This window comes from Methylorubrum aminovorans, from assembly GCF_022179725.1.
Taxonomy (GTDB): Bacteria; Pseudomonadota; Alphaproteobacteria; order Rhizobiales; family Beijerinckiaceae; genus Methylobacterium; species Methylobacterium aminovorans.
The window spans coordinates 166,310-221,147 of record NZ_BPRC01000009.1; the positions used below are offsets into that span (position 1 = coordinate 166,310).

The 54,838-nt window shown below is 69.2% G+C and carries 57 protein-coding genes (2 of these 57 cut by a window edge); 20 read left to right on the top strand and 37 right to left on the bottom strand.

What is annotated here, in order from left to right; translation table 11 throughout:
• Positions 1-620: the final stretch of a hypothetical protein gene (locus MFF24_RS14465; protein ID WP_238225119.1), read on the top strand. 1,174 nt of this gene lie to the left of the window's left edge; 620 of the gene's 1,794 nt are visible here — the last part of the coding sequence; the start codon falls outside the window, past its left edge; it ends in the stop codon at positions 618-620.
• A gap of 123 nt (positions 621-743) precedes the next feature.
• Here the strand turns inward: MFF24_RS14465 and MFF24_RS14470 are convergent, their stop codons facing one another.
• The 7 genes from MFF24_RS14470 to MFF24_RS14500 all read right to left on the bottom strand — a co-directional run bounded on the left by MFF24_RS14470 (position 744) and on the right by MFF24_RS14500 (position 9,636).
• Positions 744-1,031 carry a hypothetical protein gene (locus tag MFF24_RS14470; RefSeq protein ID WP_238225120.1) on the bottom strand — a complete coding sequence of 96 codons (288 nt, stop codon included), beginning with the start codon at positions 1,029-1,031 and terminating at the stop codon, positions 744-746.
• Between the two features lie 305 nt (positions 1,032-1,336).
• Positions 1,337-2,533 (bottom strand): DUF4167 domain-containing protein, encoded by a 1,197-nt coding sequence (locus MFF24_RS14475; protein WP_238225121.1) that lies wholly within the window; start codon positions 2,531-2,533, stop codon positions 1,337-1,339.
• A gap of 557 nt (positions 2,534-3,090) precedes the next feature.
• A complete protein-coding gene (gene prmC / locus MFF24_RS14480) occupies positions 3,091-3,975 on the bottom strand; it encodes a peptide chain release factor N(5)-glutamine methyltransferase (RefSeq protein WP_238225122.1) in 885 nt (294 codons plus the stop codon).
• A 139-nt stretch (positions 3,976-4,114) separates the two neighbouring features.
• The gene (gene prfA / locus MFF24_RS14485) at positions 4,115-5,200 is read right to left on the bottom strand and encodes a peptide chain release factor 1 (protein ID WP_238225123.1); all 1,086 of its coding nucleotides are present in this window, start codon (positions 5,198-5,200) and stop codon (positions 4,115-4,117) included.
• Positions 5,201-5,393: 193 nt separating this feature from the next.
• The gene (locus MFF24_RS14490) at positions 5,394-6,053 is read right to left on the bottom strand and encodes a DUF2268 domain-containing putative Zn-dependent protease (RefSeq protein ID WP_238225124.1); all 660 of its coding nucleotides are present in this window, start codon (positions 6,051-6,053) and stop codon (positions 5,394-5,396) included.
• 14 nt (positions 6,054-6,067) lie between these two features.
• Positions 6,068-8,329 carry a phosphoenolpyruvate--protein phosphotransferase gene (gene ptsP, locus MFF24_RS14495; protein ID WP_133089964.1) on the bottom strand — a complete coding sequence of 754 codons (2,262 nt, stop codon included), beginning with the start codon at positions 8,327-8,329 and terminating at the stop codon, positions 6,068-6,070.
• A gap of 71 nt (positions 8,330-8,400) precedes the next feature.
• On the bottom strand, positions 8,401-9,636 hold the full coding sequence (locus MFF24_RS14500; protein WP_108938918.1) for an aspartate kinase: 1,236 nt from the start codon (positions 9,634-9,636) through the stop codon (positions 8,401-8,403).
• Between the two features lie 165 nt (positions 9,637-9,801).
• Here MFF24_RS14500 and ubiG point away from each other — a divergent pair, with 165 nt between their 5' ends.
• The 5 genes from ubiG (at position 9,802) to MFF24_RS14525 (ending at position 15,361) form a co-directional block, all read left to right on the top strand.
• Positions 9,802-10,548 (top strand): bifunctional 2-polyprenyl-6-hydroxyphenol methylase/3-demethylubiquinol 3-O-methyltransferase UbiG, encoded by a 747-nt coding sequence (ubiG, locus tag MFF24_RS14505; RefSeq protein WP_238225126.1) that lies wholly within the window; start codon positions 9,802-9,804, stop codon positions 10,546-10,548.
• 140 nt (positions 10,549-10,688) lie between these two features.
• Positions 10,689-11,261 (top strand): YbhB/YbcL family Raf kinase inhibitor-like protein, encoded by a 573-nt coding sequence (locus MFF24_RS14510; protein ID WP_238225128.1) that lies wholly within the window; start codon positions 10,689-10,691, stop codon positions 11,259-11,261.
• An 85-nt stretch (positions 11,262-11,346) separates the two neighbouring features.
• Positions 11,347-12,327: an NADPH:quinone oxidoreductase family protein gene (locus tag MFF24_RS14515; RefSeq protein ID WP_238225130.1), complete on the top strand. Its 981-nt coding sequence runs from the start codon at positions 11,347-11,349 to the stop codon at positions 12,325-12,327.
• Positions 12,328-12,639: 312 nt separating this feature from the next.
• Entirely contained in the window at positions 12,640-13,653 is a 1,014-nt protein-coding gene (locus MFF24_RS14520) for a cytochrome-c peroxidase (RefSeq protein WP_238225132.1), read from the top strand.
• 55 nt (positions 13,654-13,708) lie between these two features.
• On the top strand, positions 13,709-15,361 hold the full coding sequence (locus tag MFF24_RS14525) for a methyl-accepting chemotaxis protein (RefSeq protein WP_238225133.1): 1,653 nt from the start codon (positions 13,709-13,711) through the stop codon (positions 15,359-15,361).
• A 62-nt stretch (positions 15,362-15,423) separates the two neighbouring features.
• Here MFF24_RS14525 and ruvC read toward each other — a convergent pair whose 3' ends face one another.
• Both ruvC and MFF24_RS14535 read right to left on the bottom strand, forming a co-directional pair.
• Entirely contained in the window at positions 15,424-15,993 is a 570-nt protein-coding gene (ruvC, locus tag MFF24_RS14530; protein WP_238225135.1) for a crossover junction endodeoxyribonuclease RuvC, read from the bottom strand.
• An 89-nt stretch (positions 15,994-16,082) separates the two neighbouring features.
• On the bottom strand, positions 16,083-16,712 hold the full coding sequence (locus MFF24_RS14535; RefSeq protein WP_238225137.1) for a YceI family protein: 630 nt from the start codon (positions 16,710-16,712) through the stop codon (positions 16,083-16,085).
• 85 nt (positions 16,713-16,797) lie between these two features.
• Between MFF24_RS14535 and ruvA the strand changes: the two genes are divergently transcribed.
• Positions 16,798-17,424, top strand: coding sequence for a Holliday junction branch migration protein RuvA (ruvA, locus tag MFF24_RS14540; protein WP_108938924.1), 627 nt, complete (start codon positions 16,798-16,800; stop codon positions 17,422-17,424).
• Positions 17,425-17,500: 76 nt separating this feature from the next.
• On the opposite strand, the gene MFF24_RS14545 is transcribed toward ruvA, so the two are convergent.
• The gene (locus tag MFF24_RS14545) at positions 17,501-17,797 is read right to left on the bottom strand and encodes a DUF3572 domain-containing protein (protein WP_238225186.1); all 297 of its coding nucleotides are present in this window, start codon (positions 17,795-17,797) and stop codon (positions 17,501-17,503) included.
• A 77-nt stretch (positions 17,798-17,874) separates the two neighbouring features.
• Between MFF24_RS14545 and MFF24_RS14550 the strand changes: the two genes are divergently transcribed.
• Positions 17,875-18,255, top strand: a complete 381-nt coding sequence (locus MFF24_RS14550; RefSeq protein ID WP_108938926.1) for a response regulator — start codon at positions 17,875-17,877, stop codon at positions 18,253-18,255.
• 55 nt (positions 18,256-18,310) lie between these two features.
• The gene (locus MFF24_RS14555; protein ID WP_133089973.1) at positions 18,311-19,684 is read left to right on the top strand and encodes a PleD family two-component system response regulator; all 1,374 of its coding nucleotides are present in this window, start codon (positions 18,311-18,313) and stop codon (positions 19,682-19,684) included.
• 5 nt (positions 19,685-19,689) lie between these two features.
• Here the strand turns inward: MFF24_RS14555 and MFF24_RS14560 are convergent, their stop codons facing one another.
• Entirely contained in the window at positions 19,690-20,166 is a 477-nt protein-coding gene (locus tag MFF24_RS14560; RefSeq protein WP_238225139.1) for an Rrf2 family transcriptional regulator, read from the bottom strand.
• A 94-nt stretch (positions 20,167-20,260) separates the two neighbouring features.
• Here MFF24_RS14560 and hmpA point away from each other — a divergent pair, with 94 nt between their 5' ends.
• On the top strand, positions 20,261-21,505 hold the full coding sequence (hmpA, locus tag MFF24_RS14565) for an NO-inducible flavohemoprotein (RefSeq protein ID WP_238225140.1): 1,245 nt from the start codon (positions 20,261-20,263) through the stop codon (positions 21,503-21,505).
• Positions 21,506-21,535: 30 nt separating this feature from the next.
• On the opposite strand, the gene MFF24_RS14570 is transcribed toward hmpA, so the two are convergent.
• The 6 genes from MFF24_RS14570 to MFF24_RS14595 form a co-directional block, all read right to left on the bottom strand.
• On the bottom strand, positions 21,536-21,700 hold the full coding sequence (locus MFF24_RS14570; protein ID WP_238225142.1) for a hypothetical protein: 165 nt from the start codon (positions 21,698-21,700) through the stop codon (positions 21,536-21,538).
• A gap of 41 nt (positions 21,701-21,741) precedes the next feature.
• Positions 21,742-22,071, bottom strand: a complete 330-nt coding sequence (locus MFF24_RS14575) for a hypothetical protein (RefSeq protein ID WP_108942794.1) — start codon at positions 22,069-22,071, stop codon at positions 21,742-21,744.
• Complete coding sequence (locus MFF24_RS14580) at positions 22,061-22,339, bottom strand: hypothetical protein (protein WP_238225143.1); 279 nt, start codon at positions 22,337-22,339, stop codon at positions 22,061-22,063. Before MFF24_RS14580 ends, MFF24_RS14575 begins: the two co-directional genes overlap by 11 nt.
• Before the next feature lie 87 nt (positions 22,340-22,426).
• Positions 22,427-23,404, bottom strand: coding sequence for a cysteine synthase A (cysK, locus tag MFF24_RS14585; protein WP_108938930.1), 978 nt, complete (start codon positions 23,402-23,404; stop codon positions 22,427-22,429).
• Positions 23,405-23,756: 352 nt separating this feature from the next.
• On the bottom strand, positions 23,757-23,933 hold the full coding sequence (locus MFF24_RS14590) for a hypothetical protein (RefSeq protein ID WP_238225145.1): 177 nt from the start codon (positions 23,931-23,933) through the stop codon (positions 23,757-23,759).
• Positions 23,934-24,123: 190 nt separating this feature from the next.
• Entirely contained in the window at positions 24,124-24,624 is a 501-nt protein-coding gene (locus tag MFF24_RS14595; RefSeq protein ID WP_108938931.1) for an META domain-containing protein, read from the bottom strand.
• A 471-nt stretch (positions 24,625-25,095) separates the two neighbouring features.
• Between MFF24_RS14595 and MFF24_RS14600 the strand changes: the two genes are divergently transcribed.
• Positions 25,096-25,374, top strand: coding sequence for a helix-turn-helix domain-containing protein (locus MFF24_RS14600; protein WP_108942796.1), 279 nt, complete (start codon positions 25,096-25,098; stop codon positions 25,372-25,374).
• A 9-nt stretch (positions 25,375-25,383) separates the two neighbouring features.
• Here MFF24_RS14600 and MFF24_RS14605 read toward each other — a convergent pair whose 3' ends face one another.
• Both MFF24_RS14605 and MFF24_RS14610 read right to left on the bottom strand, forming a co-directional pair.
• Positions 25,384-26,625, bottom strand: coding sequence for an NAD(P)/FAD-dependent oxidoreductase (locus MFF24_RS14605; protein ID WP_238225147.1), 1,242 nt, complete (start codon positions 26,623-26,625; stop codon positions 25,384-25,386).
• A complete protein-coding gene (locus tag MFF24_RS14610; RefSeq protein WP_108938933.1) occupies positions 26,622-27,611 on the bottom strand; it encodes a LysR family transcriptional regulator in 990 nt (329 codons plus the stop codon). Before MFF24_RS14610 ends, MFF24_RS14605 begins: the two co-directional genes overlap by 4 nt.
• A 206-nt stretch (positions 27,612-27,817) precedes the next feature.
• Here MFF24_RS14610 and MFF24_RS14615 point away from each other — a divergent pair, with 206 nt between their 5' ends.
• Together MFF24_RS14615 and MFF24_RS14620 are read left to right on the top strand one after the other, a co-directional pair.
• The gene (locus tag MFF24_RS14615) at positions 27,818-28,864 is read left to right on the top strand and encodes a class 1 fructose-bisphosphatase (RefSeq protein ID WP_238225150.1); all 1,047 of its coding nucleotides are present in this window, start codon (positions 27,818-27,820) and stop codon (positions 28,862-28,864) included.
• Between the two features lie 29 nt (positions 28,865-28,893).
• On the top strand, positions 28,894-29,754 hold the full coding sequence (locus tag MFF24_RS14620) for a phosphoribulokinase (RefSeq protein ID WP_108938935.1): 861 nt from the start codon (positions 28,894-28,896) through the stop codon (positions 29,752-29,754).
• Positions 29,755-30,037: 283 nt separating this feature from the next.
• Here the strand turns inward: MFF24_RS14620 and MFF24_RS14625 are convergent, their stop codons facing one another.
• The 5 genes from MFF24_RS14625 to MFF24_RS14645 all read right to left on the bottom strand — a co-directional run bounded on the left by MFF24_RS14625 (position 30,038) and on the right by MFF24_RS14645 (position 33,517).
• On the bottom strand, positions 30,038-30,925 hold the full coding sequence (locus MFF24_RS14625; RefSeq protein ID WP_238225151.1) for a hypothetical protein: 888 nt from the start codon (positions 30,923-30,925) through the stop codon (positions 30,038-30,040).
• Positions 30,926-31,104: 179 nt separating this feature from the next.
• Positions 31,105-31,851 carry a YebC/PmpR family DNA-binding transcriptional regulator gene (locus tag MFF24_RS14630; protein WP_231345697.1) on the bottom strand — a complete coding sequence of 249 codons (747 nt, stop codon included), beginning with the start codon at positions 31,849-31,851 and terminating at the stop codon, positions 31,105-31,107.
• Positions 31,852-31,980: 129 nt separating this feature from the next.
• Positions 31,981-32,199: a hypothetical protein gene (locus tag MFF24_RS14635; protein WP_238225152.1), complete on the bottom strand. Its 219-nt coding sequence runs from the start codon at positions 32,197-32,199 to the stop codon at positions 31,981-31,983.
• Between the two features lie 261 nt (positions 32,200-32,460).
• The gene (locus MFF24_RS14640) at positions 32,461-33,273 is read right to left on the bottom strand and encodes an MBL fold metallo-hydrolase (RefSeq protein ID WP_238225153.1); all 813 of its coding nucleotides are present in this window, start codon (positions 33,271-33,273) and stop codon (positions 32,461-32,463) included.
• Between the two features lie 31 nt (positions 33,274-33,304).
• The gene (locus MFF24_RS14645; protein ID WP_238225154.1) at positions 33,305-33,517 is read right to left on the bottom strand and encodes a hypothetical protein; all 213 of its coding nucleotides are present in this window, start codon (positions 33,515-33,517) and stop codon (positions 33,305-33,307) included.
• 172 nt (positions 33,518-33,689) lie between these two features.
• Between MFF24_RS14645 and MFF24_RS14650 the strand changes: the two genes are divergently transcribed.
• Complete coding sequence (locus MFF24_RS14650; RefSeq protein ID WP_238225155.1) at positions 33,690-34,013, top strand: hypothetical protein; 324 nt, start codon at positions 33,690-33,692, stop codon at positions 34,011-34,013.
• A 51-nt stretch (positions 34,014-34,064) separates the two neighbouring features.
• Here the strand turns inward: MFF24_RS14650 and MFF24_RS14655 are convergent, their stop codons facing one another.
• The 10 genes from MFF24_RS14655 to moaB form a co-directional block, all read right to left on the bottom strand.
• The gene (locus MFF24_RS14655) at positions 34,065-35,228 is read right to left on the bottom strand and encodes a GNAT family N-acetyltransferase (protein WP_238225156.1); all 1,164 of its coding nucleotides are present in this window, start codon (positions 35,226-35,228) and stop codon (positions 34,065-34,067) included.
• Positions 35,228-36,604: a lipopolysaccharide biosynthesis protein gene (locus tag MFF24_RS14660; protein WP_238225157.1), complete on the bottom strand. Its 1,377-nt coding sequence runs from the start codon at positions 36,602-36,604 to the stop codon at positions 35,228-35,230. The genes MFF24_RS14655 and MFF24_RS14660 overlap by 1 nt, the downstream gene beginning before the upstream one ends.
• Positions 36,605-36,720: 116 nt before the next feature.
• On the bottom strand, positions 36,721-37,674 hold the full coding sequence (locus MFF24_RS14665; protein ID WP_238225159.1) for an SGNH/GDSL hydrolase family protein: 954 nt from the start codon (positions 37,672-37,674) through the stop codon (positions 36,721-36,723).
• Positions 37,593-38,732 carry an OpgC family protein gene (locus MFF24_RS14670; RefSeq protein ID WP_133089989.1) on the bottom strand — a complete coding sequence of 380 codons (1,140 nt, stop codon included), beginning with the start codon at positions 38,730-38,732 and terminating at the stop codon, positions 37,593-37,595. The genes MFF24_RS14665 and MFF24_RS14670 overlap by 82 nt, the downstream gene beginning before the upstream one ends.
• Before the next feature lie 288 nt (positions 38,733-39,020).
• Positions 39,021-39,782 (bottom strand): HAD-IA family hydrolase, encoded by a 762-nt coding sequence (locus tag MFF24_RS14675; protein ID WP_238225160.1) that lies wholly within the window; start codon positions 39,780-39,782, stop codon positions 39,021-39,023.
• Positions 39,776-40,459 carry a ribulose-phosphate 3-epimerase gene (gene rpe, locus MFF24_RS14680; RefSeq protein ID WP_238225161.1) on the bottom strand — a complete coding sequence of 228 codons (684 nt, stop codon included), beginning with the start codon at positions 40,457-40,459 and terminating at the stop codon, positions 39,776-39,778. Before rpe ends, MFF24_RS14675 begins: the two co-directional genes overlap by 7 nt.
• 190 nt (positions 40,460-40,649) lie before the next feature.
• Complete coding sequence (locus MFF24_RS14685; RefSeq protein WP_238225162.1) at positions 40,650-41,255, bottom strand: GNAT family N-acetyltransferase; 606 nt, start codon at positions 41,253-41,255, stop codon at positions 40,650-40,652.
• The gene (locus tag MFF24_RS14690) at positions 41,255-43,600 is read right to left on the bottom strand and encodes an Orn/Lys/Arg family decarboxylase (RefSeq protein WP_108938947.1); all 2,346 of its coding nucleotides are present in this window, start codon (positions 43,598-43,600) and stop codon (positions 41,255-41,257) included. Before MFF24_RS14690 ends, MFF24_RS14685 begins: the two co-directional genes overlap by 1 nt.
• An 84-nt stretch (positions 43,601-43,684) precedes the next feature.
• Entirely contained in the window at positions 43,685-44,047 is a 363-nt protein-coding gene (locus MFF24_RS14695) for a TonB family protein (RefSeq protein ID WP_238225163.1), read from the bottom strand.
• Positions 44,048-44,313: 266 nt separating this feature from the next.
• Positions 44,314-44,871 carry a molybdenum cofactor biosynthesis protein B gene (moaB, locus tag MFF24_RS14700; protein WP_108938949.1) on the bottom strand — a complete coding sequence of 186 codons (558 nt, stop codon included), beginning with the start codon at positions 44,869-44,871 and terminating at the stop codon, positions 44,314-44,316.
• Positions 44,872-45,033: 162 nt separating this feature from the next.
• Between moaB and purB the strand changes: the two genes are divergently transcribed.
• From purB to MFF24_RS14725, 5 genes are all read left to right on the top strand, one after another.
• A complete protein-coding gene (gene purB, locus MFF24_RS14705; protein WP_238225164.1) occupies positions 45,034-46,341 on the top strand; it encodes an adenylosuccinate lyase in 1,308 nt (435 codons plus the stop codon).
• Positions 46,342-46,407: 66 nt separating this feature from the next.
• Positions 46,408-47,265 (top strand): D-amino-acid transaminase, encoded by an 858-nt coding sequence (locus tag MFF24_RS14710; protein WP_238225165.1) that lies wholly within the window; start codon positions 46,408-46,410, stop codon positions 47,263-47,265.
• 74 nt (positions 47,266-47,339) lie between these two features.
• Positions 47,340-47,654 (top strand): hypothetical protein, encoded by a 315-nt coding sequence (locus tag MFF24_RS14715; RefSeq protein WP_238225166.1) that lies wholly within the window; start codon positions 47,340-47,342, stop codon positions 47,652-47,654.
• A 219-nt stretch (positions 47,655-47,873) separates the two neighbouring features.
• Positions 47,874-49,166 carry an adenylosuccinate synthase gene (locus MFF24_RS14720; protein WP_133089996.1) on the top strand — a complete coding sequence of 431 codons (1,293 nt, stop codon included), beginning with the start codon at positions 47,874-47,876 and terminating at the stop codon, positions 49,164-49,166.
• A 40-nt stretch (positions 49,167-49,206) separates the two neighbouring features.
• Positions 49,207-50,685 (top strand): histidine kinase, encoded by a 1,479-nt coding sequence (locus MFF24_RS14725; RefSeq protein ID WP_238225168.1) that lies wholly within the window; start codon positions 49,207-49,209, stop codon positions 50,683-50,685.
• Between the two features lie 141 nt (positions 50,686-50,826).
• Here the strand turns inward: MFF24_RS14725 and rpoH are convergent, their stop codons facing one another.
• Together rpoH and MFF24_RS14735 are read right to left on the bottom strand one after the other, a co-directional pair.
• Complete coding sequence (gene rpoH / locus MFF24_RS14730) at positions 50,827-51,720, bottom strand: RNA polymerase sigma factor RpoH (RefSeq protein WP_108938955.1); 894 nt, start codon at positions 51,718-51,720, stop codon at positions 50,827-50,829.
• A 260-nt stretch (positions 51,721-51,980) separates the two neighbouring features.
• Entirely contained in the window at positions 51,981-53,990 is a 2,010-nt protein-coding gene (locus MFF24_RS14735; protein WP_238225169.1) for a putative bifunctional diguanylate cyclase/phosphodiesterase, read from the bottom strand.
• A gap of 382 nt (positions 53,991-54,372) precedes the next feature.
• Between MFF24_RS14735 and MFF24_RS14740 the strand changes: the two genes are divergently transcribed.
• Positions 54,373-54,585 carry a hypothetical protein gene (locus MFF24_RS14740; protein ID WP_133089999.1) on the top strand — a complete coding sequence of 71 codons (213 nt, stop codon included), beginning with the start codon at positions 54,373-54,375 and terminating at the stop codon, positions 54,583-54,585.
• A gap of 30 nt (positions 54,586-54,615) precedes the next feature.
• On the opposite strand, the gene MFF24_RS14745 is transcribed toward MFF24_RS14740, so the two are convergent.
• A protein-coding gene (locus MFF24_RS14745; RefSeq protein ID WP_238225171.1) for a GNAT family N-acetyltransferase crosses the window boundary here: on the bottom strand, positions 54,616-54,838 show its 3' end. It continues 224 nt past the right edge of the window; the window shows 223 of its 447 coding nt (coding positions 225-447); its start codon lies beyond the right edge, outside the window; it ends in the stop codon at positions 54,616-54,618.

Here is a 54,838-nt window from a genome sequence, read left to right on the forward strand (position 1 = left end):
CGGCCGCCAACACCGACCTCTCGGCGAGTTCGACGGCCCGCGCCTCGCTCAACTTCTTCGAAGGGTCGCCGGTGGCGGGCCTGAGCCCGCGGCGCGTTGCGGCGGACGGCAACGGCTACGCCGAGACCGCGAGCGCCAAGACCTTGATCTGGTACAAGGGCGACACCGCCGCCGACCCGCGGGCGACGGCGACCGTGCAGGCCGGCACCAGCCGGACGGTGGCCATCGGTGCCCAGGCCAACGAGGAGGCGATCCGCCGGACGCTGGCCGGTATCGCCGCGATGGCCGCCGAGAGCTTCACCAGCGGGACCGGAGCCGTCGATACGGCGCGCTACGAGGCGGTGTCCAACCGGGCGTCCAGCCTGCTCACCGCGGGCGAGAACCAGCAGAGCCTGGAGCAGCTCGGCACCGATTTCGGCCTTGCGGCCAGCAGCATGGCCAATGCGAAGGCGGTGGCGAACACCACCAAGGCGACCCTGGAGGCCTCTCTCGACGGCGTCGACACCGTCTCGACCGAGGAGGTCGCGGCCAAGCTGCTGAGCCTGCAGACGCAGCTGCAGGCGAGCTACAAGGTCACCTCGATCCTCTCCGAGATGAGCCTCGTGAACTATCTGCGGTAGGATCCCGGCCTGATCCGCTCGATCTCGCGAAGAGCGGCCGAGGGTCGGCCGAGGGTCGGGAGCCGTCATTGCCTCCCCCGGTCGTCGACGTTGGCTTCGCATCCATCTCGTCGTCCGATCAGACTACCAGCGACCCCTGCGGCACAGCGCGAGCAGATATCGAAGCCGTGGATCGGCGTTTCCGCGGCGGGCCATCGCGCGCCCGTTGGCGCAAGTCTGCCGGGTTCTCGCCTCACTCGGCTCGGTGCGTCGTGACCGGACACCCCTGCGCTCGGCGTAGCCGCGTTCGGCGTAGCCCCGCGCCATACCGGAGAGCACCTGTCCCTGTGCGATCATTCCCGGATCCAGGGCGAGTGCGACGGTCGGCGTCGCGATCATGAGCGCCGTGGCCAGGAAGAAGGTCTGCCGCATCATGTCCTCCGATCGCCGGCCGGATCGGGCACGCGCCGCTCGCGCGAGCCGGTCCACCCCTGACATCGGCCTATGCCTCATCGACAGCCTGGAAGCAGGCCTTTCCTAGGGCCGGAGCGGGCGGTCGTCTGACGAAAGCCGGCGGCTGTCGCTCGGGACGCCGCGTGACGGCCGGGCGCAACGAAAACGGCCCGAAGTTTCCCTCGGGCCGCTGATCCTGTCTTGGTATCTCTCACAAATCGCCCGCCGCGCTGTCCTCGCACGTGGGAGAACGGTCGGTGACCGGGCGTCTTAGTAAGGCACTCTTACTCGGCCGCGTCCGGCGTATCCGTCTGGTCGGGAGCGGCCTCACCCTCGGCACCCTTGTAGCGGGTTCGACGCCGCCGGGGCTTGGGCGCCGGCGCGTCGTCGGCCGCGGGCACCTCGGCGCTGGGGGCCGCTTCGCGCGGCTCCGGCGCGGAGCGCGGGGCCGGAGCATCGGCCGGAAGCGGAGCGGGATTGCGGGTCGCCGTCATCAGGAAGGCGGGCAGTGCCGACGGATCGGCTGCTTCGGCCGCCGCCGCGCGGCTGGCTTCGCTCGCGCGGCCACGCCCGCGCCGCGGCGCCGGGCTGTCGGGACGCACCGGTCCCTCGGAACGTGGGGAAGCCTCGGCGCGGGTCTCCTGACGCGGCTCGACCGGGCGCGCCTCTTGACGCGGCTCCTGCCGCGAGTCCTGGCGAGGCTCCTGACGCAGCGCCTCGGAGGGTTCGGGACGACCGTTCTCGAAGCGCGCGGCGTCGCGGCGGTTCTCACGCGGGCCCTCGCGGCCTTCCTGAGTCTGCGGCCCGAAATCCTGCCGGTAATCCTGCCGCCGGTCCTGCCGGTAATCCGGGCGATGACCGTCCTGACGGGGATAGTCCTGGCGGTCCTGACGCTCGGGCCGGTCCTGACGCTCGGGTCGGTCTTGCCGATCCTGGCGGAAGTCCTGCCGCGGCTCGCCGCGGTTATAATCCTGCCGGTTGCCCTCGAAGCGCTGGCCCCGGTCGTTGCGGTCGCGGCCCTGGAAACGCTGGTTCCGGTCTCCGCGCTCGTTGCGGTCGCGGCCCTGGTTCCGACCGTCGAAGTCGTGGCGCTCGAACGGCTGCGGCTGCTGAGTCGGGTCGCCGTACTCGTCTGCGCCGTAGCCGAAGCCCTGGCGGCCGCCCTCGGGGCCCTGGCCCTGACCCTGGACGGTCTCGTCGTCGCCCTCCTCGTCCTCGTCGAAGCCGTTGCGGGCATAGCCCTGGCTGACCTGGGGACGGCCCGGCTCCTGGGCACTGGTGATGATGCGGAAATAGTGTTCGCCGTGCTGGAAGTAATTCTCAGCCGCGACCGGATCGCCGCTCGCCAGCGCGTCGCGAGCGAGCTGCGCGTACTTGTCGGCGATATGCTGGGCGGTGCCGCGGATTTTGACGTCGGGACCGTTCGACTCGTAGGAGCGCGTCAGCGGATTCGGACCCTTGGGCCGATTGCGACCCCGCATCCGTCGATTCTGGTTTGGTCTCATCGGCCTCGATTGACCCTCGTTAACCTGTCGCTCAGCGTGACTGACAGCGCCGGAGCCCTGCTCGCGGGCGAAGCGGGCCGGGCGCGAGGCACCCGAGCGCGCACATCCCGCGATGTTTGCCGCTCGTCCGGTGGCTGCGCTCCGTTCGGCGCGCCGCGAGACATCCCTCGACTGTCAGGTTCGATCCCACCGAGCCTGACCGCGACTGCCGGAGCGCGTCCGCTCGATGGTGGGAAGACCGTCCGAGGCCGGAGGACACGGTCAAAACCGATCCTGCCGATACCGTCTTGAAGAGTGCCCCACAAAACTCCCGGAATTCGGGAACCCCTTGGCCGTAACGGCGCAGCGGGTGTTTTGCGAGAGACGCTCAACGGGCCGTTGGCGGTCTGCATATCTAAGCTAGTGACTGACGCCCTCGACAACAAGCATTTTTTCGGAGCAATGGCGGCTTATGCCGAATTTCTGCGGCGTCCGTGGCATTTTGCGGGGCGTTTTGCACCCTGCCGCACCGGCCAATCCACTTCTTCGTTCCGTCACCTGCCCGCCAAGGATGGCCGAAGCGTGACGACCCGGTCATTGCCGGCGAGATCCCGGCCGACATTCACATCCTCGAATCCCATCGCCCGCGCGAGGTCGACGAGCGCCGCCCCCTGATCGTAGCCGATCTCCAGGACGAGGGCGCCGCCCGCGGCGAGCAGGCCGGGCCGACGCGCGATCCCGCGAAGAATCGCCCGGTAGGCGTCGAGGCCGTCGGCGCCGCCGTCGAGTGCGGCGTGCGGATCGTGCAGGCGCACCTCCGGCGCGAGCGTCGCGACGACGGAGGCAGCGATATAGGGCGGGTTTGAAACGATCAGGTCGAACGGCCCGGTCAGGGCATCGAGCCAGGAGCCGCACAGGAAGGCGGCCCGGTCCCCAACGCCATTATCCGCCGCGTTCCGGCGGGCGACCGCGAGCGCGCCCTCCGCCCGGTCCACACCGATGCCGAAGGCTTTGGGGCGCTCGTGCAGCAGCGCCACGAGGATGCAGCCGGTGCCGGTGCCGAGATCGATCAGGTGCAGCGGACGATCCCTCTCGGGAAACAGCCGCAGCGCGGCCTCCACTACGCTCTCGGTGTCGGACCGCGGCACCAGCGTCTCCGGTCCGAGGGCGAAGGGCAGCCCCCAGAACTCCCAGGCGCCGATAATCCGCGCCACCGGCTCGCCCGCGCACCGCCGCGCCGCTGCGTCACTCAGAGCGCGCGCACCGGCCGCGCCGATCGGCTCGCGCCCGCGGAGCGACAGGTCGAGAGGGGTGAGCGCGAGGGCGTGCAGGGCGAGGAAGCGGGCGTCCGTGCGCGCGTCCGGCAGGCCGGCCTCTTCGAAGACCCGGACGAGATGGCGCAGGGCGGCTTCACGGGAGAGGGTGTGATCGAAGCTCATGCCGGACAGCGCGGGACGTGTCCGCGCCTTCTCCCCCATCCCGATCGGGCCCGCCCGGCTTGAGCACACGCTCGCAGGTCTCGGGCAAGCCCGCGGTCCGGCGCGGAAAGGGTTTCGTAGCGTCCCACTCGATCAGGGATCACGCCATCCCCTCGGCCGCCAGCAATTCGGCCTGATGCTCGGTGACCAGCGCGTCGATCACCTCGTCGAGCGCCGGGCCGGCCATGACCTCTTCCAGCTTGTAGAGGGTCAGGTTGATGCGGTGGTCGGTGACGCGCCCTTGCGGGAAGTTGTAGGTGCGGATGCGCTCGGAGCGGTCGCCGGAGCCGACCTGGGCCTTGCGATCGGCGGCCCGCGCCGAATCCTTGGCCGTGCGCTCGGCGTCGAACAGCTTGGCCCGCAGCAGCGCCATGGCGCGCGCCCGGTTCTTGTGCTGCGAGCGCTCCTCCTGCACGAACACCACCACGCCGGACGGGATGTGGGTGATGCGGATCGCCGATTCCGTCTTGTTGACGTGCTGGCCGCCGGCGCCCTGCGCCCGCATGGTGTCGATCTTCAGATCGGCCTCGTTGACGACCACATCGACCTCCTCCGCCTCCGGCAGCACGGCGACGGTGGCGGCGGAGGTGTGGATGCGTCCCTGCGTCTCGGTGTCGGGCACGCGCTGGACGCGGTGAGCCCCGCTCTCGAACTTGAGCCGCGAGAACACGGAACGGCCCTTCACCTCGGCGACCACCTCGCGGTAGCCGCCGACGGTGCCCTCGCTCTCCGAGATCACCTCGACGCGCCAGCCCTTCGACTCGGCGTATTTCGCGTACATCCGGAACAGGTCGCCCGCGAACAGGGCGGCCTCGTCGCCGCCGGTGCCGGCGCGGATTTCGAGGATCGCGCTCTTCTCGTCGGCCGCATCCTTGGGCAGCAGCATGAGCTGCAGCGCGCGGTGGGCCGTCTCCAGCGCCTCCTCGGCTTCGGGCTTCTCCTCGGCCGCGAGCGCGCGCATCTCGGGATCGCCGCCGGGCTCGTCGATCAGCGCGCGGATGCCGGCGAGGTTGGCCTCGGCCGCCCGGTAATGCTGGATCGCCGCGACGACGCCGTCGAGTTCGGACAGTTCGCGGGAGAGCTGCACGATCGTCTCGGCCTCGGCCGAGCCGTCGGCGAGCTGCGCCGTCACAAAGGCGTGCCGGGCCAGGATGGCGTCGAGGCGATCGGAAGGAATGGGTGTCATCGCCTGCTGGAATACTCGTCGATGGTGCGCGTCGGATCGGAAAGAGACGGGGCGGATCGCACGGCCGCTTCGGCTGGCTCGCCGGAACGGCAGCGTTCATGGCGGTCCGACCGGCACCCGTTACCCGTGCGGCGACCGCGAGGGAAGACGTACCCGCATAAGCCGTGGGCCTGAGGGATCGTTTACGGGCCGCTCACGCCGCGGCGGACCACGGAGAGGCGGCGAGGACGACATCCGCCGGCACGTTCACCCAGGTCTCGCCCTCGGGCGCAGGATTGGCAGCGAGCCAGTCGCCGACGATCCGGTAGCCGAGAGTGTAGCCGAGCCAGCGCGGATGACGGCCGCCCGCGCCAAAGAACCAGCCGGCGTGATCCTGATTGGGCGCCCGCAACTCCGCCGCACTCGGGCGATGGGCGCGCAACGCCGCGTCGTCCAGGGCGCATTCCCAAGGTTCGGGGGACGCGTCGAAGAGCGTCCCGGCGAAGTGCCCAGCCAGTCCCTCGCTGACGAGCGCCTCGCCCAGCGTATCACCGTATCCGGGTCCAGCGAAGCGACGGCAGTGATGCACCTCATGGGCGATCGTCCGCCGGATGTCGCCGTGATCGAGGCTCACGGCGAAGTTCGGATTGAGCGGATCGACCGTGAGCGAGCACAGGCCCGGACGGTAGGCGCGGCCGGTCGTCCCGACTTCCGGAATGACCGCGCCGGTCACGCGCTCGACGAGGATGTCCAGCTGAAACGGCGGCAGGATGCCGGCGACGGCCTGACGGGCCGCCTCGATTTCCAGGCCGATCCGATCACGCCAAGCCGCAAGGTCGCCCTCGGCTTCAAGCCAGTGCAGACGCCAGTCCAAACAATCCTCCGACGCTAGATCGGCACGCCGTTCGCCTTCGCATAGGCCGTGAGCGCGGGCCGGACCGAGGCGCCGTCGGTCACGCGGGTCAGTTCGGACTCGATCAGCTGCGCGACCTCGCCGGCATGGGCGGAGAGGACCATCGCCTTGACCGGGCCGATCGCGGCCGGCGACATCGAGAACTCGCGGAAGCCGAGGCCGATCAGCGCCAGCGCCTCAAGCGGGCGCCCGCCGATCTCGCCGCAGACGGTGGCGGGGCAGCCTTGGGCGGTCGCACGCTCGGCGATCAGGCGGAAGGCACGCATCGCCGCCCCACACAGGGGATCGAAGCGGTTGGCCACGCGCCGGTTCTCGCGATCGACCGCGAACAGGAACTGCATCAGGTCGTTGGAGCCGACCGACAGGAAATCCGCCTCGCGGGCGATCTCGTCGATCTGGAACAGCAGCGAGGGCACCTCGACCATCGCGCCGAGGCGGCAATCGCTGGGCAAAAGGTAGCCGTGACGGCGCAAATGCGCCTTCTCGCGCTCGACGATGTCGCGGGCGCGGGTGAATTCCTCGACGGTGGCGACCATCGGGAACATGATCTTGATCGGGCGGCCCGCCGCCGCCTTGAGAAGCGCCCGCAACTGCACCCGCAGCAGCGCCGGCCGGTCGAGGCCGATCCGGATCGCCCGCCAGCCGAGCGCGGGGTTCTCCTCCTCGAGCGCCGGCATGTAGGGGAGGATCTTGTCCCCGCCGATGTCGAGGGTGCGGATCGTGACCGGCAGGTCGCCGGTGGCCGAATAGACCGCCTCGTAGAGCGTCTGCTGCTCGGCCGCCGAGGGCATCCGCTCGGCGATCATGAATTGCAGCTCGGTGCGGAACAGGCCGACGCCCTCCGCCCCGGTCTCGTGCAGATGGGTGAGATCGACGAGCAGGCCCGCATTGAGGTGCAGGCCGATCTTCACGCCGTCGCGGGTGACGGCGGGCACGTCGCGCAGAGCCCTGTACTGCTCCTGCCGCCGGGCGCGCAGGCGCACCATCTCGGCGTAGGAGGCCTCGACCTCAGGGGTCGGCCTGATCTGGACCTCGCCGGAGAGGCCGTCGACGATGATCGCGTCGCCCGAATCGCACAGGCCGGTGGCGTTGGCGATCTCGCCCACCGCCGGAATGCCGAGCGCCCGGGCGACGATGGCGATGTGGCTCGTCGGCCCCCCCTCCTCCAGCACGACGCCACGCAGGCGGGCCCGGTCGTAGTCGAGGAGTGCGGCCGGTCCCATGGAGCGGGCGACCAGGATCGCGTTCTCCGGCAATCCGTCGCCGCCCCGCCCCTCCTGGCCGACGAGGCGGCGCAACAGGCGGTTGGCGAGGTCGTCGAGGTCGTGCAGGCGGTCGCGCAGGTAAGGGTCGCTCTGGCGCAGCATCCGGGCGCGGTTGTCCGACTGCACCCGCTCGACCGCGGCCTCCGCCGTCAGGCCCGACTGCACCGCCTCGCGCATCCGCCGCAGCCAGCCCTTGTCGTGGGCGAACATGCGGACGGTCTCGAGGATCTCGCGGGACTCGCCCGAACTGAGGCCGTCGCCGCGCTCGACCAATTCGTCGATGGCCGAGCGCACGTCCTCGATCGCCGATTCCAGCCGCTCCATCTCGCGCTCGACGTTCTCCGCGATCAGCGTCTTCACGACGATGCGCGGCTCGTGCAGCACCACGTGGCCGAGCCCGATCCCGTCGGCGAGCGCCACGCCGCGCTGGCTCACCGGGCGGCGCGCGGCAGTGCCGGCGCCGGGGGCGAGCGCCTGGAGTTCGCCGGAGGCGATCAGCTCCGCCAGCACCATGGCGGTGGTCTGGAGCGCCTCGATCTCCTCCTCGGAATAGACCCGATAGGTCTTGTTCTGGACCACCAGCACGCCGAGCGTATTCCCGGCCCGCAGGAGCGGCACGCCGAGAAAGGCGTGGTAGATCTCCTCGCCCGTTTCCGGCCGATACGAGAACGAGGGGTGCGACTGCGCGTCGGACAGCGCCAGCGGCTCGGCGGTCTTGGCAATCAGGCCGACGAGGCCCTCGTCGGCGCGCATGCGGGTGATGTGGACCGCGTCGCGGTTCAGACCCTCGGTTGCAAACAGTTCGAGAGTGTTGTCATCGCGCACCACATAGACCGAGCACACCTCGGCGATCACGTTCGCCGCGATGAGGACGACGATCCGATCGAGGCGCTGCTGCGGACTGACCGGCTCCGCCATGGCTTCGCGGAGCCGGCGCAGCAGCAGGCGCGGGCCTCCGGGCGCAGCGGGCATCGTGTCGTCAATCCGGGTCGGCCGGCGCAACCCTGGCTGGTGAGCCGTGGGGCCGACGCCGACGAGAACGGTCAGGCCTGGTCGAGGCCGTATAGCGAGTGGAGCGTGCGCACGGCAAGCTCCGTGTAGGCGGCGTCGATCAGGACCGAGAACTTGATCTCGGAGGTGGTGATGGCGCGAATGTTGATACCCTTCTGCGCCAGCGCCCGGAAGGCCTTGGCTGCAACGCCCGCATGCGAGCGCATGCCGACGCCGATCGCCGACACCTTCACGACATCGGTGGCGCCCTCGATCTGGCCGAACTGGATCGTGTCGCGTTGAGCGTCGAGGATGGCGCGGGAGCGCTCGTACTCGGCCGCCGGCACGGTGAAGGTCATGTCGGTGGTCGATTGGTCGCCGGACACGGTCTGGATGATCATGTCGACGTTGATGTTGGCATCCGCCAGCGGGCCGAAGATCGCCGCGGCGATGCCGGGGCTGTCCTTCACGGCGCGCAGGGTGATCTGCGCCTCGTCCTTCGAGAAGGCGATGCCGGTGATGATCTGCTGTTCCACGATTTGGTCCTCGTCGCAGATGAGGGTGCCCGGCCGCGCGGCATCGGGGGGATCGAAGGAGGAGCGCACCGTGGTCGGCACCCGGTGCACCATGGCGAGCTCGACGGAGCGCACCTGGAGCACCTTGGCGCCGAGCGACGCCATCTCCAGCATCTCCTCGAAGGTCACCCGCTCCATGCGCTGCGCTTTGGGCACCACGCGCGGATCGGTGGTGTAGACCCCGTCGACATCGGTGTAGATGTCGCAGCGCTCGGCGCCGATGGCGGCGGCGATGGCCACGGCCGAGGTGTCCGAGCCACCGCGTCCGAGCGTCGCGATGCGGCCGGTCTCGGCGTTCACGCCCTGGAAGCCGGCGATGACGGCGACCTCGCCGCGCTTGAAGCCCTCGTCGAGGTTCTTCGGGTCGATGCCCTCGATCCGGGCCGAGCCGTGGGCATCCGAGGTGTGGATCGGGATCTGCCAGCCCTGCCAGGAGCGGGCCTTGATCCCGTCCTTGTTGAGCGCGATCGCCAGCAACCCCGAAGTCACCTGCTCGCCGGACGCCACGACGGTGTCGTACTCCGCTGCACCGTAGAGCGGATCGGCGTCCTTGACCCAGCCGACCAGCTCGTTGGTCTTGCCGGACATCGCCGAGACCACGACCGCGACTTCGTAGCCGGCCGCGACCTCGCGGGCGACGTGGCGCGCCACGTTGCGGATGCGGTCGACGTTGGCGACGGAGGTGCCGCCGAATTTCATCACCAAACGGGGCATGTCGCGTCCGGTCTGCTCATCTTGTCCCCACGGTCCCGGCCGCGAGGCCGGCGCGCCGGCTTCAGGAAAACAACACGGCGCGGCTGTACCGGGAATGCGCCCGGCGGGTACAAGGGCCCCCCGGCCGTGTCAATCGGACGGACCGTAGGTTCAAATGATGCGAAAGTGAGCCGGATGACGGGTGCCTCGATCGATCGGGACGAAGTGGCGCGCTTCGACGCCCTGGCCGCGCGCTGGTGGGATGAGCGCGGGCCGATGGCGGTTCTGCACAAGTTCAATCCGGTCCGGGTCGGCTATATCCGCGACGAGGCCTGCCGGGTCTTCGACCGCGACCCGGCTGCGCCTTTCCCCCTCGAAGGGCTCAGCGTCATCGACATCGGCTGCGGCGGCGGCGTGCTGTCGGAGCCTCTGGCCCGGCTCGGCGCGACGGTCACGGGCCTCGATCCGGCGACCGGCAACATCGTGGCGGCCCGCGCCCATGCCGAGGCCGAGGGGCTGACCATCGACTATCGCGACGAGACCATCGAGGCGGTGGCGGCGCGGGGCGAGCGCTTCGACATCGTGCTTGCGATGGAGGTGCTCGAGCACGTCTCCGACCGCGCCGGCTTCCTGCGCGCCTGCTGCACCACCGTGAAGCCCGGCGGGCTGCTGTTTGCCGCCACCCTCAACCGGACGATGCGTTCCTTCGCGCTCGCCATCGTCGGCGCCGAATACGTGTTGCGCTGGCTGCCGCGGGGCACCCACGACTGGGAAAAGTTCGTGACGCCGGCCGAACTCGCCGCCGACATCGCGGCGGGCGGCCTTACCGTCACTGACACCACCGGCGTTGTCTACAATCCGCTGGGCGATTCCTGGCGCGCGAGCCGCGACACGGGGGTGAACTACATGGTCGCGGCCCACCGCCCCGCCTGAATGTCTCTCACACAACGCCCGCTGCGCTGTGCTCGCCAGAACGCGAACGATCGGCGACCGGGCGTTTCGTGAGGCACTCTGAACGAAGCCGGGCGGCGTTCGTTGAGGGTTTTTCGCAGGATCAGCGGAGACCGTCGCCCATGCTCGAAAAGCTGCCGCACGCCGTCGGTGAAGCCCTGTCCCGCGTCAGGGCCGGTGCGGAGAAGGCCGCGTTCCACACGGTCGCCGCGGAGGCCTCCGCGACCTTGCGCGTGACGAGCCAAGCCTTCGCCGACATGGCGCCGATCCCGGCCCGCTACACGGCGGACGGGGAAGGGCTCTCCCCGCCGCTCGCCGTCGCCGACGTGCCGAGGGATGCGGCGGCCCTGGTGCTGTTCGTCGAGGATCCGGACGCCCCCTCCCCTCACCCCCTCGTCCACCTCATCGCCTGGAACCTGACACCGGAAGACCAGGGCTTTCCGGAAGGGGCCTTCGCGAGCCCGGCGGGCGACGGCGCTCGGCACGATCTCGGCCGCAACTCGTTCCTGAAGGACGGCTGGTTGCCGCCGGACCCGCCGACGGGGCATGGGCCGCACCACTATCTGTTCCAGATCTTCGCACTGGCCCGCCCCGCGGAACTGCCCGCTTCGCCGGGCCGCGGCGCGCTGCTCGATGCACTCCGGGGCAACGTGATCGCCAAGGGCCTGCTGACGGGGACCTACGAGCGGGCGTGAGCGTCTTGCGCTCAAGCCGCGCCTGCAGGCATGAGCGTCGACGAATGCGTCGTTCGTCACGAGGTTTAAGGGAGACGACCCGGACATGAAGGCCCTGGTGTGCAGCCGGCTCGGCGGGCCGGAGGATCTGAGCATCGCGGATCTGCCCGATCCGGTGCCGGGGCCCGGCGAAGCGCTGGTGCGCGTGCGGATCGCCGCGCTGAACTTCTTCGACACCCTCATCATCGCCGGCCGCTATCAGGTGAAGCCCGAGCTTCCGTTCTCGCCGGGCGGCGAGGCCTGCGGCGTGGTCGAGGCCCTCGGCCCCGGCGCGGAAGGCTTTTCTGTCGGCGACCGGGTAATGGTCCATCTCAGTCACGGCACCGCCCGCGAGCGCATCGCGGTTCCGGTGAAGCGCCTCGCGCGGGTGCCGGAGGCGGTCTCCAACGCCGTCGCCGCCGGGCTCTCGATCACCTACGGCACCACGCTCCACGCGCTGCGGGACCGCGCCGACATCCGGCCGGGCGAGACCCTCGTCGTGCTCGGCGCCTCGGGTGGGGTCGGGCTCGCCGCGGTCGAGCTTGGAAAGCTGCTCGGCGCCCGCGTCATCGCCTGCGCCTCCTCGCCGGAAAAGCTCGAGATGGCCCGGGCCCACGGCGCCGACGAGCTCGTCGACTACCGGGCGAACAATCTGCGCGAGGAATTGCGGCGTCTGACCGGCGATTGGGGGGTCGACGTGGTCTACGACGCGGTCGGCGGGGATCTCGCCGAACCGGCCATGCGCGCGCTCGGTTGGAAAGGCCGCTTCCTCGTGATCGGCTTCGCCGCGGGCGAGATCCCGAAATTTCCCCTCAACGTCATCATGCTCAAGGGCATCGACGTGCAGGGCGTTCATTGGGGCGCCTTCGTCGAGCGTGAGCCGGAAGCGCACGGGGCGAACCAAGCTCGGCTGCTGGCCTGGGCGGCGGAGGGCAAGCTCACCGTGAAGGTCCATGGCACCTATTCGCTCGAAGCCTACGAGGAGGCCCTCGGCGTGCTCGTCCGTCGCGAGGCGGTCGGCAAGGTTCTGCTCGACCTGAGAGGCTAGAACACCGGTCGATCGGAGGGGATGGGGGGATGCCCGCCAGTCTCCCCCTCCCAAGCGTCGAGCGCGGAAGATTTCCTTCGCCCACCCGTGAAAATCGGACACCCCACAACGTGCCCTGAGCGCGCGACCGAGCCTCCGAGAGGAAAGATACAGATTATATTCTTACTTCCGTCGATTTATCATCTTTCTGTGACGCATCTAGGATTCGATCAATACTAGAAAATTGACAATCGTCGTACAATCGCAAAATTTTTAAGACTTATATTTGATAAGTGATCGCAACAGCGGCAGTTGCGTTTTCAGGTCGTTCCGATGCGTTCAAAGTTTAGCTTCATCGTTTCGATGCAGCTCTTCGTCGGCTGCCTCGCTCTCGCACCCGCGGGGGCTCAGAGCCTCGACGCCGTCAAGGCCGACTACAAGCGGCCGACCCACATCCCGTTCCCGGAGGATGCGCCCTACTCGCCCCAATTGGCGACGATGGGCAAGATGCTATTCTTCGATCCCCGCCTGAGCGGCCAGCAGAACCTGAGCTGCGCCAGCTGCCACAACCCATCCTTCGGCTTCGAGGTGCCGGTTCCCGGCGCGATCGGCGCCACCAACAAGCCTCTCGCCCGCAAGGCCCCGTCGGTGCTCAACGCGGCCTGGATCCCGACCCTGTTCTGGGACGGGCGCGCGCCGAACCTCGAGACGCAGGCGATGGGTCCGATCACCGCCGATGCCGAGATGGACGGCAAGTTCCCGGAGATCATCGCCCGCCTCAAGCGCATCCCCGAATACAAGACCTCCTTCGATGCGCTCTTCCCCGGCAAGGGCGTGACGCAGGACACGATCCTGACGGCCATCGCCACTTACGAGCGGACCATCGTCTCCGGCTGGGCGCCGTTCGACCGTTGGGTCGAGGGCGACGAGGCGGCGATGTCGAGCGAGGCCAAGCGCGGCTTCGCCCTATTCACCGGCAGGGCGGCCTGCTCCGGCTGCCACACCGGCTGGAACTTCACCGACAACAAGTTTCACGACCTCGGGATCGAGACCAAGGATATCGGCCGTGCCGCCTTCGACCCGGATGACCGCTACGCCAAGCACGCCTTCAAGACTCCGGGCCTGCGCAACCTGAGCTACCGGGCACCGTTCGGGCATGCCGGCCAATTCGCCGACCTCGACGCGATCATGGCGCACTACGAATCCGGCGGCGTCCCGCGTCCCTCGAAGTCGCCGCTGATGAAGCCGGTCGACCTCACGCCGAGCGAGCGCGCGGACGTGATCGCCTTCCTGCGCTCCCTCACGGCGGATCAGACCGAGACGGCTCTGCCGAACCTGCCGAACTGACCGGCCTCCGCCGCCCCCGCATCCCCATTCAGACGAACGACGAGACGACCCCGCGATGTCGATTCGCCATAAGATCCTGTTGCCGCTCCTCGGCTTCATGCTGCTCGGGGGGCTCCTGTCGGCGATGGCGGGCCTGACGGGCCTCTCCGCCTTCGGGGAACTCTCGGGCCTCGCCGGGCGCGCGGTGGAGGCCAGCGAGGCCAGCCGCACCGCCCGCGACCGCTTCCGCCGGGCCGAAGCCCTGGTGGCGCGGGTCACGGCCATGACCGATCTCCTCGATATAGGCCGGATCGGCAGCGAGTTCACCGCGAACGCCGACGCCCTCGAGGCGGGTCTCGGCCGCTTGAAGGCCTCGGCGCTCTCGGAGCGGATGCTCACCCTGTCCAACACGGCCGAGGCCGAGGCCCGGCAGTGGCGCGCGGGCGCGGAGATCCTTCTCGGGCTGCGCAAGGCGCGCGAGATCCCGACCCTGGCCGTCATGGCACGCTACAGTGCCGCGATCGGCCGCGACCTCGACGAGGCCGTGGCGCTGGCCGGCCAGGAGGCTCAGGCCCAGATCGGCGCCACCGGTGCGGCGATGTCGTGGAAGATCGGGCTCATGCTCGCTCTGTCCGCCGCGACCGTCGGGGCGGGTGCGGGCGTGGCCTTCTGGCTGGCGGGGAGCCTATCGAAGCCTCTGGTCGTCCTAGCCCGCGACACCACCCGGCTGGCGGGGGGCGACCTCGACGTCGTCCTGCCGGCCACCGACCGCCGCGACGAGATCGGGGCGATGGTCGCCGCCGTCCGGGTGTTCAAGGAGAATCTCATCCATAGCCGGGCTCTCGAAGCCGAGACCGCCCAGGCCGGCGCGGCCGCCGAGCGCCGGGCGATGGTGCGCAGCCTCGCCGACGGTTTCGAGGCGTCGGTCGTCCGGATCGTCGGCACGGTCGGAACCTCCGCCGCTCAGCTCCGCGAGACCGCGCAGACGATGAGCGTCACCGCGCAGCGCACGGCCGAGCGGACCACCCGGATGTCCGCCGCAGCCGGCGCGGCCGCCTCGAACGTCGATGCGGTGGCGGCGGCGACCGAGCAGCTCGGGAACTCGGTCGTCGAGATCGGCCGCCAGATGCAGGCATCGGCGGACCTCGCGCGCGGGGCGGTGTCGGATGCCGACCGGACGGCCGGCGTGGTGCGGGAACTGAGCGCCGCCACGGCGCAGATCGGCGAGATGGTCGCTCTGATCTCCAACATCGCCAGCCAGACCAACCTCCTGGCGCTGAACGCGACCATCGAGGCGGCCCGCGCCGGCGAGGCCGGACGGGGCTTCGCGGTGGTGGCTTCCGAGGTGAAGGCGCTCGCCACCCAGACCACGCGGGTGACGGACGAGATCACGTCGCAGATCACGCGGATCCAGGGCGTCACCGGCCAAGCCGTTTCGGCGATCGGCGGCATCACGACGCGGATCGGCGAGATCGATACCGTGGCCGTCTCGATCACCGGTGCCGTCGGCGAGCAGGGCGCGGCCACGAACGAGATCGTGCATCGCGTCGGCCGAACCGCGCAGGACACCCGTGCCGTGACCGGCCACGTCGCCGAGGTCGCGGAAGCCGCGGAGCGGACCGGTCTCGCCGCCGACCACGTCCTGCAGGCCGCCTCCGACATGTCAGCTCAGGCCGACCAGTTGCGGCAGGAGGTCGCCCGCTTCCTCGTCAACGTCAGGGCCGCGTGAGGCAGTCCGGCCCGCAAGTCGGCCGGGTCTGACCGCCGCATGATCCCCGGTGTCGGCCGGTGCTACCGGTCGAGCCGCGCCAGCGCCGCGGCGATGCGGGCCGCGCCCGGCCCTCCCCCGGCGGCGACGCCGTGGCGGCGGTCGAGGGCGATGGCGCCGCGGTGGCTCGCATGGGTGATGGCGATGGCCAGCGCGTCGGCCGCGTCGGCGAGCTTGAACTCCGCCTTCGGCAGCAGGAACTTCACCATCGCCTGGATCTGCACCTTCTCGGCGTGGCCGTTTCCGGCCACCGTCTTCTTCACGAGGTTGGCGGCGTATTCCGCCACCGGCAATCCGGCGAGGGCCGGCACCAGCAGGGCCACGGCGCGGGCATGGCCGAGCTTGAGCGTGGCCTGCGCATCCTTGTTGACGAAGGTCTCCTCGACGGAGACCTCATCGGGCGTGTGGGTCGCGATGACGCGGGTGAGACCCTCGTGCAATTCACGCAGGCGCAAGGCCAGGGGCAGGTCGCCGTCGGAGGTGACGACGCCGCAGGCGAGGTAGGACAGCTTGCTGCCCCGCGCCGTGATCAGCCCCCAGCCGGTGCGGCGCAGGCCGGGATCGATGCCGAGAATGCGGATGTCCGTGGTCATGGCCTCGGCCTCCTTCAAAGCAGCGATCCGGTACGGCACGTACCGTGAACAAAGCCTTGCCGCAAACCCTCGGCCCGCGCCGGCGGCGTCTACTGGAGCTTGAACTCGCCCTCCAGCCGGAGCGCCACCTCGTCGCCGAGCAGCGGCAGGAAGGCGTTCACCCCGAAATCGGAGCGCTTGATCACCGTCCAGCCGTCGAAGCCCACGGAGTAGATCTTGTCGACCGGGTTGACGCCCGCCTGGTTGAAGGTGGCGTCGAACGAGACCGGCTTCGACACGCCGCGCAGGGTGAGCGTGCCGTTGACCCGCGCGGTGGTCGGCCCCGTCGGCTCGATCGATTGGCTCACGAAGGTGGCCTCGGGAAACTTGCCCGAATCGAGGAAGTCCGGCGTCTTGAGGTGCGCGTTGAGCTTGTCGTTCAGCGCGTTGGCGCTGCCGGTACCGATCTTGACCGAGAGGGTGCTCTTGGCCGGCGCGGCGGGATCGAGGACGAGCTCGCCCGTCACATCCGTGAACTGGCCGTAATAGGTCGAGAAGCCGAGATGGCTGATCGACCAAGTGATCTTACCGTGCGCGGTATCGAGGCGGTAGCGCCCGGCCTTGACCTGACCCGGATCCTTGGTCAGGGCCGGGGCGGCCTCCTGCGCGTGGAGACCGCCGGGCCCTGCGAGGGCGAAACCCGCCAGCAGGAGGGCGGCGAGGGCGAGCGTGCGCTTCATGCGGTCACCTTGTCGGTTGTGCCGCCAAGACGGATATGGCCTTAGGCCAAGCGCGGCAACGGCCCCGAGGGAAGCTCACGCTCACATGATCGGCAAACTCAAGGGAATCGTCGATTCCTACGGAGAGGATTTCGTGATCCTCGACGTGAACGGCGTCGGCTACGTCGTCCACTGTTCCGCCCGGACCCTGCAGCGCCTGCCTTCGCCCGGCGAGGCCACGGATCTGGCCATCGAGACACATGTGCGCGAGGACATGATCCGCCTCTACGGCTTCCGCTCCGATGCCGAGCGGGAGTGGTTCCGGCTGCTTCAGACAGTGCAGGGCGTCGGCACCCGCGTGGCGCTCGGCGTGCTGTCGGTGCTGGAGCCGTCCGCCCTCGCGACCGCCATCGCCACCGGCGACAAGGGCTCGGTCGCCCGCGCCCCCGGCGTCGGCCCGCGACTGGCAGCCCGCCTCGTGGCGGAGCTGAAGGACAAGGCCCCCGCCTTCGCCCCCGTCGATCCCGCGCTCGTGGCACTCACCGGCGCCGTCGAGGATCGCACCGCACCGCAGCCGGTCGCGGATGCGATCTCGGCGCTGGTCAATCTCGGTTATCCCCAGGTTCAGGCCTCGGCTGCCATCGCCGCCGCCCTGAAGGGCCTGGGCGACGGTGCCGACACGGTGGAGGCCAAGACCCTGATCCGGCTCGGGCTGCGGGAGTTGGCGCGCTAGAGCATCGTCCCGAAAGGTGGCCACCGGGTTTCGGGAAAAGATGGTGCGGAAACGAGAGGATAGAGCATCGAGCTCCTCAGCCGCCCTCGTCGAACGGCGGCGGCTGCAGGCGCTGCCAGGCGGAGGCGATCCGCTCCGGCCGCACTTCAAGTGCCTCGGCACAAGCCAGCAGCGACGGTTCGTCGCTCATCACATGATCGAGAACGGCACCGAGAAAGCTGGGATCGTGCATGCTCTCGCGCAGCGTTCCGGGTTCGAGGCCACTCGCGGCCACGAATCGGAATAGCCGATCCTCGTCGGCGGCGAGCCATCCCAGTACCTCGACCGCAAGACGTTCGCTTGCGGCATCACTATGATCAAGTTTGCGTTTCATCAACGAGTAGCAGTTTAAGAGAGTACGAGGGCCGGGCCACGGGGTGGAACGCCATCGCGACCGCGCCGGAGCAGGTCATGAAGAAAACCGTTCTCATCGTTGAAGACAACGAGCTGAACATGAAGCTCTTCAACGATCTGCTGGAGGCGCACGGCTACGCGACCCTCAAGACCGCCAATGGTATCGAGGCGATTGAACTGGCGCGCGCGCACCACCCAGACTTGATCCTGATGGACATCCAGCTTCCCGAAGTCTCGGGCCTGGAGGTGACAAAATGGCTCAAGGACGACGACGACCTTCGTAACATTCCCGTGATCGCTATCACCGCTTTTGCAATGAAAGGCGACGAGGAACGCATTCGTGAAGGGGGCTGCGAGGCGTATTTGTCCAAGCCGATCTCGGTTGCCAAGTTTTTGGCAACGGTCCGTCGCTACATTGGCGATGACGGCACTCCCTGAGACATCCTCGGACTGAGTACCGTCGCGGTCGTGACGGCCGCGCATCGGAGGAACGATGTCCGCTCGCGTTCTGATCGTGGATGATCTCTACCCCAACGTCCGGCTGCTCGAGACGAAACTGTCGCTCGAGTATTTCGACGTGGTCGTGGCGATGAACGGGCCCGACGCCCTGGCGATCTGCGAGAAGGGCGCCTGCGACGTCGTGCTGCTCGACGTGATGATGCCGGGCATGGACGGGTTCGAGGTCTGCCGCCGGCTCAAGTCCAACCCCGCCACCGCTCACCTGCCGGTGGTGATCGTCACCGCCCTCGACCAGCCCGCCGACCGGCTGCGGGGTCTCGACGCCGGCGCCGACGACTTCCTGACCAAGCCGATCGACGACACTGCGCTGATGACGCGGGTGCGCAGCCTCGTGCGGCTGAAGGCAGTGACCGACGAGCTGCGCTCCCGCGCCCTCGCCACGCGCGAGATCGGTGGTCCCGATCCCCTGGTTCTGGCCGCGGCCGATACGGGTGAAGGTGCGCGCATCCTCCTCGTGGAGGACCGGCCGAGCGCGATCGACCGCATCGGCACGGCGCTCTCCCAGTATCATCAGGTCACCGTTGAGACCGATCCCCACCGCGCCCTGGTGCGAGCGCCCGAGGAGCAGTTCGACCTCGCCCTGGTGAGCCTCGACCTCGAAGGGTTCGACGGCCTGCGCCTGTGCAGCCAGCTCCGCTCGCTGGAGCGGACCCGCAACATGGCGCTGATCATGATCGGCGAGATGCACGAGAAGGCCCGCATCACCCGCGGCCTCGATTTCGGCGTCAACGACTACCTGCTGCGCCCGGTCGATCGCAACGAGTTGGTCGCGCGGGTGCGAACCCAAGTGCGGCGGCGGCGCTTCTCGGAGACTCTGCGCGGCGCCCTCCAGGCCTCGATGGAACTCGCGATCACAGACGACCTGACCGGGCTGCACAATCGGCGCTACCTCGACCGGCATCTCGGCCCGGTCTTCGGTGAGGCGGCCCTGCAGCAGAAGGGCCTCGCCTGCCTGCTTCTCGACATCGACCGCTTCAAGCTCATCAACGACACCTACGGTCACGAGGCCGGTGACGAGGTGCTGCGCGCCTTCGCCGAGCGCATCCGCCAGTACGTGCGGCCGATGGACATCCTCGCCCGCTACGGCGGCGAGGAGATCGTGATGGTGGTGCCGGGGGCCGAATTGCCCGACGCCCGCGCCATCGCCGAGCGCATCCGCGAGCGGATCGAGGCGACGCCCTTCGCCATCGACGGCGGCACGCGCGACATCGGCGTGACCGTCTCGGTCGGCGTCTCCGTGCGGCGCGCGACCGATACCGGCCCGGCCGACCTGCTCAAGCGCGCCGACACCGCTCTCTACCGCGCCAAATCCTTCGGCCGGAATCGGGTCGAGGCGGCGGCAGCCTAGTCGAGTCAAGCGCCCTCGGGCTCGGGAATTCCCGCCGCGGGAGCCGGCGGGAACAGACCGAGCAGCCGCGCGACCTCGTCGCCTTCCGCCCCGCCGAGAAGGTCGGCCAAGGTGTAGCGGTCGAGGACCGCCAGGAACGCCGCGAGCGCCTCGCCCAGGGCCCGCCGCAGACGACAAGGTGCGGTGATCGCGCAGGAACCGCCAGAGAAGCACTCGACCAGGGCGAGGTCGTCCTCGGTCGCCCGGACCACGGCGCCGACCACGATCTCGGCCGGTGGCTTGCCGAGGCGCAGGCCGCCGCCCCGCCCCCGGATCGTCTGGATCAGCCCGAGCCGGCCGAGCTGATGCACCACCTTCGTGAGATGGCTCTCCGAGATCCCGTAGGCCCGCGCGACCTCGGCGATCGAACTCTGCCGCGGCTCACGCAAGCCGACATAGATGAGGGTGCGGAGCGCGTAGTCCGTATAGCGGGTCAGGCGCATGACGGATCCGACCGGTTTTTAAGGTACATTTCAGTTGCATCTTTTTAAGCTGTGCGGCAAAAGGTTCATTTCGAATGGATCTTTGGATTCGCCCATGCCCGCACCGCTCTCCCCCCAGACCGTCGCCCTCGTCAAAGCCACCGTTCCGGCCCTCGAGACCCACGGACTCGCCATCACGCGGCGCATGTACGAGCGCCTGTTCGAGAATCCCGAGATCCGCGACCTCTTCAATCAGTCGCATCACGGCGAGACCGGTTCGCAACCGAAGGCGCTCGCTCTCGCTGTTCTGGCCTATGCCCGCAATATCGACAATCTCGGCGTGTTGACGGGAGCCATTGAGCGCATCGCTCAAAAGCATGTCGCGCTCAACATCCTGCCGGAGCATTATCCTCACGTTGCCGACGCCCTGCTCGCGGCGATCAGTGACGTGCTCGGCGAGGCGGCAACGCCCGAGATCCTCACGGCGTGGGGCGAGGCGTACTGGTTCCTGGCGGAACTGCTGATCGGCCGCGAAGCGACGATCTACCGGGATCAGGCGTCCAAGTCCGGCGGCTGGAACGGATGGCGCGATTTCGTGGTCGAGAGCGTCACCCCGGAAAGCGAGACGATCCGCTCCTTCGTGCTGGTGCCCAGTGACGGCGGTCCGGTGCTGCGACACGAGCCGGGACAGTATCTCGGCTTCCTCGTCGAGCTGCCGGGCCGGGGTGTGCTGAAGCGGAACTACTCGATCTCCTGCGCCCCGAACGACCGTGCCTACCGCATCAGTGTGAAGCGCGAGGTCGCGGCGGACCGGCCGGACGGCTTGGTCTCGAACTGGCTGCACGCGGAGGCCCGGCCCGGAACCGTGCTGAAGGTCGCCGCCCCCGCGGGCGACTTCTTCCTCGATCGCTCGAGCGCCGAGCCGGTGGTCCTCGTCAGCGGCGGCGTCGGCCTGACCCCGATGGTCAGCATGCTGGAGAGCCTCGTGCAGGAGGCGCCCGAGCGTCCGGCCTGGTTCGTCCACGGCGCCATGAACGGACGGGTCCACGCCATGCGCGAACACGTGCGCAGCCTCGTCGCCAATCGCGAGAACCTGTCCGCCCGTACCTTCTACGCCGAGCCGGAGGCGCAGGACCGGTCCGGCGAGCATTACGACGAGGCGGGGTTGGTGACGGCAGAGTGGCTCGCGGCGAACACGCCTTCGGATCGAGCGACCTATTATCTGTGCGGTCCCAAGCCCTTCCTGGCCGCCCTGTCGAACGGCCTCACCCGTGCCGGCGTGCCGGCAGAGCGGGTCCGCTTCGAGTTCTTCGGCCCGGCAGACGAGCTTCTGGACGAGGCGCCGAGACAGGCGGCCTAAGGCGCGGACGGGACCGGATCAAGTACCGGTTCAGCCGGCGCCCGGATCGGTCTCGTCGCCCTGCGACGGCACGCCCGGCTTGCCGTCGGTCTTCTCGTTCGGGTCCTTGACCGCGTCGGGGGCGCTGTTGGCGGGTTTGTCCCCGTCCCGGCGCTCCCGATCCTTTTCGCGATCGTCGCCATCCTGCCCGTTCATCGTGACGCTCCCTCAGGAATCCGGAATCGTATCGGGGCCGCTCAGGATCGCTTGGCCCGATCGGGCTCGCCCGCGACCGGCTCCCCCTCGCGCGGACCGGCCGAGGCCTTGCGGTCGGAATGGCCACCGGACGAGCCGCCGAGCGCGGGCGGGGTCCGTCCCTCCGCGTCGCTTCCCTGACTGCCCCCGCCCCACTCGCCGCGCCGCTCCGCATCGGATCGCCCGCCGGAGCCCTGGCCGGTGATCGCCGCCTGCTCGGGCGTCTGATGGCCGCCGCCGGCCGGATGGGGGCCGGGCGAACCGACGGCCTCGTCGGGCTTGCGGGTGCCGGTGTTGCTCAGATCCTCTTCGGGTCGGTTCTCATTTCCCATCGCGGCCTCCATCACACGCGCCGTGGCGCGGCGGCTCTTCCTGGCCGACGGCGGCGGTGGCGCGCTCGATCGCCTCCTGCGCCGTCGCGTCGGGCTGGGTCCGGGAAGACGGATCGGACATCCGGCGCAGATCATCCAAGCGCGTCTCGGCTTCGGTCCGCGCTACCGCGTCCCGTGCGGCGGCGGGGCGATCCGTGCCGAACTCCTGGCCGTTGGGGTCCGCATCGGCCGCCCTGGGCGACGGCCGGTTGGGAGACGTCTCCGTCATCATCATCCTCCAGGTCTGACCGGGACAACAATCCGGGACGGGAGGAGTTGCGGTGCGGGCCCCTCGCGGACCCGCACCCTGCGGGCGTTAGCCGATGCCCTCGAACAGCACCGAGGAGATGTAGCGCTCGGCGAACGAGCAGGCGACGGTGACGATGCGCTTGCCCTGGAACTCGGGGCGGCCCGCCAGCTCCAGCGCCGCGGCGACGTTGCCGCCGGTCGAGATGCCGCCGGGAATGCCCTCGAACTTGGCGAGGTCGCGGGCGGTGTCGATCGCCTGCTGGTTCGACACCTTGAGCACGCCGTCGAGGATATCGGTGTGCAGGTTGTCGGGGATGAAGCCGGCGCCGATGCCCTGGATCTTGTGCGGGCCGGGCTGACCGCCGGAGATGACGGGGCTGTCCACCGGCTCCACAGCGAACACCTTGAGGCCGGGCAGACGGGGCTTGAGCACTTCACCGACGCCGGTCACCGTGCCGCCGGTGCCGACACCTGCCACGAAGGCATCGAGATGGCCTTGCGTGTCGTTCCAGATTTCTTCGGCGGTCGTCTTGCGGTGGATCTCGGGGTTGGCCGGGTTGGAGAATTGCTGCGGCATCACCGCGCCGTCGATCTCGCGCAGCAGTTCCTCGGCACGGGCGATGGCACCCTTCATGCCTTGCGGGCCGGGGGTCAGCTCGAGCTGCGCGCCGAGGAAGGCGAGCATCTTGCGCCGCTCCAGCGACATCGTCTCCGGCATGACCAGGATCAGGCGGTAGCCGCGGGCGGCGGCGACGAAGGCGAGCGCGATGCCGGTATTACCCGAGGTCGGCTCGACGAGCGTCCCGCCGGGCTTGAGCCGGCCGGAGGCTTCGAGCGCATCGATCATGTTGACGCCGATGCGGTCCTTCACGGACGAGATCGGGTTGAAGAATTCGAGCTTGAGCAGGATCTCGGCGTCGACGCCGCGCTCCTTGGTGAGCCGGTTGAGGCGCACGAGCGGCGTGTTGCCGATGGTCTCGGTGATCGAGCCGTAGACGCGGCCGTGACCGGGCTTCCGGACTTCCGGGGTCGAGGTGTCTGTCATCGTCTGTCCGCTCCCTGAGCGCTTCCGTGCCGACGCGATCACCGGGCCGGCGCAGGAGCACGCGCCACCACAAGAAGGCCTTCGCATCGGTCCGAGGAGATGACCGGCATTCGGCAAAGCCGATGCGAAACCAGAAACTTACCGCTCCCGCCGAAGCAAAAGCCGCTGCGGCGACGCGTAGCCGATTTCACAGGCTCCGTCGAGCTTCACAGCTGCCGGATACCAGCCTTTACACGGGGAGCACACAGTTGAGCTTGCGCGGAGAATTTTATTTTCTTTTCTCGCGCTCGGACGACAGTATTGTCATCCTCGATGCACCGCTTGAACGGCATTGTACCATCGCCGCCGCGGCTCAGACCCCGAACAGGGGCGCCGCAAGGATCAGAACGGCGATGCCGGCGCTGGTCGCGAGAGCGACGAGGGCCGCGGCACCCTCGTGTTGGGCACGGAGAAAGTCGTAGCGCGTCGCGGCGGAGCCTGCCGGCCGCACCTTCGGGACGACGCGCTGGTGAACCCGGCCGATCCGCATTCCGTCTCTCCGCCTGATCGGTCGCGCGGAGCGCGACCGGGGGCTGCGAGGAAACGGCCCGGAGGCCTGACGGAGAATGAATCCGGACCGCCGTCCGCGAATCATCGTCAACGGGGTCCTAACCGCGATCTTGGAGAGGCGTCGCGCCGGCTCGTTCGCGAGGCCGGCGCGATGGTCGGAAACCTAGCCCCTACAGCGCCCGGTCGAAACGCAGCTCGCCATTCTGGCTGCGGATCACGAGCTGCGAGCCGTCGAGGTCCCACTTACCCGCCGTGCGCAGCGCGATGAGGAAGGCCTGCTCGGAAGCCGCCAGGGCCTTGTCGCAGGTCTTCTTGGTCAGCGCCAAGGGACCGACGGCGAGGTGTTGCTCACGCAGCGGGAAGGCGGTGGCGGTGAAGGTGTTGCAGCCACCGTAGCCGCGGGCGCGGTACTGCGCATCGATGATGAAGCTCGGACGGTCGGCGCCGGTGAACGGCTTGCCGTTCATGCTGACCGCGGTCCACATCGAGCCGAGGGGAAACATCTTCTCCTGCGGCTTGGCGCCAGGGACGTATTGCGGCTTCTTCTCCGGCTGCTTGCCGCCACCGAAACCGGACGGATTGCCACCGCCCATGCTCATCTGCGCCATCGCCGGCGCGGCCGCGAACGCGGCAACCGCGCAGGCCAGCGCGGCGGTCAGCATCCTGTTCATCGTTCAGCCCCCTTTCTGCTCGGCTGCCTCACCCCGGAGCCCGGCTGGCCGCACAGCGCACGGACACGGCTCTCGACTCTTCGCCCATTGCGGCGCGCAGGCTCCGAACGGTTCGGGCCGCGCACCCGGTCTTGGCATCTGGTTCTGGGCGCTAGGGGGAATCGACACAGATTCAAGCACAATTATGGTGAAGACCCCTCCGGGATCCGGTTCGGCAGCGATCCTGTCCTGTTCCAGGCGCCGCAAACCTTGTGCGTCAGGACGCTTCGGCGAGCGAGCCGGCCGGACCATGCGAAATGCCGTTTCTCACAAGCTTTGCCGAAACGAACCGGCCCTTCGGACGGTTGATGGCCAGTTGACGCTCCCGCGCCCGTCGATGCGCGGCGACGTCGAAGGCAGGTTGCGAAAGGTGAGGAGAACGGTTTGACCGGATCGGATGAAGGCGTGTCGAGCGGAGCCTCCCCCAACACGATGAATGCGGCCCAGTGCCGGGGCGCCCGCGGGCTGCTCGGCTGGTCGGAGACGGAATTGGCCCGTCGTTCGGGGCTGGACGAGGGTTTCGTGAAGGGGTTCGAGGCGGGCACCGGCGATCCCGCCTCCGGCCAGGTCGAGGCCCTGCGCAGCGCCCTGATGCAGGGCGGTGTCGTCTTCACCAACGGCGCGACGCCGGGCGTGCGGCTCTCCGAGCAGCAACGGGGCGGCGACGAGGGCACGCGGGTCGATCAGCTCACCACCGAGAACGACCGCTGAGGGACGGCCTTACCCCGTCGCCAGGGCCTTGAGGTCGAAGCTCGGGTCGGCGGCCTGTTCCGGCGTCAGCGCCTTGCCCGAGGCGAGCAGGCGCCGGGCGGCCATGTGGTCGGCGGGGCGATCGACCGATTCGACGGCGCTGAGGGCGGCGCCGCGGAAGCGGAACACCGAGAAGCCGGCACCGATGCGGCGCAGGACGCTCGCGTCGCCCGGCGCGGCAAGCCCGGCGATCTGCAGCTTGCGCGGTCCCTGGTCGGTCCAGAACCACGGCACCGCGTCGTAGGCGGCGGCCCGCCCGGTGAGGCGCGCGGCGAGGCAGCGGCCCTGATCGACCGCGTTCTGCACCGATTCGATCCGCACACGGTCGCCGCCGGGCATTCCGGCCGCAAAGCGGCTGGGGAAGCGGACGCAGTCGCCGATGGCCGAGATCGCCGGATCATCGGTGGCGAGGACAGCATCGACCTCGATGCCGTCGCGGACGGCGAGGCCGGCTTCCGCAGCGAGTTCCTGGTTCGGCACCACGCCGATGCCGACGAGCACGAGGTCGGCGGGCAGGCTCTGCCCGTCGGCCGTGCGGATCGCAGTGGCCCGCCCCCCTTCGCCCTCGATGGCGGTGACGCCGGCCCCGAACAGGAAGCGGACGCCCGCCTCCTCGTGGAAAGCGCGGAAGGCCTCCGACGTCTCCGGCGCGACCGCCCGCGCCATCACCCGCTCGGCCGCCTCGATCACCGTGACGGCGAGGCCTCGGGCGGCGCAGACCGCCGCGAATTCCAGGCCGATGAAGCCGGCCCCCACCACCACGATCCGGCGCACGCCCTCGATCGCGGTACGAAGGGCATCGGCATCGTCGAGGGAGCGGAGCTGACGCACGCCCGCGAGATCGGCCCCCGGCACCGGCAATGCCCGGTTTCGGGTGCCCGTTGCGAGGATGAGATGATCGTAGGCGAGATGCCCGCCGTCCGAGAGCTGCACACGGCGCTCCGCCCGGCCGATCGCCGTCACCCGTGTTCCGGACCGGTGGTCGATGCGGTGCTCGGCGAAATAGCTCTCCTGCCGCAGGAGCAGGCCGCGGGCGTCGGTCTTGCCGGCGAGATAGGCCTTGGACAGCGGCGGACGCTGGTAGGGCAGCGCGGCTTCCTCGCCGATCAGGGTCAGGCTGCCGGCAAATCCCGCCTCACGCAGCGAGGCGGCGGCCTGGAAGCCGGCCTGTCCCGCCCCGACGATGACGATCGACTCCACGGCTCCGCTCATTCGCCCGCCTCGGCCGGACTCGGTACCGCCTTGGGCGCCGGTGCTTGCGCCGCCCCTTCCGCGAAGAAGCCGCCGGGGATGGTCGGCAGGAAGCGGCGCCCCTCATGCGCGAGATAGTCCCAGAACGCGTCGGAGGCCGGGCCGAGCACCTTGTCGGCGCGGCGCACGACGTACCAATCCCGACGGATCGGCAGGCCCTGCACGTCGAGGACGACGAGGCGTCCGCTCTCGATCTCCGCCGCCACCGAGTGGCCGGACAGGAGCGCGATGCCGAGCCCGGCCATCACCGCCTGTTTCAGCGTCTCGTTCGAGCCCGAATCGATCCCGAGCTTGGCCCGGCGGATCATCACACCGCTCATGAACTCCTCGAACACGGAGCGGGTGCCCGAGCCTTCCTCGCGCACGAGGAAGGATTCCTCCGCCAAATCCGCGCGTGTCAGTCCGCGCCGCTCGGCCATCGGGTGGTTGGGGGCGGCGATCAGCACGAGGGGATGGGGCCCGAAGGTCTCCGCCTCGATGGCGAAGTCCCGCGGCGGGCGGCCCATGATGGCGAAATCGATGTCGTAGTTGCGCAGCGCCTCGATCGTGTCTTGGCGATTGCCGACGGTGAGCGAGATCTCGACCTTCGGGTGGCTCTCCAGGAACCCCGCGATCACCTGCGGCGCGAAGTACTTCGCCGTCGAGACCACGCCGAGCCCGACTCGGCCGCCGCCGCCGCCCTTGAGCGTCCGCAGCCGGTCGGTGCAGGTCTCCAGCACGGTGTTGATGCTGTTGATCGCCCACAGCATCTCGCGGCCGGCATCGGTCGGCTTGAGGCCGGTCGGCGTGCGGTCGAACAGGAGGAGGCCGGCCTCCTCCTCGAGCTGGCGGATGCGCGCGTAGAGCGCGGCGGAGGTGACGTTCAGCTCCTGCGCGGCCCGCGTCATGGTGCCGAGCCGCGCGACCGCGGCGACCGCCTGAAGCTGCTTGAGCGAGAGATTGCGCATGCCTCGTTTTTAGTTTTTTTGCGGGGCACCACAAGTTTTTTTAGAAAACCTTCGACAGCACTCCCCTGCCGTCTGGCGTTGCCGCCTCGCCGCAGCGTATCATAGCGACAGACGGGCCTGCACGCCTCCGCGCACGCATGGCCGGCAAGAACGCCGCGCAGGACCTCAGGTGTCCCGCGGCCGTGACGGGAGCGAGCCTTAAAACGATGACGAAGCCGTACGGGTCATCCCTCGACGATCATCTCGACGCCGAGGTCGCGCGCGACGCCTCGCTGGCCGACACCGCCGCCACGATCCGGGCGTTGGCCGCCGCCGCGATCGACGTGAGCGAGACCGTCGGCCGCGGCTCGCTGGCGGGCGACCTTGCCGCCCAGGGCGAGCACAACAGCGACGGCGACGTGCAGAAGGCGCTCGACGTGATCGCCCACAAGCGCTTCATGCAGGCGCTGGAGGAAGCACCCGTGGCGCAGGTCGCCTCGGAGGAGGCCGAGGACGTGGTCGAGCTGAAGCCCGACGCGCCGCTGGCGGTGGCGATCGATCCGCTCGACGGCTCCTCCAATATCGGCGTCGGCATGGTGGTCGGCACCATCTTCGGCATCCGCCCCGTGACGCGGGGCGAGGACCCGAACGCCTCGTTCCTGACGCCAGGAACGACGCAGACGGCCGCAGGCTTCGTCGTCTACGGCCCGGCCACCACCTTCGTCGTTACGCTCGGCAACGGCACCCGCATCTTCACCCTCGACCGGACGGACAAGGTGTTCCGCCTGACCCACGACGCGATGAAGATCGTGCCCACCGCCAACGAGTACGCGATCAACGCCTCGAACGTGCGGCACTGGGACGGGCCGGTGAAATCCTTCATCGAGGATTGCCTGCGCGGCTCGGAGGGCCCGCGCGACCGCGACTTCAACATGCGCTGGACTGCCGCCTTGGTGGCGGACGCGCAGCGCGTGCTGATCCGCGGCGGCGTGTTCCTGTATCCGGGCGACAACCGGAAGGGCTACGCGCAGGGGCGCCTGCGCCTGCTCTACGAGACCGCCCCCATCGCCTTCCTGATCGAGCAGGCGGGCGGCGCGGCCACCGACGGCCAGCACCGCATCATGGAGCGCGTCGCCTCCAAGATCCACGAGCGCTCGCCGCTGGTGTTCGGCTCCACCGAAGAGGTCGAGTGCGTTGCCAAGTACTATGACGGGCGCCAGCCCAGCGCCGGCCGCTCACCCCTGTTCGGCCAGCGCGGCCTGATGCGCAGCTAGAGCGTCAGCGCCCTTACAACAGCAAACCCATGTCGGCGCGTCATCCCATCATCTCGGTCACCGGCTCCTCAGGGGCCGGGACCACCTCCGTCCGCAACACCTTCGAGCAGATCTTCCGTCGGGAGGATGTCAGCGCCGTCTACATCGAGGGCGACGGCTTCCACGCCTTCGACCGCGACACCATGCGCGCGATGATGGCGCACGAGCCGACGCTGAGCCACTTCGCGCCGCGGGCCAACCTTCTGCCGGAGCTGGAGGAGGTGTTTCGCAACTACAGCGAATCCGGCACCGGCCGCACCCGGCACTACGCCCACGACGACGGGGACGCGGCCCGCTACGGCGTGCCGGTGGGCTCCTTCACGCCGTGGGAGCCGTTCCAGCCGGGCTCGGACCTGTTGTTCTACGAGGGCCTGCACGGCTGCGTCGTCGACAACAACGTCGATCTCGCCCGCTATCCCGATCTCAAGATCGGGGTGGTGCCGGTGATCAACCTCGAATGGATCCAGAAGCTGCACCGGGACCGCTCGACCCGTGGCTACTCGACGGAGGCCGTCACCGACGTGATCCTGCGCCGGATGCCCGACTACGTGCAGACGATCTGCCCTCAATTCTCCTGGACGGACATCAACTTCCAGCGGGTGCCGACGGTGGACACCTCGAACCCCTTCATCGCCCGCTGGATCCCGACCGCGGACGAGTCGATGGTGGTGATCCGCTTCAAGGACCCGAAGGGGATCGACTTCTCCTACCTCGTCTCGATGATCCACGACAGTTTCATGAGCCGGGCCAATTCTATCGTGATCCCCGGCGGCAAGCTTGACTTAGCGATGCAGCTCATCCTGACGCCGATCATCATGCAGTTGGTGGAACGGCGGCGGCGGCTGGCGTGAGCCGTCTGGTCACCGCGAGGCCGAGCCGAAGCAATCCCGAGCGCTGACCTCTCCGTAAAGGCCGCCCCCTGGATCGCTTCGCATCCGCTCGCGATGCCGACGAGGATTGCACTCCTCATACGGTCTGCGGTTGATGGCTTCGGTGTCACCTCGTCATTGCGAGGCGAAGCCTTGGCAATCCAGGGCTCCGTACTTTCCGGAGATGTCGCGCCCTGGATCGCTTCGGCTTCGCCTCGCGACGACGGCGTTGGGCATAAACCGAAGGGATCAACCGGAAATCGTATCAGACGCTCGACAATTCGACGTCGGCGGTCGCTCCCTCTGCATCGAGAAACGCCGCAACAGCCTGCGAGAATTCAGGGGTACGCAGGTAGCCGTAGGACTTGTGGGGATTCACGCTGCCGCGCGGGCGCCGGTAGGCGTTGATCACCGGGCAATCGGTGACGCCGACGCCCGCCGCGTTCGGGGCATAGGCTTCGGCGAGCGTCGTGCCGACGGTCGCCACGTCGTCGCGGTCGCCGAGATTGCTCCAGCGGGCGACGGCGTAGGGCACGCGCAAGGACCCGTGCTCCTCGGCCAGCCGGTGCTTGATCTCGGCCAGCCCCAGCGGGGCGCCCAGGGTGACGAGATGGTCGATCCGCGGGCAGCGCCCGTCACGTTCGAGCTGCCGCAGCACGTCGTAGGCGATCAGCGAGCCCATGGAATGAGCCGCGATCAGCAGCGGGCGCCCGGCGTGACGCTCCAGCGCCTCCCGCAGCCGGTCGCGGGCGGCCGCGCGAAAGATGCTGTCCTCGTAATAGCCCCAAAGATCGTCGAGCCGGTGCTCGATGATGAGATCGTCGAGGACGAGACGCCCGGTCTTCTCCTGCGCCCATTCGACGATGCGGTAGAGACGATCGGTCAGGGTCGGAGCGCAGGCGCCGTCGGCACTCGGGAAAGGCCCCCTCCCGCGTGCGGGATAGTAGGGCTCGCGGTTGTGATCCTCGGAGAGCGGGGCGTCGTAGCGCAGGTCGGCCCAGTAGACGAATTCGAAGGCCAGATCCGGCCGATCCTCGCCGAGATTGCGCCGCAGACCCTCGCGGATCGCGGCGGCCCACCAAGCCTGTTTCTCCTCTTTCGGCGGCTTGTTGGCGAGGCCATGGATGCCGAGGATGAGTGGGCGGTCCTGCATCGATCGGAAATGGGAGCCTGGCGATGGATCGTTCGCCGGCTCGGCACCGGCATTGCCGGGCATATAGCGCGCAGACCCGACCGATCCGCGCGACAAATCGGCAGCTTGGTTCCCCTGCGGGAAATCTCCTCCCCATCAGCGGAGAGGAACAACCCAAGCGAAGACGGCGTCGGCCTTGCCTACGCCCCCATCTTCTCCACAAGCGCGTCGGACAGGGCGAAGTTGACGTAGACGTTCTGCACGTCGTCCTGGTCCTCGATCACCTCGACGAGGCGGATCAGCTTCTCGCCGGTCTCGTCATCGACGTCGATGGTGTTCTGCGCCTTCCAGATCAGACCCGTGCGGCGCGGTTCGCCGAACCGGCCTTCCAGCGCCTTCGACACGTCGCCGTAGGCATCCTGAGCGCAGATGACCTCGTGGCCCTCGGCATCCGAGCGCACGTCGTCGGCGCCGGCCTCGATGGCGGCCTCCAGCATCGTGTCGGCATCGGCGACGTCGGGGGCAAAGGCGATGACGCCGACGCGGTCGAACATGAAGGCGACGGCGCCGGTCTCGGCGAGGCTTCCGCCGGACTTGGTGAAGGCCGAGCGCACGTCGCTCGCCGTACGGTTGCGGTTGTCGGTCTGCGCCTCGACGATCAGCGCGGCGCCGCCGGGGCCGTAGCCCTCGTAGCGGATCTCCTCGTAGTTCTCGCCTTCGTTTCCGGCCGCCTTTTTGATGGCGCGCTCGATGTTGTCCTTGGGCATGTTCTCGGCCCGGGCCGCGAGGATGGCGGCACGCAGGCGCGGGTTCATCGAGGGGTCGGGCGTGCCGAGCTTGGCCGCCACTGTGATTTCGCGGGCGAGCTTGCTGAACACCTTGGAGCGGACCGCGTCGACGCGGCCCTTGCGGTGCATGATGTTCTTGAACTGGGAATGCCCGGCCATGGCGGGTTCATCTTCTCGTTCGTGCGGGCGGAGGGCTCCTTTGACGGGAAAGGATCCTCGACGTCGCGCGGGATGTGTCGGGGGCTCCGCTTATAGGCCGCCGCCGCCCCCCGAGGCAACGCGAGGCGGTTACGGCTCGGTCTCGATCGTCTTGGCGGCATGCCGCCCGATCCACCACGCGCCGTCCTCCCCTGCCGCGACAGCGAGGAAGCCGCCAAGCCAGAGGGCGGCGAGGTGGGGCCCGAGCGTGTCCTTGAAGGCGAAGAGGCCGACGAACCCTGCGGTGAGGGCGATGGAACCAGCGAGCGTCAGCAGCTTCAGCAGCATGATGGCGATCAGGATCGGCACGTCGCCTCCCATCTTGCCCCGGCGCCGACGCTCGCCGGAAGCACGGCCGAGATGATAGATCAGATGGGCGGCGACGAAACCCCCTCTTCACAATTTCCGGTTGGACGATTGCGATGCCGACGACGCAAACGGGCAACTCCGGCCCGCGACGCAAGCCCTGGAGACTCGGTCTCGCCGTGCTCCTGGGCGCCCTGGCCGGCGCGACCCTGTTCCCGAGACCGGCCAAGGGTCGCGAGAGAAAAGGCGGCGCGCGGGTCGATGTCAGGGCTGATCCTGCTCCAGCAAAGCCCGATAGCGCGCCGCGGAACGGCTGACGACGACGCTCGCCTCCTCCGTGATATGGAGGCCGAAGGCACCGTAGAGGCGGGCGAACGCCTTCTCTTCGAGCCGTTTCGCGATGCGGGCCACGGTGCCTCCCGAGAGCGGCAGCCAGTTCGGGTAGCTCCACAGGAAGGAGACGCTCTTCCGGTCGGCGCCGGGTTGGACGATGTCGCCCGCGAGCACCGCGCCGCGCCCCTCCGCTCCGTCCCGCCAGTGCAGCACGGTGCCGCCGGGGAAGTGGCCGCCGAGACGCAGCAGGGTCAGGCCGGGAGCAAGAGCGCGCTCGTCCTCGGGCCAGAACACAACGCGGTCGTCGGGCCGCATCACCAATTCGCGGTCGCGGGCGTGGAGGTAGACCGGCGCGTCGAAGGCCGCGGCCCAGTCGGGCATGGTCGTGTAGTAGTGGGGATGCGAGATGGCGATGCCGGCAAGGCCGCCGAGCGCCCGCACCAGCGCGACTGTCGCCGGGTCGAGAAGCGCGAGGCAATCCCACAGGACATTGCCCTGCGGCGTCCGGATCAGGAAGGCACGCTGGCCGATGCCGAAATGGGGTTGGGTCTCGATCTCGAACAGGCCGGGCTCGACCTGCCGCCACGCATTGGCGTGATCGGCCGCGAGCGCCTCGGGCGTCGTCCAGCGCTGACCGGCAGCGGGCACGTATTGCCGCTCCTCGTCGCAGATCGGGCAGCGCTCGGGCGGGGTCGGGGCGTCGGGGAAGCTGGTCCCGCAGGTGACGCAAATCGGAATCGCCACGGGCTCACTCCCGCTCTCATTCTCTGAACGCTCAGCCGCCGCGAGAGCCCTGACCACCCGCGGAGGCGGATTCCTCGCGCGGCGAGGATGTCTCCTCGTCGCGCTCAGCCGCCAGGTCGCCCGGTTCGGTCGGTGCCGGGGAGCGGTGCCCCGGCACCGGGGCGGCGACCGGGCGCTGCTCGTAGGTCCGGGCGCTCGGGGTCTCCACGGGATCGTCGGGGCGGGTCGCGTCGGTCGGGCTCAAAGGTCGTCTCCGGGTCTTTTCGGTTGAAGAACCCCAGGATCAGCCCGGTTCCCATTCGCAAGACACGCGCGGGATTTATTGGCGGACGCGCTCGCGAACCGGCTTGGCGCCGGGGCGTTTCACGGGGCAGAACTCGGGCTCCGCCCTCTGGCCCGCATAAGGCCCCACGACGATGCCGCGCTCACTCTCCCTCATCCCTCACACCCTGTGTCTCGGCGCCGCCGTCTTCGGTCTTGCCGTCACCGCAGCCTCGGCACAGGAGCGGCCCTACACCCCTGCCCTCACCTGCGCCGCGGTGCAGGCGCTGGTGGCCCGGCAGGGTCGCGTCGTGCTCGCCACGAGCCCCCACGCCTATGAGGCGGTGCATTACAAGAGCGGCGATTGCCGGAACGAAGTGACCGCCCGACCCGCGTTCGAGCCGACCCTCGACGACCCGAACTGCTTCGCCGGCTATCGCTGCGTTCAGCGCAACAACAGCGACAACTCGGCCCGCTAAGCCCCGCTGAGGGCTTGCCAAGGCCCGGAAAGCCCCTCGGGCGCGGTGTCATCAGCCCCGCCGCAGCAGCCGCTTGGCCTCGGCCCTGGCGCGATGCTCGAACCGGGCGAGGCGCAACCGCCGCTCCAGGGAGATCCGGCCGGCGCCCGGCGGCAGGGCAATGATCTCGGCGATGGTCTCGCGCTCGGGGTAAAGACTCTCCAGCGCCGAGCCCGGCATCGTCGCCGAGTCGAGCCGCCCGGCAAATTCCTCCGTGTGCAACGCGCGCACGATGGCGTCCTCCAGCACGAGGCCGGGAGCCTGGGCGCGCAGACCTTCGTCGTAGGCGGTCTTGAGCAGGTAGGCGGTCCCGCCGCAGACCAGGGCGAGGCTCGCCGCGACCGTCCGACCGTCGAGGCGCAGCCCGTCGGCTCGAACCGTCACCGGCCCCTTCTGCGGCCGGAACAGGGTGCGGGCGAAGGCCTCCGTCCGCGGGCGGCTTCGCAGGGCCGTGCCGGCCTCGCCCTTCCAGCCAGCGGCCTCGAGGGCGAGGAAATCTTCCAGCGCCCGCTCCAGCGCCGTCCCCTCCGTCGCACTCTCGACGATCAGCGTTCCCGCCTCCTCCAGCCGGCGACGGCGGCGGCGCAGGTCCTTGAGGCGGCTTTTGTGGGGATGGCCGGCAAGGAAGGCGTCGTAATCGGCCCGCCGGTCGAGAACCGGGCGCTCGAATTGCGCGACGGTACCGGTCTGCCAGCCGGCCCGTCCCATGGCGGTGAGGAGCCCGGCCCCGAGGCGGGTCTCGACGGCAAGCAGCGGCCAGCGCCAGGGCCGCCCGCCCGAGGCGCGCGCGAGGCCCTCGACCAGGGCGTCGAGCCGCCCTTCCAGGCCGGGACCGTCGGCGACGAGGGGTGTGGTCGACGTGACGTAGGGCGAGTGGAAGGGCTGCGCGACCGCCGCGCCGAGGCCGGTGATGTCGGGTCGCAGGCCGAAGGGCAGCAATGCCGCGATGTGCCCTCGCTCGCGGACGACCACCGCCGAAAGGCGGGGCGCGCACAGGCCATGAGCGCGGTGCGCCGCGACGACCGCCCGCGCGTAGAACGGGTGGGGTGCGACGGCTCGGACGGCCAGCGCATCCCAGGCCGCCGCCTCCGCCGCGAGCGCGGCGACGGGCTCGACGGCCATGTCGAACGGTCCGGAGAGAGAGTCGGACGGCCCGGAAAGGGACAAGGCGCGCATCACCGGGCGGCACTCCATTGGGGAAACCCGACGACCGGCGTCGCGAGGCCGTGAAGGGAGCGGGCGCCGAGCGCCAGAACGAACCCGCGCAGGGTTTGGGCGAGTGCCACCGCGATCGCCGCCCCGGCGACGCCGAGCCAGGGGACCAGGGCGAGGCAGAGTCCGACGGCGAGGATCAGCATCGCCAGGGTGATCCCGGCGCAGAGCCGCTCGCCGCCGAGCATGGTCAGCACGTCCTCGGCGGGTCCGAACAGGCTCGCCGCGACGCTACCGGCCACGAGGATCGCCAGCACCGGCAGGCTGGCGCGAAACCCCGCGCCGAACAGGCCGAGCAGCAGCGGCGACACCGCGAGGATGGCAAGGCCGACGCCGGCCGTGGCGAGAAACGTCCAGCGCGCCTGCATCCGCACAAGACCGGCGAGCCCGGCCTCGTCGCCCCGCGCGCGGGCGGCGGCGAGGCGCTGGGCCGTGGTGGCCGAGGCCGCGTAGTGCACGAAGGCGACGAATTGCTGGATGCGGGTGGCGGCGAAGTACAGGCCGACGGCCTCCGGGGCTGCGAGGAAGCCGAGGATCACCACATCGACGAAGCCGAAGGCGCTGGCGGCGAGGTCGCCCGCCGCGATCGGCAGGCAGGCGGTGAGCCACAGCCGCCAGCGGTAGAGGCGCGGGCCGGGCGGCAGATGCCGGCGCAGGCGCGCCAGCAGCAGCCCGGCCTGAACGGCGGCGGCGAGGCCGGTCGCGGCCAGCGTGCAGGCGATCGCGACCCAGGCCTCGGCCGGGGCGCCCGCAAGCACGGCGCCGATCATCGCGACCATGATCAGGGCTTGGCGCAGCAGGTAGGGCGGCGCGATGGCGAGCAATGGCCAGCCCTGGCTGCGGGCCACGCCCTCGAGATAGTCCTGGAAGGCGAAGAGCGGCACGACCAGAGCCGCGACGAGGATCGGCGTGCCGTAGAGGCCCGCGAGCAGGCCCCCCTGCAAGAGAGCCACGGCGAGACCGCCGAGCGACAGCACGAGCCCGCCGCCGAGGCTCGCCAGCGCCCCGCCGAGGAGGAAACCGCGCACGCTGTCGAGTCGGTCTGTTGCTTGATCGGCGGGCAGGAAGCGGCAGGCGCCCTGGGACAGGCCGAAGGTCGCGGTGTGGCCGAGAATGGCGATCCAGACCCAGACGGTGGCGAAGATCCCGTATTCCGCGCCGCCCATCATCCGGGCCATCAGGACCTGCGCCCCGTAGGCGAACCCGGCCGCGCCGATGCGGACCGCGAACACGCCGAGCGCGGAGGCGGCGGGCGTGGCGCGCGCCGCACGAACCCGGACGAGAAGCGTCTCGAACGAGGAGGGCGGGAGGCCGCCCGCGATCACCTTGTCCGCTGCCATGGGGCGCCATCCGGAAGGGCGCCGGGCGCAGATGTGGCCGGCACGCTCGGCGATCAGCCTACGAAGCGCGGGATTGCAAGCCGGTTAAGAGCACCTGATAAAACGCCCGTGCCGTCTTACGGCTGTTTCGGGGTCGGGCCGGCGCCGGGTGTCCCGGTCTGGGCCGGATCGGTCTTCGGGACCTCGGATGTGGCGTGATCCGTCTTCACCGCATCCGACTTGCCCGCATCCTTGGCCGCATCCGGCTGCAGCAGCGACAGGGTGATCGCCCGCGTGGCGTGCTCGGCCATGCAGCGCAAGCCCAGATCGTTGAGCCGGAAATGACGGCCCAGCATGTGCGCCTCGGTGGTGCGCTGGGTCGAGAGGAAGCGCATCGCCGCGTAGCGGTGGACCAGCGGCACCGCCTCGCGGCGGGCCACATCCTGCACTGTTCGCACCATCTGCGTGTAATAGGCGTCGTCGGCCAGGCTCTCGGTGAAGACAGGGTCGATCAGCACGATGTCGATGCCGTGCGACTTCACCCACTGCACCGACTCGTCGAGCGCCTCGCCGAAGGCCTCGATATCAACGCGGGCCAGCGCATCGTTGGTGCCGACCTGCCAGACCACGAGGTCCGGCTCCATCTCGGCCACCATGGACCGGAGCCGCTCGCCCGCCCCGCTCGCCACCTCGCCGGGCAGGCCGCGGGCCTCGACCTCGATCTGGACGTCGGGCAGCGCCTGCTCGAGGGCGTTCTCCAGCTTCACCGGGTAGCTCGCGGAGGCGCCGAGCCCCGCCGAGGAGGACCCGATCGAGAGGACGTGGATCACACGCTTCTCTTTGAGCGCCGCCTTGACCGCCTTGAGGCGGGCCAGGGTGTAGAGCTTCGAGCCCGGCACCCGGCATTCGGGCGACAGGCTGAGGTCGAGCGCCTCGACCGTCGCGGTCTCCGGCGCGGCCGGCATCGGTGCGGCGCCCGAGGTCTCGCCGAGGGCGGGCGAGACGAGACTCAGGCCGAGGAGGACGGCGAGTCGGCGGGCGAGGCGGTGTCGGGAGCCTTGCGCGTCGGCCGCGGTCTGCGGGAACGCCATTCGACGAACCATGCGGTGAAACCCAGTGCGATCAGGCCGAAGCCTACGACCGAAATGTCAACGAAGATACCGCCACCGGTTTGGAAGCGCACGAACTGTCCGCCCAGGCTCAACAGCGATCCCATCGAGAACACGGCCAGCGAGTTGCGCCCCAAACCCGACAGAAACCGGGCAAGGCGCCCGACATATGGGGCGATGAGGGCGTAGACGCCCTGGAAAGCCAGCACCATGCCGCAGAAATGGATCAGCCGCGCGGGCGAGAGGTAGGTCTTGTCGAAGGTGAAGACGAGGCGCGGGTCGGGCGCCAGCATCGGATCGGGCCGCAAATCGAGCACCGCGAGCACGACGCCGACGAAGACGATGACGACGCCGAGCGGCATCAACCGCGGCCAGAGTCGCCGCAGCCGCTCCGAGCCGTGGGTCGCCTCGTTGGCGAGGAAGCCCAGCACCAGCAGCAATTGCCAGCAGAGCGGGTCGAAGAACCAGTCGCCCTCGCCCGGCCAGGAGGGGAAGTTCCACTCGAAGACGAGGCTCGCGCCGTAGAGCGAGAGCGACAGCGCCAGGAGCAGGACCCGGCTGACGCGGCCGATCAGCACCACGGCCGGCGCGATGGCGATCAGCACCACGTAGAGCGGCAGGATGTTGAAGAAGCCGAGCTGATGGGTGAGCAGAACAACGCCGACCATGGTCTGGATCGGGTCGGCGAAGAAGCCGCCGGCATTGTGCCATTCGAGGATCAGCGGGTTGTCGAGATAGAGCGCGCAGCCGGCGATCATCGCGAGCGCCAGCGCCATGATGGTGATCTGCGCCCGGTACACCTCGACGGTGCGCGACAGGAGCCGCAGCACGGTGACGAGGCGCGGCTCCGGCAGGCCGTCACGCCCACGGGTGGCGAGCCCGATCGACCAGCCGGCCAGGAACACGAACAGCTCGGCGGCATCCGAGATGCCGTATTGCGAGAAGGTGTAGCGCTCGAAGAAATTGCCGGGGATGTGGTTGATGAAAATCGTCACCAGCGCGAAGCCGCGCCAGAAATCGATCGCGTTCGGCTCGCGCATCAGGCTCCACGGTCCGGCGGTGTGACGTCGAAGTGGTCGGTCGCGGCCTCCCACGCGGCGCGCGAGGCGACCGGTGCGGCGCCGTTCCGGGACCCGCGACCCGGAGCGGAAGGCGGCCGTCCTGATAGACTGCACCGGGGCGGGTTGGGAAGCGGAACCGCGGTGACGCGGACGCGATAACGGCCCTCAGAGCATCATCCCGAGAGGCGGTCGCCGGCTTTCGGAAAAAGATGATGTAAAAACAACGATCTAAAGCTTCGTCCTGGATCCAATATCCAGGACGAAGCTTTAGGCCGCTCCGCGCAGGTGCCCCGCATGCCAGTCGCGCAGTGCTTCCAGCGTCACGACGCCGCCCGGCCAGACATGGCCCTGGAGGTGCTGGTGGGGCGCGTCCGGCTCGCCGAGATCGGAAACGGCGGAGAAGGCGCCGTCGAGGCGGTGGCTCTGTGTGTAGCGGCTGCGCGTGGCGAGCACCGGCAGGCCGGCGGCGAGTGCCGAGCGGATGCCGGCCGCCGAATCCTCGAACGCGATCGCCTCGGACGGATCGATGCCGAGGCGGTGGACGGCGAGCGCGAAGATGTCGGGGGCGGGCTTCTTTTGCGCCGCCTCGTCGCCGGCGGCGATCACATCGAAGGGTTGCGCGTCGCCCGGAAAGTTGAGCCTGAGAAGCAGATCGATGTTCGGCCGGCTGGTGGTGGTGGCCACCGCCAGCCGCACGCCCTGCGCCCGCGCCTCCTCGACCAGGCGCCGCACGCCGGGCCGCAACGAAAGGCCGCCGCTCTGGGCCAGTTCGCCGTAGAAGCGCGTCTTGAGATCGTGGATCTCCGGCATCCGCACTTTCAGCGCCTCCGCCTCCTCGGCGTGGAAGCGCTCGATGTAGTGGACCAGCCGCTCCTTGCCGCCCATCACCTTGAGCAGTTCGGCGTAGAGTTCCGGCGACCACTGCCAGGGCAGGCCGAGCGCCTGGAAAGCGCGGTTGAAGCCCTGGCGGTGAAGGTCTTCGGTCTCGGCGAGCGTTCCGTCGACGTCGAAGATCAGTGCCCTCAGCATCGCACGCCGTCCCGCCCGGCGGCGGCATCGGCCGCGGCGCGGATTGCCGCGACGTTCGTCTCGTACTTGTCCGGCCCGCCCTTGAACGCGGCCGAGCCGGCGACGAGGATATTGGCGCCCGCCTGCGCGGCGGGTCCGGCGGTCTCCGGGGTGATGCCGCCGTCGACCGAGATGTCGATGGAACGACCCGCCGTCATCGCCTTGACGCGGGCAATGGTCTCGAGCGCCGAGTGGATGAAGCTCTGGCCGCCGAAGCCGGGATTGACCGTCATCACCAGCACGAGATCCACCATGTCGAGCACCGGCTCGATGGCGGAGGCCGGCGTGCCGGGATTGAGCGCCACGCCCGCGCGCTTGCCCGAGCCCCGGATCGTCTGGAGCGAGCGGTGGATGTGCGGGCCGGCCTCGACATGGACCGTGATCGCGTCGGCGCCCGCCTCGGCGAAGGCGGCGAGGTAAGGGTCGGCCGGGGCGATCATCAGGTGGACGTCGAAGACCTTGTCGGTCCAGGGCCGCAGCGCCTTCACCACCGCCGGGCCGAAGCTGATGTTGGGCACGAAATGCCCGTCCATCACATCGAGATGGATCCAGTCGGCGCCGGCTTGCGCGATCGCCCGCGTCTCCTCGCCGAGCCTGGAGAAGTCGGCGGCGAGGATCGAGGGTGCGAGGATGGTCATGGGAACAGCTCGAAGCAACGATGCGCCGGCCCGCGGCAAGAACGCGGGCGGCCCTGGGAGGGAGGGGCTTCCTGCAACCGATCTAGTGCATCGGAGGGAAAGTTGCTCGCCGGCTTCACGCAAAAAAGCGGGCGCGGATAGGGCAGCCCTGCGGTCGTCACCGTTTCCGGCGGATCGAATTCTCCCTTTGTCACGAGGACGGAAACGAAATGGCCCGTTCCGGCCGGTGCCACGCGTTCGGCTGATCTTCCGCCCCGGTGCCCAGCGGACATTGCACGATGACGCTGTCACTCCAGCGCCCGTACTTGTAGCCGATCGCCGGAAGGTATCCGACGCGGGCGAACCCGCAGGCCTCGTGCAGGCGCAACGAGGCCTCGTTGCTCGCGTCGATATAGCCGATCATCTGCCGGTAGCCGCCGGCAGAACAGGCCTCGATCAGCGCCGGCAGCAGGCGGCGCCCGATGCCGGCGTGCAGGTGGTCGGGATGCACGTAGATCGAGTGTTTGAGGGCGTAGCGGTAGGCCGGGCGCTTGCGGAACGGCACGGCGTAGGCGTAGCCGGCGATCTGCCCGCCCCGCTCGGCGACGAGGTGGGGCAGGCGCTTGCTGCGCATGTTCTTGCGCCGCCGCCGCAACTCGTCGGGGAGCAGGCGCTCCTCCTCGAAGTCGCCGGTATCCCCGACGCCTCTCCGGATATGGCGCTCGTAGATCGCGATCATCGCCGACACGTCGGCATCCGACGAGGGTCGGATCACCACCTCGGCGTGAGCGGAGATCGCCGCTGCGCCCTCCGCCATCAGGCGCCCTCGCGCACGACGTAGGTGTGGAAGCGGATGCGCCCGTCCGGATCGGTCTCGCGGTAGACGCCCTGGATCTCGGCCTCGAAGCCGGGGAACAGGTTGGCGGCCGCCTCGAACATCTTGAAGTAGTCGAGCATGGGTTTCGCCCGCTCATCCAGACGCTCGCCCGGCAGCACAGTGCCGATGCCGGGCGGATAGACCAGCATCAGGGTGGTGGCGATGCGCCCTTCCGCTTCCGCGATCGGCACGTAATCGACCCGGTTGCGCGTCAGCATCTGCGCGGCGGCCTTGGGCGGCATCACCATGTCGGGCAGGTGCTCGGGCATGAACTGCTTGCGCTGGAGCGCCGAGGTGCCCGATTCGCGGTGGAAGCTGTGATAGTCGGCGCACAGATCGCGCAGGCCGACGCCGTGGTAGCGCTTGGGCCGGCGGGCGACGAATTCCGGCATCGCCTCTTCGAGCGGCACGTTGTCGTCGTGCAGGCGCTTGAAGGCGACGAGGCCGGAGATCAGGGTACCGGCCTTCGACGACTCGACGCCCGGCGTCAGCAGGAAGAGCAGCGAGTTGAGATCGTTCTTCTCCGGCACGATCCGGTTCTCGCGCAGGTATTGCGCGACGATCGGCGCCGGCACGCCGTGCTCGGCATAGGCGCCGGTCTTCCGGTCGAAGCCGGGGGTGAGCACGGTGAGCTTGTTGGGGTCGGTGATGGCAAAGCCCGGCGCGACATGGGTGAAGCCGTGCCAGGCCGCGCCCGGCGTCAGCTCCCAGTAGCGGGCATCGGCGGCGAGCGCGTCGGTCGGCACCGCCTCCCACGGGATTTCCGTGCCATCCGGGCCGGTCACCACATCGGGCACGAAGGGGTCGAAGAACCAGCGCCGCTTCGGATCGGCCTCGCGCTCCTCGAACTCCTTGCGGATGGCCCGCGCCTTCTTGCGCCACTCGATGCCCAGCCGAATGGTGTCGTCCCACAGCACCACGCCGGAGCGGCCCTTCATCATCTGCGCGCCGACATCGAGCGAGGCGAAGATCGGGTAGAACGGCGAGGTCGAGGCGTGGACGAGGAAGCTCTCGTTCAGGCGCTTGTGCTCGACCCGCCGGGTCTGGCCGCGGATATGCCCGTCGCGGGTGTGGATCTGCGAGGCCTGGCTGAAGCTGGCGAGCTGCTTGTGGGTCGATTGCGTGGCGATGATGCCCGGCGAGGTCTCGTCGAGCCCGGTCAGGCCCATGGCGAAGCGGCGCTGGTAGAGCGGGTGGAACTTCATGAAGCCCGCCCAGGCCTCGTCGAACAGGATGTAGTCGCACAGGTGGCCGATGCGCTCGACGAGCTCCTGCGCGTCGTAGATCGTGCCGTCATAGGTGCATTGCTCGATCACCGCACAGCGGAACGGGCGCTCCCGGCGCCACGCCTCCTTGTCCTTCACCAGCGGGTTGTCGCGGATCTTTTCGCGAATGCGCTGCTCGTCCAGAGCCTCGTGGTAGATCGGCCCGATCAGACCGTAGGCGTTGCGGTCGGTCTCCAGGAAGATCGGGATGCCGCCGGCGAGCAGCAGCGCGCCGTGATGGGCAGCCTTGTGGTTGTTGCGATCGAACAGGACGAGGTCGTCCTCGGCCACCAGCGAACCCAGCACGACCTTGTTCGAGGCCGAGGTGCCGTTGAGGACGAAGTAGGTCTTCTCCGCCCCGAAGATCTTGGCCGCTTCCTTCTGCGCCTTCAGCGCGGGCCCCTCGTGGGTCAGCAGGTCGCCGAGGTCGAGCACCGAGTTGTCGAGGTCGTCGCGAAAAATCGCCTCGCCCAGATGCTCGACGAAGATGCGGCCGATCGGCGAGCGGTTGTAGAAGATGCCGCCGTTATGGCCGGGGCAGGTCCAGAGCTGGTTGCCCTCCTCGGCGTAATCGACCAGCGCGCCGAAGAACGGCGTCTTCAGCGTGTCGGCGTACTGCGTCACGCGGGAGACGAGGTTGCGGGCGATGAATTCCGGGGTCTCTTCCGCCAGGAAGATGTAGCCGTCGATGAAGTCGAGCAGCTCGACCGGGATGTCCTCCAGCCGCTTGCGGCGGACCATGATGACGATCGGCATATCGAGGCCGCGCCGGCGCATCATGTCGATGAGGGCGGCGGCCTTGCCCTCGAGCCCGCGCTTGCCCCAATCGACCACGAGGCAGCCGACCGCCGAGTCGGTCTGCACCGCGATCGAGGCGTCCTCGACGCGCCGGGCCCGCACCACCTCGAAGCCGCGCGACTCGACCGCTGCGACGATCTGCTCGACCCGCGCCCCCTCCAGATCATCCGGATCGAAGGCGGGCGTGCACATCAGCACGGTGAAACGGCGGTGAAAATCCATGGAGCGGCGCTCTTCTCGCGAACGGAACGCCTGCCTTTCCGATCCATCCGCGACGATTCGATGACATCCGTCCGCGTCGCTGGATCACCGTAGCGTCAGGGGGAAGCTCAGCTCCGTAAAACCTTCAAGCGTGAGCAGCCCGGCCGGCGGCGGCGGGAAGGGTGCAGCCGCCTGCACGGCGCGGGCCGCGCGTTCGCCCAGCGCCGCCGGTCCCTCCTCCAGCACGATCCCACCGAGCGCGCCGTCGGCCTCGATCCGCACCCGGATCGTCACCTGCCCACCGCGTCCCGGCGCGGCGGCGCGGTCAGCCATCCCGATTCGACTGACGATTCCGGCCACCCAGGTCTTCGCCCGCGCATCGACCCGCGGCGCGGCCGAGAGCGGCGCGAGTAGCGCGCACAGCATCAGCGCGGCGAGGAGGAAGGGCCGTACCGGGGACGGACGCAAGGACGGGGACTCCGCGGACAAGAATGGCGCCTGCTGGCGCCGTCTTTGGGGAAACGGCGCCGGCTCGCAGCCCGGCCGTCCTGAAGCGTAACGCCATCCGCGACCTGAGGTGCCGCCAAATGACAGTGCCGCCGCGCAATTCGGATCACGACACTCGGACCGCCCCCGCGCTGCGGGGTCGACTTGGTTGAGGCACGACGCATCCGCGGTGGGCGCTGCGGCGCCAGATTGCTCCATATCCGCCAGCGACGCGCCCCCTTGGACGCTCACATCGTCGCGGCGGCGCCCCGGCGCAGGTGTTCGTCGAGGCGCGGCATGATCTCGACGAAGTTGCAGGGGCGGTGGCGGTAGTCGAGTTGCTGAGCCAGAATGCCGTCCCAGGCGTCCTTGCAGGCGCCGGGCGAGCCCGGCAGCACGAAGATGTAGGTCGCCCCCGCCACGCCGGCGGTCGCCCGCGACTGCAGGGTCGAGGTGCCGATCTTGTCGTAGGAGATCCGGTGGAACACCGCCGAGAAGCCGTCCATGCGCTTCTCGAACAAGGGCTCGATGGCCTCGGGCGTCACGTCCCGCCCGGTGAAGCCGGTGCCGCCGGTGGTGATGATCACGTCGATGCTGGGGTCACGGATCCAGCCCTCGACCCGTTCCCGGATGGACACGGCCTCGTCGGGCACGATGTCCCGCTCGGCCAGCCGGTGCCCGGCCCCCGTCAGCCGCGCAGCCAGGGTGTCGCCGGATTTATCGTCGGCGAGCACGCGGGTGTCGGACACCGTCAGCACGGCGATCGAGAGAGGGATGAAGGCGCGGGACGTCGGCTCGCTGTTCATGCTGCCGATGTTGCTCCGCGGGCCGGCTCGGTCAACCGCTCCGTGACGTCGCGGGGGAGCCATGCACATCCCGGCCAGGCGGCGCGTTGAGGCTCCGGGCCGCGCCGTGCTACGCGCGGAGCGATTTCGCGAAACCGCGACACGTCCGAGGCACGGAAAAACATGATCCCCCGCTACTCCCGTCCCGAGATGACCGCGATCTGGTCGCCGGAGAGCCGGTTCCGGATCTGGTTCGAGATCGAGGCCCACGCCACCACCGCTCTTAGCCATATCGGCGTCGTGCCGAAGGAGGCCGCCGAGAAGGTTTGGGAGAAGGGCCGCGACGCGACCTTCGACGTCGCCCGCATCGACGCGATCGAGGCGGTGACGAAGCACGACGTCATCGCCTTCCTCACGCATCTGGCCGAGATCGTCGGGCCGGAGGCGCGCTTTGTCCACCAGGGCATGACCTCGTCCGACGTGCTCGATACCTGCCTCAACGTGCAGCTCACTCGCGCCGCCGACATCCTGATCAAGGATCTCGACGCGCTGCTCGCCGCGCTGAAGCGGCGCGCCTTCGAGCACAAGCTCACCCCCACCATCGGCCGCTCGCACGGCATCCACGCCGAGCCCGTCACCTTCGGCCTCAAGCTCGCCCAGGCGTATGCCGAGTTCGCCCGAGCGAAGGACCGGCTCATCGCCGCACGAAAAGAGGTCGCGACCTGCGCGATCTCGGGCGCCGTCGGCACCTTCGCCAACATCGATCCGCGGGTGGAGGAATACGTCGCCGAGCAGATGGGCCTCCAGCCGGAGCCGGTCTCGACCCAGGTGATCCCGCGCGACCGCCACGCGATGTTCTTCGCCGTGCTGGGCGTGATCGCCAGCTCGATGGAGCGGCTGGCGACGGAAGTGCGCCACCTGCAGCGCACCGAGGTGCTGGAGGCGGAAGAGTTCTTCTCCGAGGGGCAGAAGGGCTCCTCGGCCATGCCGCACAAGCGCAATCCGGTGCTGACAGAGAACATCACCGGACTGGCCCGCATGGTGCGCGGCTACGTCACTCCGGCGCTGGAGAACGTCGCGCTCTGGCACGAGCGGGACATCTCGCACTCGTCTGTCGAGCGGATGATCGGCCCGGACGCGACCGTCACCCTCGATTTCGCGCTCGCCCGCCTCACCGGCGTGATCGACAAGCTGCTGATCTACCCCGAGCAGATGCAGAAAAACCTCGACCGGCTCGGCGGCCTCGTCCACTCGCAGCGTGTGCTGCTGGCGCTGACGCAGGGCGGTCTCTCGCGCGAGGATTCCTACCGGCTGGTCCAGCGCAACGCGATGCCGGTCTGGCGCGGTGAGGGCGACTTCCTGTCCCTTCTCAAGGCTGACCCGGAGGTGACCGCCGTGCTGAAGCCGGAGCAGATCGAGGAATGCTTCGATCTCGGCTACCACCTCAAGCACGTCGACACGATTTTTTCGCGGGTGTTCGGCCAAGCCTGATCCGTCCTGCACGGAACCTGCTTCGCGCCGAACCACCGACGAACGAGACTGCTCGAAGAGACGACCATGAGCCGCACCGCCTACCTCAACGGCCAGTTCCTCCCCCTGGACGAGGCCCGCGTGCCGGTGATGGACCGCGGCTTCCTGTTCGCCGACGGGATCTACGAGGTGGCCGCCGTGCTGCACGGCCGCCTCGTAGACAATGCCGGGCATCTCGCCCGGCTCGACCGCTCGCTCTCCGAGATCGGCATCCGCAACCCGCACTCCGCCGAAGCGTGGGAGCGGCTGGAGACGCAGCTCGTCGAGCGGAACGGCGTGCGGGAAGGCCTCGTCTACATCCAGGTGACGCGGGGTGTGGCCGAGCGCGACTTCTCCTATCCGAAGGGCGACGTGGCCCCGACCGTGGTGATGTTCACGCAGGAGAAATCCATCGTGAACAACCCGATGGCCGAGACGGGCGCGAAGGCGATCACCGTGCCGGACCTGCGCTGGAAGCGGCGGGACATCAAGTCGGTGGCGCTTTTGGCCCAGGTTCTCGCCAAGCAGCAGGCGGCGGAAGCGGGCGTGGCCGAAGCCTTCATGGTCGAGGACGGCGTGGTGACGGAGGGCTCCTCCTCCACCGTCTTCATCGTCACCAAGGGCGGCGCGCTGGTGACGCGCCCGCTCTCCCACGCGGTCCTGCCCGGCATCACCCGCAAGGCGGTGCTGGCGCTGGCCGAAGAGACCGGGCTCGCCTTCGAGGAGCGTCTCATCAACGCCCGCGAGCTGCCCGAGGCGGCGGAAGCGTTCTACACCTCGGCCTCGGCCTTCGTGATGCCGGTGGTCGAGATCGACGGCAAAACCCTCGGCGACGGGCGGCCGGGTCCGGTGGCGCGGCGCCTGCGCGAATTGTACTTCGCCTTCGCCGAGGGCGCGAAGGCCTAGCCTGCCAGGAAGGGCCTAACAGGAACGCGAGGGCGCACGCATCCGTTGGTTCCCAAAGGACCATTGAGGACGCGATGACCTTCAAGAGAACTTCCTTACTCGGCGCCGCGCTGCTCGGCCTGATGAGCACGGCGGTCCTGGCCCAGGATCCGTCGGTGCCGCAGCGCGGCCAGGACAGCGACCCGAAGCTTCCCCCGCCCCAGGAACAGGTGCCGGAAAAAGTCCGGCCGGAGAGCGGCAATTCCGGCGCCTCGCTGAGCGAGAAGCTCGAGAAGTCGGACGGCGTGATCAAGCCACCCGCGGGCGTCGATCCCGAGATCAAGACGATCGCGCCAGAGCCGACCCCGAACTCGACCCCCGTGATCAAGCCGCCGGGCAACGCCAAGTAACGGCCGAGGCCAAGTAGCCGTCGAGGCCGAGTAAACGGCGACAGCGCATCAGCCATGCGGGGCGCTCCCCAGCGCAGGTCCGCCCATCGCTTGACCTGCCTGCCGAGATCGCCGAAGACGCCCCCGTATGCTCGATCCCCGGCTCGACAGCCGGGGTTTTCGCGCGTGGCGCAACCGGTTGGCGCCCGCGCCAGCGATTGCGAGACAGGTCAGACGCGCATGGCGAACGTCGTCGTCGTAGGCGCCCAGTGGGGCGACGAGGGCAAGGGCAAGATCGTCGACTGGCTCTCCGAGCAGGCCGACATCGTCGTCCGCTTCCAGGGCGGCCACAATGCCGGCCACACGCTGGTGGTCGGTGAGGCCGTCTACAAGCTCTCCCTTCTCCCCTCCGGTGTGGTCCGGCCGAACACGCTCGGCGTGATCGGCAACGGCGTGGTGCTCGACCCCTACGCGCTCGCCTCCGAGATCGACCGCCTCGCCGGCCAGGGCGTCACCGTCACCCGCGAAAACCTCCGCGTGGCCGACAACGCCACCCTGATCCTATCGCTCCACCGCGAACTCGACGCCCTGCGCGAGGACGGCGCGCCGGGCACCAAGATCGGCACGACCAAGCGCGGCATCGGCCCGGCCTACGAGGACAAGGTCGGCCGTCGCGCCATCCGGCTGATGGATCTGGCCGAGCCGGAGACCCTGCCGCCGAAGATCGAGCGGCTGCTCGCCCACCACAACGCGCTCCGCCGCGGCTTCAGTCTCGAAGAGATCTCCGAGCAGGCGATCCTCGACGAGTTGACGGGCATCGCCGAGCGGGTGCTGCCCTATCAGGACACGGTCTGGCGCCTGCTCGACGAGGCGCGCCGGGGCGGCAAGCGCATCCTGTTCGAGGGCGCGCAGGGCGCGCTGCTCGACGTCGATCACGGCACCTACCCGTTCGTGACCTCCTCCAACACCGTGGCGGGGCAGGCGGCAACGGGATCGGGCCTCGGTCCGCGGGCGATCGGCTACGTGCTCGGCATCGCCAAGGCCTACACCACCCGCGTCGGCGAGGGTCCGTTCCCGACGGAACTCCACGATGAAATCGGCCAGCGCATCGGCGAGCGCGGCCACGAATTCGGCACCGTGACGGGGCGCAAGCGCCGCTGCGGCTGGTTCGACGCCTGCCTCGTGCGCCAGACCGTGCAGACCTCAGGCATCGACGGCATCGCGCTGACCAAGCTCGACGTGCTCGACGGCTTCGACGAGATCCGGGTCTGCACCGCCTACGACGTCGACGGGCAGCGCTTCGATCATCTCCCCGCGAGCCAGGCGGCGCAGCAGCGCGCCGTGCCGGTCTACGAGACGATCCCCGGCTGGAGCGGCACCACCGCGGGCGCCCGCTCCTGGGCCGACCTTCCCGCGCAGGCGATCAAGTACGTGCGCCGGATCGAGGAGCTGATCGGCGCGCCGGTGGCCCTGCTCTCCACCTCGCCGGAGCGCGACGACACCATCCTGATGCACAACCCCTTCGAGGATTAAGTCCCGGGACAGCGGGGAGAGACAGGCAGATCCGGGCACGATGGCCGACTATTATCCGTTGCTGGCACGCGCGCTCGACGCCTTGCCCGATCGATCCCCGGCCCTGCGCCGCGCCGTCTACGATCGCGCGCGCAGCGCCCTGATCGCACAGCTCCGCTCGCTCGACCCGCCGGTGCCGGAGGGCGATATCGACCTCGAACGCCGGGCGCTGGACACCGCGATCGGGCGGCTCGAGGCCGAGTACGGGGCGCCCCCGGTTGTGGCCGAGGAGCCGGCGAAGGCGCCCGAACCGGCGCCGGCGCCGCCCCCTCCCCCGGTCTCCGAACCGGTCCGGCCGGAGCCGCTCTCGCCCGGCCCGCTGCCACCGACGCTGCCGGAGCCCGAACCGCCGCAGAATCCGGAGGAGCCGCTGGTCCTGCCGCCCGCCTCGGTGCCAGCCGGGATCGGATCGAACCTCGGCCCCGGGGAGACCAAGCCGGTCGGCGAGACGGTGCCGTTCATGCCGCCGCCCCGCCGGCTGCGGCCGGACGAGACCGCCCGATCCGCGCAGGAGACGGCCGCAGCGGAGACCGCAGACGGCTTCATTCCGCCGTCGCCTCCTGTCGAAGCCGGGATCGAAGCCGAGGCCGGAACGGGGGCCGACTCCGCCTCCTCCGACGCCACCCCGGAGATGAACGGCCGCCAGCGGCCGCGCATCGATGTGGTGGCGCCGCCCGAGAGCCGTTCGCGCCTGCTGCGCAATCTGTTCGTCGGCGGCGTGCTCGCGACGGTGATCGCGCTGATCGCGGTGGCCGCCTTCTTCCTGCGCGACAAGCCGTCCGACCTTCAGCAGAGCGCGGCCGAACAGGAAGCGCCGGCCGAGCAGCCGGACGCGAAGTTCTCGGATCGGGTCGGAGGCGAACGCAGCGAAACCGAGGCACGCCCGAGGCCGGCCGCTCCGGGCGCCGCACCGGCGCAGCCGGAGGTCACGGTCTCGCAGCGGGGTATCCTCTACGAGGAGAACCAGAGCGACCCCCGCGCCCAGCCGATCGCCACCAACGGCCACACGGTCTGGCGGGTGGAGGCCGTGAACGGCGCGCAGGGCGAACCGCTGCAGACGGTGCTCCGCGCCAATGTAGAGTTCCCGGATGCGGGGCTGACGCTGGCGATGACCATGCGCAAGAATCTTGATGCGACGCTTCCTGCGTCTCACACGATCGAACTCGCCTTCACCAATACCGGTGAGGCCGGCGCCAAGCGCGCGGTGCAGAATATCGGCCTGCTCCAACTCAAGGACGAGGAGGCGGCGCGTGGCTCGCCCGTCTCGGGGCTTCCGGTGCGGGTTCGCGAGAACCTGTTCCTGATCGGCCTGTCCTCGCTGAAGAGTGACGTGGACCGCAACACCGAGCTGTTGCTGCACAAGAACTGGCTCGATCTGGCTCTGACCTACACGAGCGGCCAGCGGGCTGTGATCACCTTCGAGAAGGGCAATGCCGGCAATCAGGCGCTGCAGAACGCCTTCAGTCAGTGGCGAGACTGATGCAGTCCGCTTGGAGCGGCTGACGGTCGCTCGCACACTGTGATGCCATCGCTCCCCGTGAGCCCCATGAAAAAACCCGGCCCTCATGGGGCCGGGTTTTTCATGTCATCAGGTCGCATGTGTCGACAATGTCCGCGTCGGCTACGTGATCCGCGCCTCGGTCCGAGGCAGCTCGCGGGTCGCGAGGTTGCGCTTGACCGCCTCCTGTACCTTCTCGAAAGCGCGCACCTCGATCTGACGGACGCGCTCGCGCGAGACGCCGAACTCGCCCGAGAGATCCTCCAGCGTGATCGGGTCGTCGGCCAGCCGCCGCGCCTCGAAGATGCGCCGCTCGCGCGGGTTCAGCACGCCGAGCGCGTCGCGCAGGGCCGAGAGACGGTTGCGCCCCTCCTCCTCGCGAGCGAGCACGGTCTCCTGGCTCGGGCTGTTATCCACGAGCCAGTCCTGCCACTCGCCCTCGCCTTCCTCCCGCAGGGGCGCGTTGAGCGAGGTGTCGCCGGAGAGGCGGCGGTTCATGTCGATCACGTCCTGCTCGGGCACGCCGAGCGAGGTGGCGATCTGCTGCACTTGGTCGGGGCGCAGGTCGCCCTCGTCGAGGGCCGAGATGCGGCCCTTGGCCTTGCGCAGGTTGAAGAACAGCTTCTTCTGGTTGGCGGTGGTGCCCATCTTCACCAGCGACCACGAGCGCAGGATGTATTCCTGGATCGCCGCCTTGATCCACCACATCGCGTAGGTGGCCAGCCGGAAGCCCTTGTCCGGATCGAAGCGCTTCACGGCCTGCATCAGGCCGACATTGCCTTCCGAGACGACTTCGCTGATCGGCAGGCCGTAGCCGCGATAGCCCATGGCGATCTTGGCGACCAAGCGCAGATGCGAGGTCACGAGGCGGTGGGCGGCTTCGCGGTCGCCCTCGTCGCGCCAGCTCTTGGCAAGGGTAAACTCTTCCGCCGGCTCCAGCATCGGGAACTTGCGGATCTCATCGAGGTAGCGCGAAAGGCCTCCCTCATTGGCGAGCACGGGCAGAGCGCCGGCCATGTGCACCTCCTTCAACAGCCCCCCTGTCGGGCGGGCCCCAAGCGAATGGCCGCTCTCTTGAGCCGGCCACGCCGCTTCCCATCTTTAATGGAAATCCGAAATGCCCGGTAGCGACCAACGCTGTTCACGCAAGGGTCCCAACGCGCGAACCGGAGTCCGGGTTTAACGTGTCACGGGCGCGCAGGGGTCGCAGTGCCGAAACGCACCTTTCTTAGCCCCCTCTCGACCTTTCGCCGGAACCCGATCGGCCGCGGGCAGCGTCACGCACCGAGGCGCTGAACACGGGCCTCAACGCCGGCGAAGGGGTGCGCGTCGAGGAGGCGCAGGACATCGCTCGCCGACTGCGGGCGGGCGAGATGGTAGCCCTGCATGAACGGGCAGCCCATGGCCTGAAGCGTAGCGAGATCGTCCGCCGTCTCGACCCCCTCGGCCACGACCTCCAGGCCCAGCGCCCGGCCGAGACCGAGCACCGCCTGGACGAGGCCGCGCTTGTCCTCGGCCTCGGTCAGACCCGTGACTAGGCTGCGATCGATCTTGACCCGATTGGCCCGGAGTTGCCGCACCGAGGCGAGCGAGGAGTAGCCGGTCCCGAAATCGTCGAGCGCCATCCGGATGCCGGCCCGTGACAGCGCCATCAGCTTGCCCTGCACCGCCTCGATGTCGAGCGCCGTCTCCTCGGTGATCTCGATTTCCAGGGCGGTCGCCGGCAGGCCGAGCAACCGGAGCCGGCCGAGCACGATTTCGTCGACGGCGATCTGCGCCATTTCTCGCGGCGAGACGTTCATCGCCACAGAGAGGTCATGACGCCCCCGGTCCCGCAGCGCGCACAGCTTCCCGCAGACCTGTTCCAGGATGAAGCGCAGCAGCGACTCGGTCAGCCCCGCTATGGCAGCAGCGGCGATCAGGTCGGCGGGCGGCACCCAGCCATGCACCGGATGGTGCCAGCGCACCAGCGCTTCCAGGTTGGTCACGGTGCGGCCGTCCCGGCCGAAGATCGGCTGGAACCACACCTCAAGCGTCCCCTCGGCCAGAGCTTGCGAGAGGTCGCGCTCGCAGTCGCGCCGCACCTCCAAGCGGGCGCGCAGGCCCTCATCGAACAGGCGGAAATGGTTTCGGCCGGAATGCTTGGCGGCGTAGAGCGCTTCGTCGGCGCAGCTCAGAAGATGAGTCAGGCTGTCGGCCGGCCGCGGGCAGATGCCGATGCTCATGCCGAGCCGCCCCGTGTCGAAGCTCTCGAACGGCTCGGCCACGATTTGGATGAGGCGCTCCGCCAGAGCCGCCGGACTCTCGACCACCCGCGCGCTGTCGTAGACGAGAGCGAACTCATCTCCGCCGAGGCGCGCGGCGTCGCAATCCGCCGGCAGGGCGGCCCGGATGCGGCGCGCGACCTCGGCGAGCACGCGGTCCCCGGTGCTGTGACCGTAGACGTCGTTGACCGATTTGAAGCCGTCGAGATCGAGCAGCATCAGGCACAGCGCCTCCCCGGCGGTCAGCCGCTCCTCCGCCCGCTGAATGAAACCCGCGCGGTTCAGGAGTCCGGTCAGGCCGTCATGGGTTGCCCGTTCGCGCATCTCCTCCGCCAGGGCGCTCGCGCTGGCATGGGCGGCCTTGCGCGCCTCGGCGAGCGCGGTCGCCTCATTCTTCAGGCGGCTGGTCTCGCGGAAGCTCCGCTCGGTCGCGATCGTGCTGCGGATCAGCGCGGCCAGGTACAGCAGGACGGTGGCGGCGAGACAGTTCCGGTCGAAGCCACCGACAGCGAGCAGGCAGAGCGCAACCGATAGAAGCGGCGGCGTGATGAAGCAGATCGGGATGCGAGCGTAGGCGATGCCGTGCGTCACCGCCCCGGCGGTGATCCCGCAGGTGATGGTCAGATAGAAGAGTGTCTGCGCCGTCGTGTAGCCTTCGGAGAGGATCGGCAGAAAGGCCCAGACGGAACCGGAGCACAGGGCGGCGAGACAGGCCAGCAGCAGGTGACGGTCGACCGAGCGGGCGGCCGCCCCTTCCGCGGTCGGGCTCTCGTCCGCGGCAATTGCCAACCCCGCGCAGGGTGCGCGGCACAACCCCAAGCGCAGCAGGTTCACGGCCATGGAGGCGGAGAACCACACTCCACCCGCCACGCCATACCCCGAATGCAGGGCCACCAGGAAGCTCGCCAAGCCGAGCAGCATGTTGATAGGCAGCGCCTGCTGCACGCTGGCACGGACCGCGTCGAGCTGATCGCGGCGGATCTGCCTGTCGAGATGCGGCCCGGTGCTCGGACGTGAGCGCATGGAGAACGAGCCTGTCATACGCTTCGAAGATGAAGCGTACTGCTTCTACGGGCAAAGACGTAACAGATGGTTGAAGCCCACCTCAGCCCCGCGTTGCGCGTCGAGACGATGAAATCGCGGGCTCACGTGCGACCTAAACTTAGCCCCACTTAATATGATCTTTCGGCAATGGATGATGAGCCGGAACGATGACGTGGGGACAGCCATGCTCGTCCGCGCCCTCCCTGGTCCCGCCGCGGCGCTTCCGCTCAATGAGAGCCGGCAGCCAGGAAGTTCCGCCCAGCGATGCTGCCTTCGGTCGCGCTTCCACGACGCCCTCGCGTTCTACTTGCCCGTTTCGACCGCGCCGACAGGCCGGCGCCACGGCATTCGAAAGGTCGTCATGCAGGTTCTCCATTCGATCGGTCAGGCTTGCGGCGGCGGCCTGCGCGCCGGCGTCGGGGGTTTGATCGCGGCGCTCGACCGTCTCACGCTTCTCGTCGGGCGTGTCTCCGAGGGTGTCGAGGCCAGTTTGGCGCGACGGACGCCCCACCTTAGATCGCGCCGCCGGCCCGACGGCCGCCAACCGCTCGATCTGCCCTTCCTACACTTCTGATCCTCCGCTGTCCGAACGTGCGGGAGCGTGTCACCCCTTCTTGCGTAGGGGCCTCACGAAGCAGCCGGCGCTTGGGGTGAAGCCGGTCGCTGCGCAGAATTCCGGCAGGCCGCTCCCCTCGGCCGCCAGAAGCTGGAGCGCGTCGCATCCGGCCATCCGGGCGGCCTGCGCGGCGGCTTTCAGCAGTTGTCGGCCAATTCCGCGGCGGCGACCATCGGGAGCGACCAGCAGCATGGTGATCTGCGCCATCGGC

Bases quoted from the DNA above. Each gene is read 5' to 3' on its own strand.
- MFF24_RS14570 (WP_238225142.1), bottom strand. From the start codon at position 21,700: ATGAACGGGCAGGATGGCGACGATCGCGAAAAGGATCGGGAGCGCCGG.
- MFF24_RS14625 (WP_238225151.1), bottom strand. From the start codon at position 30,925: ATGCAGGACCGCCCACTCATCCTCGGCATCCATGGCCTCGCCAACAAG.
- ptsP (WP_133089964.1), bottom strand. From the start codon at position 8,329: ATGCCCGCTGCGCCCGGAGGCCCGCGCCTGCTGCTGCGCCGGCTCCGC.
- MFF24_RS14690 (WP_108938947.1), bottom strand. From the start codon at position 43,600: ATGGATTTTCACCGCCGTTTCACCGTGCTGATGTGCACGCCCGCCTTC.
- MFF24_RS14515 (WP_238225130.1), top strand. From the start codon at position 11,347: ATGAAGGCCCTGGTGTGCAGCCGGCTCGGCGGGCCGGAGGATCTGAGC.
- MFF24_RS14595 (WP_108938931.1), bottom strand. From the start codon at position 24,624: ATGAACAGGATGCTGACCGCCGCGCTGGCCTGCGCGGTTGCCGCGTTC.
- MFF24_RS14620 (WP_108938935.1), top strand. From the start codon at position 28,894: ATGTCGGCGCGTCATCCCATCATCTCGGTCACCGGCTCCTCAGGGGCC.
- MFF24_RS14475 (WP_238225121.1), bottom strand. From the start codon at position 2,533: ATGCGGGGTCGCAATCGGCCCAAGGGTCCGAATCCGCTGACGCGCTCC.
- MFF24_RS14715 (WP_238225166.1), top strand. From the start codon at position 47,340: ATGACCTTCAAGAGAACTTCCTTACTCGGCGCCGCGCTGCTCGGCCTG.
- MFF24_RS14655 (WP_238225156.1), bottom strand. From the start codon at position 35,228: ATGCGCGCCTTGTCCCTTTCCGGGCCGTCCGACTCTCTCTCCGGACCG.
- MFF24_RS14560 (WP_238225139.1), bottom strand. From the start codon at position 20,166: ATGCGCCTGACCCGCTATACGGACTACGCGCTCCGCACCCTCATCTAT.
- MFF24_RS14500 (WP_108938918.1), bottom strand. From the start codon at position 9,636: ATGCCCCGTTTGGTGATGAAATTCGGCGGCACCTCCGTCGCCAACGTC.
- rpe (WP_238225161.1), bottom strand. From the start codon at position 40,459: ATGACCATCCTCGCACCCTCGATCCTCGCCGCCGACTTCTCCAGGCTC.
- MFF24_RS14525 (WP_238225133.1), top strand. From the start codon at position 13,709: ATGTCGATTCGCCATAAGATCCTGTTGCCGCTCCTCGGCTTCATGCTG.
- prfA (WP_238225123.1), bottom strand. From the start codon at position 5,200: ATGACACCCATTCCTTCCGATCGCCTCGACGCCATCCTGGCCCGGCAC.
- MFF24_RS14535 (WP_238225137.1), bottom strand. From the start codon at position 16,712: ATGAAGCGCACGCTCGCCCTCGCCGCCCTCCTGCTGGCGGGTTTCGCC.
- cysK (WP_108938930.1), bottom strand. From the start codon at position 23,404: ATGACAGACACCTCGACCCCGGAAGTCCGGAAGCCCGGTCACGGCCGC.
- MFF24_RS14470 (WP_238225120.1), bottom strand. From the start codon at position 1,031: ATGCGGCAGACCTTCTTCCTGGCCACGGCGCTCATGATCGCGACGCCG.
- MFF24_RS14660 (WP_238225157.1), bottom strand. From the start codon at position 36,604: ATGGCAGCGGACAAGGTGATCGCGGGCGGCCTCCCGCCCTCCTCGTTC.
- MFF24_RS14710 (WP_238225165.1), top strand. From the start codon at position 46,408: ATGAGCCGCACCGCCTACCTCAACGGCCAGTTCCTCCCCCTGGACGAG.
- MFF24_RS14670 (WP_133089989.1), bottom strand. From the start codon at position 38,732: ATGCGCGAGCCGAACGCGATCGATTTCTGGCGCGGCTTCGCGCTGGTG.
- MFF24_RS14520 (WP_238225132.1), top strand. From the start codon at position 12,640: ATGCGTTCAAAGTTTAGCTTCATCGTTTCGATGCAGCTCTTCGTCGGC.
- MFF24_RS14740 (WP_133089999.1), top strand. From the start codon at position 54,373: ATGCAGGTTCTCCATTCGATCGGTCAGGCTTGCGGCGGCGGCCTGCGC.
- MFF24_RS14510 (WP_238225128.1), top strand. From the start codon at position 10,689: ATGCTCGAAAAGCTGCCGCACGCCGTCGGTGAAGCCCTGTCCCGCGTC.
- MFF24_RS14590 (WP_238225145.1), bottom strand. From the start codon at position 23,933: ATGCGGATCGGCCGGGTTCACCAGCGCGTCGTCCCGAAGGTGCGGCCG.
- MFF24_RS14555 (WP_133089973.1), top strand. From the start codon at position 18,311: ATGTCCGCTCGCGTTCTGATCGTGGATGATCTCTACCCCAACGTCCGG.
- MFF24_RS14610 (WP_108938933.1), bottom strand. From the start codon at position 27,611: ATGCGCAATCTCTCGCTCAAGCAGCTTCAGGCGGTCGCCGCGGTCGCG.
- MFF24_RS14615 (WP_238225150.1), top strand. From the start codon at position 27,818: ATGACGAAGCCGTACGGGTCATCCCTCGACGATCATCTCGACGCCGAG.
- MFF24_RS14600 (WP_108942796.1), top strand. From the start codon at position 25,096: ATGAATGCGGCCCAGTGCCGGGGCGCCCGCGGGCTGCTCGGCTGGTCG.
- purB (WP_238225164.1), top strand. From the start codon at position 45,034: ATGATCCCCCGCTACTCCCGTCCCGAGATGACCGCGATCTGGTCGCCG.
- moaB (WP_108938949.1), bottom strand. From the start codon at position 44,871: ATGAACAGCGAGCCGACGTCCCGCGCCTTCATCCCTCTCTCGATCGCC.
- MFF24_RS14665 (WP_238225159.1), bottom strand. From the start codon at position 37,674: ATGGCGTTCCCGCAGACCGCGGCCGACGCGCAAGGCTCCCGACACCGC.
- MFF24_RS14630 (WP_231345697.1), bottom strand. From the start codon at position 31,851: ATGGCCGGGCATTCCCAGTTCAAGAACATCATGCACCGCAAGGGCCGC.
- ruvA (WP_108938924.1), top strand. From the start codon at position 16,798: ATGATCGGCAAACTCAAGGGAATCGTCGATTCCTACGGAGAGGATTTC.
- MFF24_RS14550 (WP_108938926.1), top strand. From the start codon at position 17,875: ATGAAGAAAACCGTTCTCATCGTTGAAGACAACGAGCTGAACATGAAG.
- MFF24_RS14545 (WP_238225186.1), bottom strand. From the start codon at position 17,797: ATGAAACGCAAACTTGATCATAGTGATGCCGCAAGCGAACGTCTTGCG.
- MFF24_RS14735 (WP_238225169.1), bottom strand. From the start codon at position 53,990: ATGCGCTCACGTCCGAGCACCGGGCCGCATCTCGACAGGCAGATCCGC.
- MFF24_RS14725 (WP_238225168.1), top strand. From the start codon at position 49,207: ATGGCCGACTATTATCCGTTGCTGGCACGCGCGCTCGACGCCTTGCCC.
- rpoH (WP_108938955.1), bottom strand. From the start codon at position 51,720: ATGGCCGGCGCTCTGCCCGTGCTCGCCAATGAGGGAGGCCTTTCGCGC.
- prmC (WP_238225122.1), bottom strand. From the start codon at position 3,975: ATGAGCTTCGATCACACCCTCTCCCGTGAAGCCGCCCTGCGCCATCTC.
- MFF24_RS14720 (WP_133089996.1), top strand. From the start codon at position 47,874: ATGGCGAACGTCGTCGTCGTAGGCGCCCAGTGGGGCGACGAGGGCAAG.
- MFF24_RS14650 (WP_238225155.1), top strand. From the start codon at position 33,690: ATGCCGCGCTCACTCTCCCTCATCCCTCACACCCTGTGTCTCGGCGCC.
- MFF24_RS14580 (WP_238225143.1), bottom strand. From the start codon at position 22,339: ATGACGGAGACGTCTCCCAACCGGCCGTCGCCCAGGGCGGCCGATGCG.
- MFF24_RS14685 (WP_238225162.1), bottom strand. From the start codon at position 41,255: ATGGCGGAGGGCGCAGCGGCGATCTCCGCTCACGCCGAGGTGGTGATC.
- ruvC (WP_238225135.1), bottom strand. From the start codon at position 15,993: ATGACCACGGACATCCGCATTCTCGGCATCGATCCCGGCCTGCGCCGC.
- hmpA (WP_238225140.1), top strand. From the start codon at position 20,261: ATGCCCGCACCGCTCTCCCCCCAGACCGTCGCCCTCGTCAAAGCCACC.
- MFF24_RS14575 (WP_108942794.1), bottom strand. From the start codon at position 22,071: ATGGGAAATGAGAACCGACCCGAAGAGGATCTGAGCAACACCGGCACC.
- MFF24_RS14605 (WP_238225147.1), bottom strand. From the start codon at position 26,625: ATGAGCGGAGCCGTGGAGTCGATCGTCATCGTCGGGGCGGGACAGGCC.
- MFF24_RS14675 (WP_238225160.1), bottom strand. From the start codon at position 39,782: ATGCTGAGGGCACTGATCTTCGACGTCGACGGAACGCTCGCCGAGACC.